Below are 57,671 nucleotides of genomic sequence, written 5' to 3'. Positions count from 1 at the left end.
AAGCGGAAGGGCGGTCCGATCTGGCGGCAGAGCGTTACCGTTCGGCCCTGAAACTAGCCGGTGATCTGCCGCACCCTGTAATTAAAGAGGCCGAAACTGGTCTGGAGCGCCTGAACCGCGTCCTCGGGGACGGAATGAGGGACAGCCGGGTTGAGCCGCTCAGCCCGCGCGAAACCGAAGTGCTGGGGCTCATAGCCCAGGGACTCTCCAATCGGGAAATCGCCGGGAAGCTTTTCCTGGCCTTGGATACGGTGAAAGGTCACAACCGAAGGATTTTCGAAAAGCTTCACGTGCAGCGGCGCACGGAGGCCATCGCCCGCGCCCGCGAGTTAAATTTGTTCACGAACACCCCTAAACCACACTAAAGTGTCTACAGGCCGATTCCCCTTCGAGCTATACTGCAAATAAATAGCGCAGGGAGGGGATAAGGCATGAGAAAAGCTGAAAGAGCGGCAGGGGTGTTATTTTTGTTGTCGACGGTTGTATTCCTGATTGGAAGCGGGATATTGAATCCGATTTTGCATCAGACCGATTTACTCGGCAGGTTGTATTCCCAACGAACAAGCGTGTTTACGGGATTGCTCTTGGAGTTGATCAATGCCATCGCAGTTGTGGGGATTGCCGTGCTGCTGCACCCGATATTAAGGAAACATCATGAAACGTTTACGATGGGGTACTTCGCTTCCCGGGTTATGGAGTCTGCCTTGCTTATTTTGAGCTTATTAGGACCGCTTGTTCTCCTTGCGTTGAGCAATAAATCCATATCGGGCGGAACCTCGGACGATTCCTATTTGCAAACGATGGGGAATTTAGCGGTGGACGTTCATTTCCTGTTATTTGACATGGCCATGATTGCGCTGAGTTTAGGCAGCTTGTTGTTTTGTTATATCCTCATTCGATCGAGACTGGTTCCACGACTATTGTCCATCATTGGCCTGATTGGATATACGGGACTGTTGGCAAGCAGCTCTCTGTCAATCATCGGCCTGGATTTAGGAAACGTTCTCTATATTCCTGGAGCGATATTCGAAATCGCTTTACCGGTCTGGCTTATCGTTAAGGGGTTTAATTTGCGTACGGAGAAAAACTGATTTGTGAAAGCTTCACTCTATAGTTAATCCGGGAACGAGTCGGGTTTAAACTACGGGTGGTCTAAGAATACATGTGAAGTCCCTGTCGAAAAATATTCGAGAGGGACTTATTTGTGCTATGTCGAAAGTTTTTTCTTTTCCTGATATGGAACGCATTGACAGCAGCGATTCTTCAAGTTAGTATAACGTTGTAAGATAAATCTAACTAAGTTAGAGGGGGGTTGAATCATTGAACAACAAATTATCAGTGGCAATCATCGGCGGCGGACTTGGCGGTCTTGCGTTAGCGCAGGGTTTGAAGAGGAATCAAATTGACTTTCATGTTTATGAACGTGAGCAAGCAGACCATTTTGTCCAAACCGGTTATCGGATCAAATTAAATAAAAACGGAACAAAGGCGCTGCGTTTTTGTCTTCCTGACCGTCTTTACGACCTTTATACTGCAACATCTGTTTTAAGTCCGACACGTCCCGATTTTTTGGATGCATTCACCCTGGAAACGGTAAAAGCGAAACAGGCGGCTGAGGGTACGCCGGTTGAAATCGAACCTTCGGTGAACCGGTTTACGTTTAGAGAGGTGCTGCTCGGCGAACTAGGGGGCAAAATCAGCTTCGGATATCGCTTTACCCATTACGAAACGCTGAAAGATGGGCGTTTAAGAGCATGGTTTGATAACGGACAACATGTTGACGCGGATGTCCTGGTAGGCGCCGACGGGGGAGCTTCCAAGGTTCGCCGTCAGTACAAGCCGGGTGTAAAAATCTTTGATACAGGAGCAAGAGTAATCTATACCAAGGTGCCCTTGGATGATGAAATTCGGAAGGAATTGAACTTGATTACCGGATTGGGCATGAGAGGCGTGAAAAAGCCAAAAGGAGATGCGCCTGTAACTCTCCTCCTCGAGGACATGATTTTTAATCCGCATCTTGAAAAATTACCTGAATCTTTGTCCCTTCATGTAAAAATTACACCCCAACAGGATTATCTGTATACGGTATTTGCAGGCTCGGCTGAATGGTTCGGTATCCCTGACGAGCAGCTTTTTGAAATGGATGGTCCTGCTCTTCTGTCTTTTGCTCATGAAAGAACCAAGCATTGGCACCCGCAAATTCAGCGCATGCTGGAATTAGCCGACCCGGAGAAGACTGCGGCCTATCATCTCCGTAATGTTCTGCCTTACAAGCCTTGGAAAGAAACCACCTCTTTGGTGCTTTTAGGGGATGCTCTTCATCCAATGACGCCGGTGGGGGTTGGGGGAAATGCGGCACTCTATGATGCATGTGAGCTAACTAAAGAACTAATTAACGTTAAGAATGGGGAGAAAGAGCTACTGGCAGCCCTGCGGGATTATGAAGTGAATGCGATTGAACGGGGGATGAGGGATGTCCGGCTCTCCGCACAAGGAGGGGCAGGCATGTTCAACCAGAAGCCGTTACCTGAAGAGGACATGGTTCTTGAGGATTAGAATGTAAGATGGATCAGATGGGGATAACCAAGCTCCAAACCAATTAGGATATAATAGATCATATAAGTAATTTGGAATTGGAGTTGCAGATGCAGATGAATACACCCACTCGCAGACCTCATATAAGTGAAGAAAAAATTATTGCCGCCTCATGGAAGCTTCTCGAACAGCAAGGAATCGAGAATTTCACAATGAGAAATCTTGCCAAAGAGTTGCATGTCCAGGCTCCCACAATTTATTGGTACTTCAAAAACAAACAAGCGCTTTTTCAGACGTTGGCCAATTTGGTCTCCAGAGAGATCATCATTGATCTTCCTAAGAACGGAGACTGGAGGGAAATGTTACAGTTAAGCGCAACCGTTATTCGTCGCAAGCTTCAGCAGTTCCCTTGCTCCGGTCAAATTCTGATGAAGACGAGGCCTGAGGCGGATTATCTACACATGTTCGAGTCTCTTTTGAAGATGATAGAACCGACTCCTCTGACAAACGAACAAAAATTTTCCTATACCTCCCACTTGTTTAACTTTGTAATTAATTACGTGATGGATGAATATGAGCAGCGTATGTTAGCCGTTACGTTAGACGAGGAGAATAGCGAGGGAAATCATGTAGATCTGTCTCAATTTGAGCTGCTGGGTCGTATGCATGATGCGGATTTGTTTAAGTTGATTGGATCGGATGAATTGTTTTACTCCGGCACCGATTTATTGCTTGATGGAATAGAGAAGAGGGTGACGGCCAATTAAAAAGGCTGCCCCGGATGAAAGCAACGGTTACAAGAAGGCACCAACTTGGGTGCATGGAAGCCTGCCCAGTGGCAGGCTTTTGATGTTCTATTAAACTGGATTTATTACATACATATTCCATAGATTGAAAGCAAAAGTAACGGAGGCATAGTATAATATAGGAAAAAAGTATGAGTAATAGGCCGCAGGGGGTAACGGGAAGTATGAGAATCAACCGAAGAAGTATGTTGAAAGCGCTCAAATTTCTTTTTCCTGAGTATCAGCTTGTTGAACTGATTCGGGAAGAAGGATTTTTCGATAAAAAAGAAGCCCCTCCAGCTCCAACGAGACAAGCTCAGCCGACGCAACCATATCATAGAGGCTCGAGAGCGAGTACGGGTCCGACTTATTCCGGGCAGACCGCAGCGGGACGGAACGTTACTTCATCGACTTCCCGCCCCACTCAGACCCCAGCCCGTGCGTCACATGGAGAAGGCCGGAATGACGCGCAGAGTGATTTATCTCCCAAGCAATTGGACCAATTGTTCCGGGAAGCAGGAAAGAACGTTAATAGTAATGTAATCGGACAGCCGTTGTTCGTCGACGATTTGGTTGCAGGATATAAGCAGGGATATATGAATGGGCGGCAAAATAATAAGCCAAGAAATGTGATCTTGCTGGCCGGGGCCCCGGGAACAGGCAAAAAAACAGCTTTGGAATGGCTGGTTCGGGAGATATATGCACGCGGACTAACGTCCGGGCCACATCTTTCTGAAATTGATTTACAGCGTTATGAGGCCGATGAGCTATCGGGAAATTTTATCAGTGATATGGCGGAGGCTTTCCAGCATTCCGAGGGCACGGTGTTATTTCAGGGGATCAAAGGGGCTGACCCGGCTTTTATCAGCCTAGTCGCCAAGCTTGCCGGGGAAGGCAGTTTTCGAACCAAAGAAGGGGTTCGCATAAGCGCCGCCGATTATTTCATCATCTTCTATATCGATGAACATGCAGAGAGAGAAAGCGAATATGGGCAAGTTCCGGCCGTGCTGGCAAAGCATCTCCCCGTGTCTATCTTACAAACCGTCCTTGCATCGGCAATATCCTCACCGATAGAGCGGGAGACGATGAAGCAGATCGCCGAGATCTTAATCGGGAAAGCGATAGAAGATCTGTCAAGGGATATGCATACAAAGATTGCCGTCCATCCTTCCACGTATGGGGCGCTGGCCGATATAGCCGCAGCCAATAAAACGTTCGGCGAGGCTGTGCAGCACTGGATTGATAAGGAGCTCACCCCTATATTGTCTGGTCTGCGGGCCCGTAATGAGATTCGTGGCAATGAGAGTGTACGAATCCATTTCAAGAACAGTTCTTTTGTTGTGGCGTCGAATTCGTTTGAAGTTCCGATCAAAGCCGTATCTTTCGTTCGTCAGGAGTCGATTGACGATGTTTTGGAGGAATTAAACGCGCTAACGGGTCTGGAACCTGTTAAAAAGTTCGTCTATGAGCTGATGGAGACGGTACAGGTTAACCAACTGAGGGCCAGGGAAGGTGAAAGCTCTGTGGCGATGTCGCTTCACATGGTGTTTACCGGGAATCCGGGAACCGGCAAAACGACGGTCGCCCGCTTGATCGGCCGCATTCTGAAGGCGCTCGGGTTACTGCCGCAAGGTCAATTGATCGAAGTGACAAGACAGGATCTTGTCGGACAGTATGTGGGCTCTACTGCTCCGAAAACGATAGCACAGGTCAATGAGGCCTTGGGAGGCGTATTGTTCATCGACGAGGCCTACACGCTCGCCCGTCACGACCACGATACGTTCGGCATCGAAGCGATCGACACGATTGTCAAGGCAATGGAGGACCACCGGGATCAGCTTGTTGTCGTGCTGGCAGGGTATACCCAGGAGATGGAGACTTTTCTGCGGTCGAATCCGGGTTTGCGCTCCAGATTTCCATTCATCGTGGAATTCCCGGATTACAAGGCGGCAGATATGCTGGACATTATGATTCAGATGGCGAGCAAAAACGGTTTCCGGATAGAAACCGACGCTTACGAGGGTTTAATCGAGTTGTTCGATCAAAAGCAAATCCCCGGCCGCAACGACAGCGGCAACGGCCGGCTTGTCCGCAATTTGTTCGAAGAGGCTGTCCGTAAGCAGGCGACTCGGCTCAGAGGTCTGATGTCAGGGGCAGATGCAGACTTGCAAGTATTGACCGGGGCAGACTTCGGGATCGGGGAGAAGGAAGCCTTTAATATCGAGAATGAGCTCGCCGGAATTGTCGGATTGGAGAAAGTCAAACTATTCGTCCGAACGTTAGAGAAACAGCTTATTGTTGATCGAAGGCGGAAGGAAGCCGGGATTCATGTCGATACCGGTCAGACTCTCAACATGATTTTTTCGGGGAATCCCGGTACCGGCAAGACAACGATGGCGCGGCTGGTGGCAGGGATGCTCCGGTCCATGGGCTATTTGAAAAAAGGACACCTCGTTGAGGTGGACCGATCCGATCTGGTAGCGGAGTATGTCGGCCAGACGGCCAGCAAGACCAAGCTGGTTGTCGAATCTGCTCTTGGCGGCGTGCTCTTCATCGACGAAGCCTATGCGCTTGCGCAGGATGGCGTGCAGGGCGGGGGCTTCGGTAAGGAAGCGATCGATGCACTGGTTCGTCTTATCGAGCTTCATAAGGACAATTTGGTTGTCATTTTGGCGGGTTACACGGAAGATATGCAGCGGTTTGTTCAAGTCAACCCGGGTCTTTCCTCGCGCTTCCCGCTGCAAATCGAGTTTCCCGATTATACGGCGGAGGAAATGCAGCAAATCGCTTCGATTATGGTAAAGGCTCGCGGTTTTGCCTTAGCCCCGGATGTGGCGGGTTTGCTCGAATCCTATTTTAACGGGAAGCAAATCCCGGGCAGAAAGGACGGAGGCAACGGCCGGCTCGTCCGTAATACGCTGGAGGGAGCGATACGCAAGCAAGCGGAGCGATTGGCCGATCACCCCGATATTGCGGCGGATCGGTTAAATGAGCTGACTGTGGAGGATTTTGGGCTGTCGGCACCTGCAGACCTTGCGAAAAAGCAGGCGAATGCGCTTGGAGCGCTCGACGACGTTGTCGGTCTGTCCTCCGTTAAGGAATTTGTGAGAAGCCTATCGGCTCAAATTGAGGTAGCCAAGCGCCGTGAAGAGTTGGGGCTGCCCAAGGCTTCCGCTCAAGCTCTTCATATGGTGTTCAAAGGAAACCCGGGAACCGGCAAAACGACCATTGCCCGTATTTTGGCCCAGCGATTTAAAGAACTTGGCGTGACCAAGACCGATACGCTGGTAGAGACCGATCGTTCCGGCCTGGTTGCCGGTTATGTGGGGCAAACCGCGCTCAAGACGAAAGAAGTTATCGAGCGCGCTCTGGGCGGAATCCTGTTTGTGGATGAGGCTTACGCTCTGGCGGAAGGGGATCAATTCGGACAAGAAGCGATCGATACGCTCGTCAAGGCCATGGACGATTACCGGGACAGGCTCATCGTGATATTGGCCGGCTACGACGAAGACATGGAGCGTTTCTTGAACCGCAATGCGGGGCTCCGCTCCAGGTTTCCCAATATGATTACTTTCCCCGACTATACAGCCGGAGAAATGCTGCGAATTGCCCGTCTCCTGGTAAAGGCGCAAGGGTATGTGATCGTCCCAGAAGCGGAAGCCGCGCTGCTCTCCATTTTGGAGACCTATGAAGGAGATAGGACCGCAGGCAATGGACGGCTTGTTCGCAATTTGGTCGAGAAGGCGATTCGAGGCCACGCCTTGCGTATGAGCATGAAGGCCGATGCCACAGCCGAGGAATTGTCCGCATTGATGCCTGAAGACTTTCAAGGAAAGACGGGGTGATGGAATGAATGTCCTGAAATGGCTGCTTGCTCTCTTATTTTTTCATCCTCTCATGATCGGGGTCATTTTCCTTACGTTTCTCATGCCTTTCATGATATATGCCGATCTAAATAATATTCTGGTAAACGAGGTTCCGGTCGCTGGTGGCAGTGTGATCGTACTAAGCCTTTTCGCTTTTTTTATTTATTTGACCATGAGGGTCAAATTTTTAGGTATCCCCTATCGTAAAATTACGATCTTGCTTCCAGCCTTGCAAATGCTCATTTATACCAGCTTCGCTCTATCGGTAGGAGTTATCATTCTCAACAAATGGGCGGACGAGGGGCTTTATTCCAAAGGATGGGCCATTATGCTTCTGCTGCTTGCGATTACGGCTATCCGATTATGCATGTCTCTGCTGTACTGGAAATATCCGGTTGTTCGGCGGACAAATCGATATAAGGAATAGTGAGGAGAAGGAAATTGACAGATCACCGACAAGATGAGCAAAGACCGAAGTCAAACGAGCCCGACCCATATGAGCTTCGGCAAACGGAAAATGAGGATGTCCCTAAGGAATTTACAGGGGCGTCAGACAATCGCAAGTCATCTTCTAACGGAAAAAAAGGAAATAAGCAACGATTCTGGATCGGAATTACGGCGCTTATCACGTTTGGGATGTTCATGTATTTCCAGGGTCCAAACGGCAGTATAAAAGATGTTCAATCGAATGGGATCGGTAAAGGGATGAAGGCGGGTATCCAACTGGTCGCGGCCGACGATTCGGCGGGACTCGAAGCCAGGGATTTCAACATTGAGATGAAGAAAAATACGACGACAGGCCGCATGCTGATCTGGGATTTCGCCGCGGAAGACGGTGATGTCGTTACGGTGAAGGTAGACGGCAATATTCTTCAATCGAACATAACTATCATGCACAGCCCGGTGGCGCTTGATATTCCGATTCCAAGTGTGGTTGAAATTACAGGTGTCAAGGACGGCGGAGGCGGGATTACATACGGGGTTAAGTTCCCCGGAGCCGTTCAGAATAACGCTTATTTCAATGCGGCGCCGGTAGGCTCCTCTAACGTCTATACGATAACCGGGCAGTAGGGAAAGCGCTAACCATAATGGAAATAAGAGACAAACATAAACCTGATTTAAAGGTTAATAAGCACCATGTTAAGTAAAAAAGCCATTCGAGGAGGCTATCACGTGGGAAGATCATTCGCAAATTTGCATATCAAGTCGCGAAGCCTTGAGAAGACTGTCGAAGCACTAGGAGAGCTGAGCAAAGCGCATGGCCATGTTTTAGGCAAGCGGAATAATGAGGCTCAAGCTACCAAAGAGGTCATGTATATAAGCAAAAGCAACGAGAACTGGATCAGCGTGCTCCACGACTATTTTGTATGGGGGACGGTGAAGAAGGCCGGCAAAGCGTTGTCCCAGCTTATCGAAGGGCCGGTAATGACCGCCTCCTACATGAATGAGGAAATATTCGAGCTGTCGATTTTCGAGAATGGAGAGATAGGAGCCGAAAGAATCTTTTGCGAACAGTGGACGAGGGAAGAATATGAACATCTGCAAGAAGAGCGCATTAATGATGACTACCTGCGGAAAGCGTTGGATATCTCTAATGAAGATTTTGACGACTTAATTAGCATTACGAGTCCGGCCCAAGCCGTAGATAAGCTGTCCGAACTCGTGGGAGTGTCCTTATGGAGTGATTCGGAGTGGATACCGCACGAAGAAACTCTCAGAGAACAATTTGAGAAACATGAATTTTAAGATGCTCTGAAGCGACAAAAGCCGTCTGTGCGTATAAGCCATGATGCGATTCACGATTTGAGCAAATGGTGGATTTTCAGCAAATAGGAATTTGTGATCGATGGCAACTGGGAGGGTTTATGAATGCGTAAGATATGGAAAAGAAGGATTCTGATCAATAATCCTGCTTCGCTGGACCGGGTTCAGATCGAGCAGGACTTGCGCAGCGGCAACCAAGTAATTGTCCAGTTCTCTCACCCGGATTTTTATGGCTCCATCCTGGAAGAAGTGGATGAGCTTTGCGCGCGCTGGGATGAGGATTTCGGAGTACGTTTCTACGCCCACTATTCTCTGTCTTTCGATTGCCATACTCTCTTGCGGATTCCTCATGTCAAAATGCTGCAGCTTAATAGTCTCGTTCAGGCACATAACACAGAAGCATTGGCCAAGCTGGATAATCTATCCAGTTTAAGCTTGGAGATATACGAGCTGGAGAATTCGGAAATTCTCGGGATGGATACGCTGCGCTCTCTTAAAATTTTAAATGTTATCTCCGATAAAAAGACCCTTAACCTGCAATATTTTAAAGAATTCTCTTGTCTGGAAGAGCTGCATGTAGGGGGCAAGGTTAAAAACCTGGATGCCATCGGTTATCTGGAGGATTTGAATTATCTCGCGCTGCATTCGATCGGCAAACTGCCGTTACATTTTATTAACCGGTTGAAGAAGCTGAAGCACCTTCGCATTTTGCTTGGAGGCCGGGAGCATATTCAGGAAATTGAAGAGAATGAAATCGAGAATCTGGAGATCTCTAGAGTCCGCGGTTTTCATGACCTGACCAATATTACGGCCTTTCAAGCGCTGAATAGGCTGGTTATTGAGGATCAGATCCAGCTGCAAGAAATCAGCTTTGACCAGGAAATGAAGGCACTGGAGGAGCTGTCTATCCGGAATTGTAAAGGCTTGTCTCGCTTGACGGGATTGGAGCGACTGCCTGTGCTGCACAAGCTTCGCCTTTTAAAAACGGCAGTCGATTTTGATTCCTTTATCAATCAGAAACTTCCGAATTCCTTATCTTCAGTGGAGTTTACAACTTTCAAAAGTAAAGCAGACCGGGAAATACAACAATCTTTATCAAAAATGGGTTTTCATTAAAGGGTTAGTCTTGGCGGCCGCTTCGTTTCTCCGGAATCCCTGTACTCTCCGGTTAAGCGGACTTAAGTATAACTAAGGAAGATGGGGGCCGAAATCATGGTTGCGTTAAATTTTGCCTGTACCTGGATATTGCTCGTTGCCTCATGTTCGGCGGTATGGTGGAGCTTCAGAACAGAAAAGCTTATAACGGTCTCTTGGCTGGCGTTTCTGCTCCCCGCCGTCTTCCAGTTCGCGGCCGCTTTTCGGACCGGCCCCGGCCAAGCGAAATCGCTGATCGTGTTCGGCTGCATAAATCTTGTGCTTGCTGCCCTTGCGGGTGTGGCTGTCTGGTACCTAGTCCAAGTGGCTAATGCGTATAAAAGGGGCAAATGATTCGTATAGGAAGAGAGGACCGAACTTATGTATGAGCGTTTGGCAGAAAAACTGAAAACGACTTCCGCTCTAAAATGGTTTCCCGGCCGTGGTGCGGAAGAGAGCTGGATTGCGGAAGCCGAGGAGGAATTAGGATTCCGCCTGCCGCCGTCTTACCGCTGGTGGCTGGTTCATTACGGTAATGCGCGGTTAAGTGGCGGGAATATTCTAACGATTGTTGCTCCGGAATACAGAGAGGACTATGACGGCGGCCTTCTTTACATACATAGACTGAATAAAGCCGAAGAATGGTGGGTAAGCCGGTTTCCCCACAGACTGGACTTGTTCGTGCCGGATAGCGACGAGCTTTATTTTTTTGATACGTCCATTAGGGATGAGCAGGGAGAATTTCCGGTCATGTGTTATGATCTCATGAATGATTTTATAGACAAGTATGCGTCAACGTTTGCGGAATTTCTGGAACGGCTGATTGACGAGCGTTCTTAGATGAAAAGATGACGAGCAGGCGCACGCTGCCGCGCTGGATTTTGAGAGCAGCCGCACCTCAAACGCCCAAAACACCTCCCAAAAGGAGGTGTTTTGACTTTTTAAGCTAGAGCAGCTTTACTTATTTGGACTCGGTGAGCCGGCCTACAAGCACCCAATACATCAATAGAGCGAACAAGGTAATCGCACAAAGGATCCATAGCACTGTTCCGAAAGATACGACATCCATTAGAGACGCGGTATAGGTGATGCCTATGGAAACGGCCACATTCAACACCAGGTTGTAGAATCCGATGGCTGTTCCGGATCTTTCCACAGGGATGGAGCGGATACATGAATCCAGCATAGGCGCGTACATGAATGCGAAGGATCCCGAGAACAGCAGCATGGAGAGAACATATACAAGAACCGAGCCTCCGATAAGGCCGGGCAAAGCCAGGCTGCATACGATGACGATCATAGCGATGGAAACCGCCTGCTTATTGGTCAATACTTTGGCTATTTTTCCGGACAGCGAACCGACCAGTACCGCCGTTACATAACCTGGTATCAGCAGCAGCGAGATCGTGTCGAGCTGGAGATTGTACATCTTTTGAAGCAGGAACGGGAAAATAAAGATGTAGCCCAGTTGAACGGAATAGATCACAAAGGCGATGGCAAGAACCGCGGCAAACCGTTTATTCTGGAAAAAGGAAATCCCGATGAACGACTTCTTACTCTTGCTGATATAGCCAAGAAATAGTCCGGCTGCCGCTATGAAGATCGCAATAAAAATCCAGTTGAAATCCGTTAAATACATCATGACGGAAGTCGTAATGGCGGATATTAGAAGCAGTCCGATAAAATCCACATGACTCTTCCGGGATTGTTCCTTCGGCAAATATTTAAGAATGAAGGGAAGCAGGATTAAGGACAGCAGCGGGATTAAGAATAACGTGGACCAATTTAAATAGGTGGACACGTAACCCCCCGTAATGGAACCGATAACAAGAGAAAGCGAATAGCTGCTTGTGCTGAGTCCCAGGAACTTTTTCTGCTCCCCTTTGGGCAGGTGTTTCGTTACATAGATCACATATAAAGTTTCAGCCGCGGCCAGGCCCGCCGTCTGGATCATACGGGCAATAACAACGAGCAGATAAGAGTGCTGAAAAATAAAACCGATAACAGAGCCGATGCAGATTAAGATAATGCCTGCACTCAGCAGCTTTCTGATACTGATCGTGTCGGCCAAGGAGGCATAGATGACAGCGCCGATTCCGATCACAAGTCCCGCCAATGAGGCTTGCCAGTCTGACCGCCGCTGCCGAGATTCCGAGATCCTCAGCAATTGCTACCGAAACCAGCTTGAATGAGTTATCGATAATTAAGGCAAAAACGAAAAAGAGCAGAATGACAGGTACGGCCCTTTTTGCCTGAAAGGATGGGGTAGTTTGCGGTGTCTGTTCAGTTATTGCAGCCATTAGCCACATTCCTTTCTTGGGATGGAATGATTAAGCAAGTTCCAGTGCAATTTCCATCATTTTAGTGAAGGCGGTCTGTCTTTCTTCAGGCGTCGTGGATTCATGTCTGAAAATGTGATCGCTGATCGTCAAGATGCACAGTGCGTTAACGCCCGCATGGGCCGCGTTCATATACAGGCCGGCAGATTCCATCTCGGCACATAGAATGCCCATTTCACTCCATTTCTTCAGTGCCGTCGGGTCCGCATTATAGAAAATGTCACTGGAGAGCACATTGCCTACATGAACCTTCTGCCCCTGTGCATCCGCTATTTTCTTGGCTTTTTCCAACAGCTCGAATGAGGCCGTAATCGAATAGTGACCGGGAAGATTGTACTGGTGACCATAATTGGAATCGGTTGCAGAACCCATCGCGAAAACAATGTCATACAGGTTCAAATGATCTTGAATCGCCCCGGCGGAACCGATTCGGATGAGATTTTTAACACCGAATACATGAATCAGCTCCCACGAATACAGGCTCATGCTTGGAGTTCCCATTCCGGTTCCCATCACGGATATTTTTCTGCCCTTGAAAGTTCCCGTGTAGCCCAGCATACCGCGGACTTCGTTGAACTGGACGACATTTTCCAAAAAATTCTCGGCAATAAACTTCGCTCTTAAGGGATCGCCCGGTAATAGAATCGTCTCGGCGATCTCTGCTCCATTAGGTTGAATATGCGGCGTTTCTTTAGGGGATGTACTCATGTTAAATCTCCTTTTTTTACAAAATGGTATAGTTGTATATTAAGTTGTCTAATTTGTACACATATAAAGTACCATATATCGTGTTCCTTAATCAACTTATTTTTTCTGGATAATATCTGATCATCTATCCCTTAAGGGGGGCTTCTATGCAAAAGGGCAGTGATCTCTCCATTATGGAGAAACCACTGCCCTGTCCGTTCTAAACGTCCTATTTCCTTGAAGCGTTGATCACAATCCGGCTAAATTCTTTAGGAATATAATATTTATTGTACACAATAGGGTACTGCTCATTTATATATAGGCTTTCCAGCAGCAAGTCACACCCCTCGCCGGCATCAAATTCAAATTTTTGTGAGGGGGTATTCATCACCGTGGAATGTTTGACCTCCACCGTTGCGGTGTTAGCCAACTCATATACCTTATTCTCCAGCATGTCCAGCAGCTGATCTTCATTTTGGAGGTCCAGGTTCAATTCGGTTACGGCCTCAATTGCCATAAAGGTAAAACCGTAAGCCACCGCCTGTCCTTTGCTCTTATACCAGCGCTCAACGGCTACTACAGCCGTGGCCTTCCTTTTCAGGACCTCTTTGGTGTAGTCACTTTCCAAATCGAGTCTGAACCGGATGTCGACATGGTCAATGTCCTCCGTATGGCACTTATAAATGGGATTTCCGATTTTGTCCAACCCGTCATTTCTCTGCACCATCCGGGATGGAGTAACAAAGTTTCCTTTCCCATGAATACTCTTCACCAGCCCGTCATCCTGCAAGAGAGCTAATGCTTGTCTTAACGTCATTCTGCTTACGTCGAACATTTTGGCAAGTTCAGGTTCGGTAGGCAATTGACTGTCGGAGGGGAACACACCGCTCATTATTTTTTTGAAAAGTTCATCGTATACGGTAAGGTACAGCGGTTTTTTTGCTTTGGGCAGATGTTCCGGCTTTATTTCCATCGGTCCACACACCTATTCTCTAAATTCATCCGTTAGAGCCTATTATATCACACCTGTAATCTTGAGTTTGGGCCGGTCTTACGGCCAGAAGGTTGACTCTTAACCCGCGCGAAAAAGGCGGCTGTGATGTGAAATCGCGCTTGTTCATTTTATTATATGGCCTGTGACAGTAACACATCCGCTTCGCCCGCAATATGATGAGTCTAGAAATCTAAAGAGGTGAGCCGAATGGCAGTCGTAAAAGCCAGGGACCAGGATATTGATATGTTGGCAAGGTTGCTTCGAGCCGAAGCTGAGACCGAAGGAGAAAAGGGCATGCTCCTTGTCGGTAATGTCGGCGTTAACCGGATCAGAGCGAATTGCTCCGATTTTAAAGGAATCCGGACCATTCCTCAAATGATTAACCAGGCGCATGCGTTCGAAGCCTTGCAGCACGGTTTGTACTATCAAAAAGCCAGGGACAGGGAACGCCGTCTGGCGCGGCGGGCTGTGAACGGAGAGCGGAATTGGCCGGGGAAATTCTCCCTGTGGTATTTCCGTCCGGGAACGTTCGAAAATCCCGGACCCTGTCCGCCGACTTGGTATAATCAGCCGCTCGCAGGACGCTGGAAGAAGCACTGTTTCTATGAACCGACCGCGGGAGAATGTGAGAATATCTATAACACGTTCTAATTTTATAGGTTAGCTCATTTAATGCCGCGTATATCGCGGCTTCTTTGAGTTTTCGTACACACCAAGGAAGTCGTCACATGAAAGGGGAAATAAGGGTTAGTCGACAAAGGATGGAATTATTAATGTTGCTTCCTTGTAACTGCGTGTGGTATTAGAAGATAAAGGAAGTGGTTAGAAAAAACGATTAGAAGGTGATGACTATGATTAAAAAAATCGGCGAGTTTATTGGCTGGGCTAAAGAAAACGGATGGGATATAACCGAAAAATCCGGGTCTCCGTTAAATTTAGATAGCAGCATTATAACTAGATACAAAGAAATCCCCAAGGAATATTTGGATTTTTTAAGCGTGGTTGATACATGTGTGACACCGGATGAGAAGACTTGGTTTATTTGTGAGAATGAGTTCAACAATAGCTCGGATGGTGCTTTTAAGTGGAATGAAGTTGAATTGCTCAGTTTAGAAGCGGCCATGGATGATAGTAACTGGAAATCGGAAATAACTACGTGGTGGGATCGTTACTTGCCCATAGTTATGTCAGTTGATGGGGGATATTCCTTCTATGCGATGGATGTAACAAACGATAAAGGTGCAATTGTACGCGGGTGTGAGCCTGAATTCGAGGAAGCTGAAAAAATAGCAAATACTTTTGAAGAATTTTTAGCATTAATTATGTCGAATTCAATAGGGTTCCAGTGATGCGTAAAGGGATATTAAAGGGTCACTATCATTTCACTTGTATAGCAGTCAGCTAAGGAGGAATCAAGTTGCAGCAGCTCTTTAAAGATCTGATTAAGCAGGATGTAAAGCCGTTCCTTGCTAAGCATGGCTTCGCAAAAAAGAGTTTAACGTTCAGTAAAACAACAGAGGGCCTCATCTACATAATCAATTTCCAAAAATCTTCCGGAAATGCGGCCGAGAAAGTCATGTTCTATGTGAACTGTGGCATTTACGCGGCGGAGTTAGCGCAGATCCAATCGAAACAAATTTTGACGGGGCCTCAGGAAACGGAGTGTCACTTCAGAGCAAGAATCGGGGAAATTGCCCGGGCTGTTCCGGACCGATTCGCCATCACTCCCGATACGAACATGGATGATTTAAGAAAAACGCTGTTAAGCGGATTGGAAGAAGTTATTCATTTCTATGAGACGATGACGAGTGCCAGATCCATTGCGGATTATTATATGGCGGGTCCGTTTCTGCATTTAGGTGAAGAGAGCTTTCATCTGCTGCTGCAATCCGGCGATACGGCAGCGGCCAAACATTATTTGAAGTCCTTGCATGAAAAATACGGCACGGAAAGCCGATGGACTATATTCGAAAACAAGTACAAAACTATTTTCGATAAATACGGAGTGGAATTCGTTAAGCTGTAAGCCCGGACGTAAAAAACCGGCATCGCCCTCGAACAAAAGGTGCGATGCCGGAATGTAAATTAACGGCTAAATTCCTTGTTGAATATTTTGTCCCTGCCCGTGATAACATCCGGACCTACCGCGTTGATAACCGTCACCAAGATATGCTCCCCGCCCAGAGGGCCTCCGGCTCTCGACTCAAATCCGAAAGTGCCTCCGGCATGTCCCCAATAAGATTGTCCGTCCGGCGTTTTCTCTTCATATACGCCCAGTCCGACTTTGCCGATAGGGCTGTCTACTGTTGTGAGCATCTGGTCCATCATCTCCTGATTAAGGAGCTTTCCGCCTAAAAGGGCACTGAAAAAGGTAGTCAGATCATCGACTGTCGAAACCATATCTCCGGCCGCATTCGCCCAGGATTGATTCACTTCCGTCATATCATACAAATGGCCCGACCGGTCCATGTTATATCCTCTGGCATGGTTGCCGGGAATGTGCGTATTGGCTTCCGTAACGAAGGTCCCCTTCAGCCCAAGCGGTTCGATGATCCGTTTTCTGATCTGCTCCGCATACGTATCCCCGGTTACCTTCCGGATAATTTGACCGGCCAGCACGGTATTGATGTTGGAATAGCTCCAGCCCTCTCCCGGCGCGAATACAGGCGGCTTTGCAAGTGACTTGCTTATGAGTTCATCCACGCTATAGTAGCGGAATGGATTTTGAGGCAGGGTAATGTCCCGCATATCCAAATCGGTGTAGTTCGCAAGTCCGCTCGTATGGTTCAGTAACTGGCGAATCGTAATTTTGTTGCCGTCATATCCATTGCCTTGCACGACACCCGGCAGCCATTTTTCGACGGAGTCATCCAGGTTTAATTGCTTTTCTTCGGCCAACTGCAAGACGACCGTAGCGGTGAATGTTTTCGTGATACTTCCGATTCGGAATGAAAAGTCAGGCCGGACCGGGCGCGGTACTTCCAAGCTGGCTGTACCTTTGGCGTATGACCAGCGTTCTCCATTTTTGAGTCCGCCTGCCATTACACTCGGAATGTTCTTGTTGGTTACCACTTGATCCACGACAAGTTTGACTTCATCGCGATGCTTTTTTTTCTTCTCCTCCTCCGTCAGGTCTCCCTTGGTTTCTACCGCGAATTCAGGTGTCAAAATATCGTTGATATGTGTTTCCGCACCGCCAAGCACATTGAAATTGATCGAGATGACATGTTGGCCGTCCGCCGTTCCGCCTGCAAAGTTAGTGAACCCGGGAATGCCGCCGCCATGTCCCCATACGCTGACGCCACCCGGCAGCTTAGTTTCATGCACGCCAAGTCCGTAATTCCCAAGCGGGCTCTCGACCGTGGTCATCATTTCCTTCTTCATCTCCGGTGTCAACAGCTTTCCGCTCAATAAGGCACGGAAAAATGTCGTCAAATCTTCTCCGGTCGAGATCATTTCCCCGGCGGCATTCGTGAAAGACGGATTAAGCCAAGTAATATCCACTAATTTGTCTCCGGTGTTCAGGTAGCCCCGGGCATTCTTTTTCGGGATATCTGCCGAGCTGCCGGGCAAAAATGTTTCGTTAAGCTTAAGCGGCTCAATAATTCGTTTCTTGATCTGCTCGGCATACGTATCTCCGGTGACTTTCTTGATAATGAGCCCCACAAGGGCTGTGTTCGTGTTCGAATAGTGGAAGCCTGTTACCGGCTTCATCGCTAAAGAGCGGGCTATTAATTGTTCGGCTGTGAAGTTTTGATTCGGGTTCGAAAGCAAACTATCCTTGAGCGCTCCATCCAAATAGTCCGGAATTCCGCTCGTATGATTCAGCAGCTGGCGGATCGTCACTTTATTGCCGTCATGCCCGTTGCCCTGCACGACACCCGGCAGCCATTTCTCGACCGTATCGTCGAGGCTGATTTTCTTCTCGCCGGCAAGCTGCAAGGCAACCGTGGCGACAAACGTCTTCGTTGTGCTTCCGATCCGGAAAGCGGAATCGGCATCCACTTTGTGATTTTTCTCGATATTGGCTTCGCCGGCGGCATACGACCAGCTTGCGTCACCCTTCTTTACGGTAACAATAACGCCGGGAATGTCCTTCGTATTGGCGGCTTTATCGATAGCTTGCTGGACCGGCGTCTGAGCCGTCGTGCGGGCACTTCCATAACTAGGGAAGATTAGCGTCCCTGCCACTATCGCCGACAAAGTTAAGGCAATTCCCTTTTGAATAGTAAATGATTTCATCTCGCATCGCTCCTGTTATTTGGATGTTGTGTGTTGGTCTACGTTCTCACCTTACCCGGAGCGCTGTAAAAACGGATAGCAGCAAAACCGCCCGATTTTTGATGACATCGTACTTAGACGTGTCACATTTTCGTTATGACAAACTGTCAAATGTGCGACGTGACATGCTCATCCGGCGGGTGCTAATGGTTCAATCCTTCCTTTTCTTGACGAAGCGGGAAATCATGAGGCATGATGAATTTGGATCTATTCATGAAATGGTTTGCCACAATAAAATAAAGCGGGTGCAATAATCGGTGTTGTCCATTATCAAAAAGTGGTTCTGGTACGATTGGATCGTTTTTGCGATACGTACATTCTGGCTGGTCATTATCCTAAGTGCCGGATTTATCAACCCGTCCTTGTTCGTTATGCCGTTCTGGATTGTGGTCATCCCGGCCTCCGTGGTTTATGTCTTTCCGTTAGTCATCCAATATCGAAAAGAAAGCTGGTATCTTGGGGCCGAAGTCATCGGAGCGGGCTTCTTCCATCTTTATTTAGCCTTCGCGGCGCCGGGGCTGCTCTGGGCTTTCACTTTACTCGTCATGATTATCGGTTTGGGGAGCAACCGGAGGACGTACGTATGGACGGGCCTCCCGGTCGGGATCATTTTTCCTGCCATCAACGGCTGGATAGCCGATCGCTCCCCGTTTGAGTTTATCTTCAGCTGCTGCTTTGGTTTTGCCATCGGCTTCGCGTTTAACGTATTAATTCAGTCGAACAAGCAGGCCCGGATTATTCAAGAGCAGAAACAACTGCTGGAGCAGCATATTACACGGATTGAGGAACTTACACTGATGGAGGAGCGCAACCGGTTGTCACATGAACTTCATGACACGATCGGACATACGTTAACCTCGATGATCATCGGGGTGGAATCGCTGAGATCGTCCGTGCCCGATTCAGAGATTGAGAGGATCGATTCGCTTGTCCGTGTCGCGCAGCGCAGTCTGGATGATATCCGTAAGCATCTGCATCAGCTTTCTTCCGTTTCGCCGGGTCTTTCGTCAGGTGAGTCGCTGCGGCAGTTAACGGACGAATTTATGAAGTCGACCGGGGTGGCGGTCAGCTTTCGCGTAATCGGCAGTGAAATTCGTCTGATGCAAGAAATAAACTTTTGTTTATATCGCTGTTTGCAAGAGTCTCTTACCAATGCGGTTCGTCACGGTCAAGCGAGCGCAATATCCGTTCAACTGCATTTCGATAGTCAGCAGCTCCGGCTGCAGATTGAAGATAACGGTATGGGGGCGGAAAGCATCCGTTTCGGATTTGGGTTGAATGGGATCCGGGAACGGCTGGATCCGCTTCACGGAACACTGACCGTCCATTCTCAAGTAGAACAAGGAACCGTGATTATATGTACCATTCCGCTGCAGACGGAGCCTGTTCAGGGTATGATCCGCCTGCTGATTGTCGACGATCAGGAGATCGTTACCGACAGCTTGAAGCGAATTTTTGATCAGCATGCGGATTTTCTTGTCGTGGGTACGGCCGGGGACGGTCATGCGGCATTAGGGGGCTGTGAGCAATCGAAGCCGGATGTCGTGCTCATGGATATTCGGATGCAGGGAATGAACGGGCTTGAAGCTTTACTGGAGATCAAGCAACGCTGGCCCGCCGTGAAGGTGGTGCTTATGACGACGTTTGAGGATTCCATACCGGCGGCAACCGCACTGGAGCACGGGGCGGAAGGCTATATGCTGAAGTCGATTCACCCGCGGGAGATGAAGGAAGCCCTGAAAGTTATCTTTAACGGAGGCACATGGATCGATCAATCGATCGCCACGCGATTATTCGAAGAGATGAAGCGTCAGCGTGAGCAGTTGGAGAAGTACAGCTCCAGTCCGGAGCACTACCCCTATGGGCTTACGAAACGCGAGATGGAGATTTTGCGGCATCTGGCCAACGGACTGCGCTACAAGTCAATCGCCGCCAAAATGTGTTTGTCGGAGGGGACGATCCGCAATTATTGTTCGATTCTTTACTCGAAGTCTCGGGGTCAACAAACGTGAAGAAGCGGTAGGGTTGGCGCTATCGGAAAGTATTTTATAACACGCGGGGAGGCGATCCAAGGTTATGCAGGAACCGGATAAAACCTACAACACTGCGGTGGAGGCCACTCTCGAAGTGATCGGAGGCAAGTGGAAGCCGGTCATTCTGTTTCATCTCACGTTCGGAAAAAAGCGCAATGGCGAACTGATGCACCTGATGCCTGCAGTCACGCAAAAGGTGCTGACCCAGCAGTTAAAGGAACTGGTGGAGGACGGAATAGTGTCCCGTATTTCTTATAACGAAGTGCCGCCGAGAGTCGAATATGAATTGACCGACTATGGCTGGGGCTTGAAGGATATCCTTCATCTCATGTGCAGATGGGGCGATACGCATATTGATAAGGTGTACGGGGATAGGGGAAGGGTATTATTCGTACCGCCGCAATCGGATAGATGAGATAGAAAAAGCACCGAAAACCGGTTCCTGGATATGGGAAACCGGTTTTCTGCGTTTATCCCTAAATTACGGGATTACTTTCCGCTTACGGAAGTCTTCAAAGATGTCCATGAACATTTTCTCCGTATCGATGAAGTCATGGAAGCCGAAACGGCGCGCTTTGGTGCCGTCGGCAAAAAAGTCGTAATCCCAGGAGAATACAAAATCCCCGAATCGCCAGGAAAAAACGTCCCGGAAGCTGTTATCCGCCAAATCATATTTCTCCACCATGGTGTTCCACAACGCTTCTTTGTCCGCCATGACGACATCCAAAGACATCGGTAAGGGGGGCGCTGTCTCCAGCCCGAAAAATGCCGCGATCTTCGGCCACAGCTCATTCCAGCGGAAAAGGTCTCCGTTCGTAATGTTAAATGCCTGATTCGCGCAGCGTTCATCGGTTGCCGCCCACACAGTCGCCCGGGCCAGCAGACCGGCATCGGTCATTTCCAGCAGGCTGTGGTAGGCACCGGGCTTACCTGGGAAGCGGAGCGGCAGACCGAGTTCTTTGGACATGGATGCGTAAATCGCGATAACCATGGCGAGGTTCATCGGATTGCCCAGGGCAAATCCGCATACGACCGACGGGCGAAGGGCCGACCAGGTCCACTTGCTGCCGGATTGCCGCCGCTCAAGGAATTGCTGCTGGTCAACGTTGAACTCCGGCGGCATATGATAGGCGTCCGTTTCCCGCGCAGGCGTCTTAAAAGGGCCGAGATGTGCCCCGTACACCTTATAACCCTGCATTAGACTGATATGCTGCAGTTTAGGGGCGATCGGTTCGACCGCATTAACCGTGTTTACAAGCATGGCGAGGTTAGGCGGAACCAGTTCGGCCCAAGTGGGGCGGTCTTGATAAGCGGCGTAGAAGATATGAGTGACTTCGGTCAGGTTGCCCAGCTTATCCCGGGTATCCTCCTCATTTAGCAGATCAGCCGCCACATACCGTACCCGGGGTGTATCCTCTCCGCCGCGTCGGGAAACCCCGATAATATCCCACTCGGGGAGCGTCATTAAATGCTCGATGAGGTTCCGTCCGATTACTCCGTTAGCTCCAATGACAAGAGCGGTTTTACGTGAAAAGGCTGTTTCTGGTTTCATAGGGCTCTCCTCCTTCTTATAGTGGCTATTATGAGAGGAGAGAGGGAGATTGAGAAGTACGCACTTTGGAATCACATAAGCACTTGAAAGTAACGTAGGGCCCCTTGGAGGCTAATAAAACACGCAGGTCAGCACGGGATAGCCGAAAATCGGTCCCATACAGTATGAAACCGCATCACGATCATAAGCAGCGGCAAAAGAGATCGAATGGTGCGCGAGAGCATTTTCTATTGACAAGGGGAAAAAGAAAAGATAAAGTAACTCCTATGAGATTGATAATCATTATCATTATAAGGGGATAAATTAACATGAAGAAAAGGCTCCTCCTTCCGTTGTTCCTGCTGGTGCTCTTTGTAATTAGCGCGTGCGGAAACAAAGCCGCTAACGACAATCAGGCGGGCTCCGTCTCGTCAAATCCGGGTCAAGCGGCCAATACCGCAGCGAACTCCGACACGGCGTCCAAATCGAACGCCGGTACAAAGACGTATCAGTCCGAGTCCGGTCCCGTACAGGTTCCGGCCAATCCCAAGAGAATCGTTGCACTGACGAATGCGCCGAACGTGCTATCGCTTAACGGTACGCTGGTGGGTGTTGACGAATGGACGAACAAGAACCCGTTATTCACCGGCAAGCTGTCGGGTGTAAAGGTCGTATCGCCGGACAATCTGGAAAAGATTATCGAGTTGGACCCGGACCTTATTATCACCGGTACCGACACCAAAAATTTAGACATGCTCAAAGAGATCGCGCCAACCGTCGCGTACACATGGGGGAAGCTGGACTACCTGAACCAGCAGCTGGAAATCGGAAAGCTGCTTAACAAGGAGCAGGAAACCCAAACTTGGATCGACGGCTTCAAACAGCGGGCTGCCGAGACAGGTAAGGCAATCAAGGCGAAGTTCGGGGACAACGTGTCCGTGTCCGTTATAGAGACGGATTCGAAGAGCTTCTATGTATTCGGCGACAAATGGGCGCGGGGAACCGAAGTGCTGTATCAGGCGATGGGACTGGGCATGCCGGAGAAGGTCAAAGCCGAAACGACGGGCCCCGGTTATTATACGCTATCATCTGAGGTGCTCGGTGATTACGCCGGTGATTTCCTTGTTCTGAGCAGAAGCTCCAAGGGTGATAATTCGTTCATGAAGACGGCGACCTGGAACAATATCCCCGCTGTCAAAAACAAGCATGTCATCGAGATCGACACGGAATCGTCCACATACAGCGATCCGACGACGCTTGAGTACTTGCTAGGCATTTTTAAAACCGCTTTTCTCCAGTAAACGGAGAAATAATTCATAGAGTGAAGCGGAGGTTCTCCTCCCCGCTATCAAGGAATCCAGCGTTATTACAACGCATGGATTCCTTTTATTTTGTACCGTTGAAACCAGAAAAAAATCACGCTCATCATATGGGAGATAACAGGCCGAGTAGTCCGGTATATTCGGGTTATCTTCGTTTCGTCTCCACCTACAAATACATACTCTTTGCCCTCTCGTTGAAGAATTCCGTTACATTTCTATACTCCGCTATATCTATACGGTTCTGACGCAGTATTTTCTGAATAAAGATGGCATCGGTAAAAATGGCGTTGATGATCTTGCCGCACCATTGTGGGGAGGCTTTGAAGTAATCCACCAGGGCGTTAATTTCCTCAAAATTAAAATAAAGGATATACGCGGCATAATTCTGGAGCAGCGTTTTGAAACAATGGTCGCGATACGGGCTGGAGCGGTGATCAGAGAGAAGGTCCGCCATCACGTTAAACAGCTCGGTTTTATTTTGTGCATACCTATGGATCAACCTATCGACGTTATTGATCCCCTGCAGGATATCTTCTAACCCTTCCTCGTTTGGCATCGCCAGCCTGGATTTACCCTCGATTGCGCTTAACAGCCCCAGGGTGACATGTTTGTACGTTTGGATTTCATGGGGGGCCAGGTCCAATTGGTCCTTATACTTGTCGACATTTTCGCTGTAGTAGTCATGATAGGTTGAAAAATAGCGTTCCACGCTAATGCCGGTTCTGGTATGAACCAGATTTTGCTCAAGGAATGAAAAGGAATAGAGGGTTTCCTCGTTAACCGGGTGCGCATAAAGATAGAAAAAGAAGAAGAATTCCCTAAGCTGAGCCCGCTGTTCTTCGCTTAGTGCGGTAATATCGGACAATTGGGCTAGCTGGAAGAAGCAATAGTTTTTCATAAAATCATTCATTTCATGGTATGCGTTAACCTTAACAATCGACGTTGTCGTGTTAACCGTAAACAGCAGGTAATAGAAGATCAGTTCGTCGTATACATCCAGCTGTGCAAAATCCGCCGAGAGCAGAGGCTTCCAGTCCGGGTTCGCCGTGTAGTTGGGATCTCTCGGCTGTAATTCGGAGATCCATTCACTGAACGGCAGACTCTGCCGCCCTGTTAAAAACAGCTCTGTACTCTCGTCTTCACACAAACCGTATTCGAAGCCTTCCGTTAGTACGGGCGGCATTTTCCTGTCGAATTTTAAGTTCAGATAATCCTGATACAGCAATTGAAGTTTCATGGTCCGATCCCTCGTTTGTTGATGAAGTCTTGGTCAAACAGCTCTTTTCCGAATTCTATGCTGTGTCCATCATAGCGGCTCTTTGACGCCTGTTCAAATTACATTTTTGCCGGGGAAAAAGTTCATGGTTTTCATGAAATAAATGGAACTTTTTTTAAAGGAGGATATCAGTAAATGTCGAATTTATTTGTCGAAAAATAGCAAAAAAACAAGAATGGAGGACCAACCCACTTACTAGATATATACACCCCCCAGGTGTCTATATAAATCTGAACCCAGTAATACAAGGAGGATGTTACTTGAAAGAAGGAAGGTTAAGACCGGTTTTAGCGTTGGTGTTGTCGATCCTGTTGTTACTGCCAACCCAATTCGCCTACGGTGCCAAGGACGCGGGGACAGGGGATGTATACGATTTTTCACTGACTGTCAGTGAAATCGTCAGCAACGGCAGCAACGGAACGAGCGTCGTTGTCGAAAAAGCCCCTTTACAAGGAGCAAAGGTATCCGTTGACGGAAAAGAATATATAACAGACAGTTCGGGCCTCTCTGTGACGGCTTTGTCTAACGGCACTTACGGTTTTTCGATAACCAAAGACGGGTATCAGGGGCAAACGGGAACCGTTACGATAAATGGAGGCTCCCAAACTCTATCGCGGACATTGACTCCGATGTCGCCGCCAACCGTCAAGATGGCCCCGGTGGGCCAGATTACCACGACTACCGCGGATGTCGGCGGTAAGGTGACAAACGACGGCGGGGCAGACGTGACCGAACACGGAATCGTCTACAGCACGGTGCGCAATTTTGCGGCAGAGAGCGGCACGAAGGTACCCGCAGGCGGCACGACCGGGACGAACGAAGTGTTTATGGCCGCTTTGTCCGGGCTGCTTCCGGGGGAAAACTACTACTATTTCCGTGCTTACGCAACCAACAGCGTCGGAACGGGTTACAGCGATGAATTTTCTTTCTACACGAAGCGCACCGAGCCGACGGTAACCACATCGGTTTACACCGCTTCGGTGACCAGCGTAACGGCGACCGTATACGGCAATGTGCTGAGCACCGGCATATGGCCCTTTGTTGAGCGGGGTATCGAAGTGAAGACTCAGTATCCGACGATGAAATCAACGAAGTATCCGGTGGCGGGTACAACCGGCGAGTTCAGTGTACCGCTCACCGATTTACAGCAGGGCGTCCGATATACGGTGCGAGCCTATGTAAAGACAACTCATGATTATGACTACGGGGATGAACTGGCCTTCGATACCAAACCGAAGGAGCCGGAACTGACGACAGAACTTCCTACCGTGGATTACATGAACGTTGTTTTGGCAAGCAAAATCAAGTATATCGGCAGCAATGTAACGTCGATTAAGGATAGCCATAACAGCCGCGGTTTTGTTATAGATACAAACCCGAATCCGACGCTTGAATCCGGTATGAAGATTCGTGCGGGTTACGGAGAACCGCATAAGGAATTCGTAACGTATATGCTGGCGCAGGAGCTAGCCAGAGGAACGACGTATTATGCGCGCTCTTTTGCAACGAACGATGAAGGTTTAACGGGCTACGGCAATGAAGTCTCTTTTACCACGGTAAGCCTGGCTCCGACGGTAACGACACCGGAAGCTTCGCTAGTCACGGCGACAACCGCTACCATTGGCGGTAATGTAACCGAAGACGGCGGTGCAGCCGTTACGGAACGCGGCGTGCTTTACAGTACGGACCCGAGCCTTACCGTCAATAGGGGTACGAAAGTGACGGCTCCGGGCACGACGGGCGAGTTCAGCGTCCCTTTAACCGACTTGAAGCCCAATAAGACCTATTACATGCGCGCTTATGCGATCAACAAAAACGGGACGAGCTATGGCGCCGAGAAGTTCTTTGAAACATTAGGAGCCTCGCCGACGCCTACCCCGACACCGCCAACGACGCCAAACGCCAAAACTCCGACGTTGACGACTATCACGAATATGCTGAATCCTTCTCAGCAGGGCCAGTCGGTCACGTTTACGGTGAAAACCACTTCGCATCCGCAGACGTCCGGCACTTTAACCGGAACGGTTAAGCTTATGGACGGTTCCGCTTTGCTCGATACTCTTACGCTGGAACCTAAGGGCATCTCGAACGGATATGCGATTGCAACGTATACGACAAGTGCTTTAACCGTGGGAGACCATTCGCTTACGGCCGTATATAGCGGAGACAATCAGTTCGCCGAAGGTACGTCCGCGCCGTTTATTCAGACGGTAAAAGGAACGACAAACCCAGGCGGCGGTGGCGGTGGTGGTGGTGGCGGCGGCCATGATGAGGATGACGATGAGCAGAAGCCGTCTCCTCCACCGGCAGAAGTGAAACCGACACCGGTTCCGCCGACTCCTTCACCGGAAGTGAAACCGACACCGGCACCGACACCGGTTTCGCCGAAACCAACGCCTGCGCCGGACGACGATATTTTCAAGAAAGATGTCTTCCAAGGCAAAAATCCGGTTGAGGATATCCAGGCCAAGATCAACGCGGCTATTAAAAATCCGAAACCGGCGTTTACCCCTGTCGACATGAAGAATCACTGGGCAGGGAAGACCATTGATATTTTCTTGAAACTTAATATTATTTACGGCTACGAGGACAACACGATTAAACCGAACCGGGAAATGTCCCGCGGGGAATTCGTGGCGATTCTTTCCCGTATCTTTGACGTCGGGGGCACGAATCCGGCCGGTTTGAACGACGTAAAAGGCCACTGGGCACAAGAGCCGATCGAGAAGTTCGTGCAAGCGGGAATCATCGGCGGGTTCGGTGACGGAACATTCAAACCGGACAGGTTCATTACCCGTCAAGAGATGGTCGTGATTTTGTCCAGGATCGTGAATCTGCAAGGGGCCGGCCATGCGGGTGATTCAAGCGTCGATCCGATGGATTTGGCGGCTCAAGCGGGAATCATCGAGGGCAGCGGCGACGGGAAGTTAAACCCCGGCGGCACGGCCGGCCGTGCGGATGCGCTGCAGTTGATTCTGAATACGCTGCAGCTCAACTCAAGTATTAAGACGATGCTTGAAATCATGGCGGATTAACTGGCCGTCCAACTAATTTTATAGTCTCGGAAGAGCACCCCGATTGTATTCTTATGGAATAGATCGGGGCTTTTTTTATGTTTAAGAGGCTGTGCAGGGGAACCGGCAGTTGAGTGATTAGATTCCGCAGATAGAGATTAGCGGATTGTGTGGGATTAAGAGACTCCTGTTTTACGATAGCGACAAGGTGGGGCTGTCCCAGAGGGGCAGCTTTTTTACTTAAAGTTTTGAAATTCCTAGAAAATGTAATATGATAGATACGTTGACATTATTTGTATAGTAGGCGTTGCTCTTACACGATTTAGAGACCGTAACCTAAGGAGTGATAGAAATGGCGCGTGTATTATTTATTAACGCGGGATCAGAGGGACACATCAATCCGACGATCGGCGTTGTGCAGGAGCTTGTAGCGCGTGGAGAAGAGGTGGTGTACTTCTGTCTCGGGGCTTATAGGGAACGTATCGAGAAGGCGGGAGCTTCGGTACGGACAATTGACGATCAAAAATTTATAGAAGCCTTTATGTCCGGCGGAAGGGACTATGTGCTCGAAAGAGCCAACGGACTTTTGCTTACGGCCGATGTCGTCATTCCGACCGTTCTGGAGCAGATACGGGGAGAGCATTTTGATTACATGATCCATGACTCCATGTTCGGATGCGGGCGTTTGCTTGCCGGGATTCTTAAGCTTCCCGCCATCAGCTCGTGCACTTCTTTTGCGCATATTAAAGAAACGTTCGATACTATCCTGGAACCGCCTCCCTTAAAGACTCCCGAAGAAATCGTTGAACGGTTTTACAGCCTGGCGGCAGCGGTAAGCGAAAAATACGGGGTGGATGTCCGTTCTCCTTACGAGGCGTTTTATAATCCTGCCCCGCTTACTATCGTGTATACGACAAGAGAGTTTCAAACGGATCCGGAGGCATTCGACCAAACGTACAAATTTGTAGGTCCGTCCATCTCTTCGCGGCCGGCTCAACAAAATTTCGATTTGACTGCAATCAAGGGGAAAAACCCGATTTACATCTCGCTCGGCACCGTTTTTAACGATGCTGTTGATTTCTACAAACTTTGTTTCGAGGCGTTCGGGAACACGGAGCATACGATTGTCATGTCGGTAGGAAATAACACCCCGATTTCCGACTTGGGGGAGATACCCGGTAATTTCATCGTCAAAAATTACGTTCCGCAAACGGAACTTCTGCAGCACACGAAGTTATTTATTACACACGGCGGAATGAACAGCACGAGTGAAGGTCTTTATTACGGGGTTCCGCTCGTGGTCATCCCGCAGAATGCGGACCAGCCGATGGTTGCGGGTCAGGTTGCCAAGATCGGAGCGGGCCTTGCCTTACAGATGCAAGGCTTGACCGCGAATCAGCTGCGTGAAGCCGCCGATCAAGTGCTGAGTCTCCCGTCTTTCCGGAAAGCCGTAGCCTATATCGGCGAATCTTTTCGAAAATCCGGCGGATATCGTCAAGCCGTTGATGAGATTTTTGAATTTAAAAGCCGGTCTCATGTCCGGATATAGCATTTTTTAAACCGCGAAGAGATAAGGCTGTCCCGGAGAGGAGCGGCCTTTTTGTTTTTTTCACAGGGGAGATTTGAAAACGGGCCATTTACAGTCCAAACGGGTTTTACCAAGCGGAAAAGAAATGATTTAACAATCCACTGACATATTCCCGGATTTGCTGTAACAATCCCCTCCTACAATAGTCCTATTACACTGTGGATGGGGCGATTACTTGCTTATGTCAATCAAAAGGATAAAAAAAAGCTTAGCCATCTTTTTAACGATTATGGTCGTGTTACAAACATTTTTAAGCGGTATTGTCGTAAGCGCTGCCGGGGAACCTTCGGTAACGGTTGCGGCTTCCGTGAAATTGATCGATAAAGGCTCTTTGTGGAGCTACAGCGATGAAGGGCTCGACTACGGATATGCGATGAAAAGTCCTTTTGATTTTTCGAAGTGGAAGGTGAGTGCGGCTCCTTTCGGTTATAAGGTGACGGGCGGGGTAGCCACGGGAGACGTGGGGCCTCAAACCGATTTCGGCAAGGCCGCCACCGTGCTCAGCTTTGGCGGTAACGAGAAGAAAAAGCACATTACGACGTATTTCAGTAAAACCGTTCCGATCAGCGACACCGCCGCTTACGAATCGTATAAAGCAGCGCTGGGAGTAGACGACGGTATTGTGCTTTATGCGAACGGAATCGAAGTATACCGGGCGGGGATGTCCGTAACGGAAGCGACGTACACGACGTATGCGACCTCGAATAAATCCGACCCGGTCGTATACAAGGAGGATTTAAGCGTCAACCTCAAGGCGGCATTGAAAAACGGTGACAACGTCATTACCGCCGAGATTCACAATTCGAGCGATTCCAGTTCCGACTTGTATTTCGATATGGAACTGACGGCAGTTCTCAAGCAGAGCGGGAACGGCGGTACAGGCGGTGGTTCGGGAACAGGGCCTGCAGACGGGAAAAACATCGTTTTGTTGCCTCAGAACGCGGCATGGAAATACCTAGATAACGGAACCGATCAGGCAGCCGCCTGGAGGGGAGACCAATTCGCAGACTCCGCTTGGAACACACAAAACGGACCTTTCGGGTATCCGGCGGGAAAGGCGACCGACGCATTCGGCAGCGTTAAGCAGCCGATCAGCTACGGGAATAACGCCAGTATGAAGTATCGGACTTCTTACTTCCGCACGACGATAGACGTGAAGAATCTCGTGGATTATAAGAAAATCGTAGGCACGTTCGGTATCGATGACGGGGCGGTTCTCTATATCAACGGCAAGGAAGTTTACCGTTTTAACATGCCGGACGGCGAACCGAATTTCCAAACGCTCAGCTCCGCTACGATCAACGAGCCTGCAACAGAAACAGCGGATTTAACGGCCGTGTTAAATGGAGTGTTACATAACGGTGTCAATGTGCTGGCGGCGGAAGTCCATCAGCGCAGTGACAGCAGTTCAGACCTCTACTGGGATATGAAGCTCGTTGCGAACCCGGATGAGACCCCTTCAGGCGGAGGAGGGATTAAGGGGCCCGTCGTTCCGTCCGCCGTCGCCCTGACGTTTAACGGCGATCCGAAGACTTCGCAAGGTTTCGCCTGGTATACGGATCCCAGCGTAACGGGCACTAAGCTGGAGATTGCCGAATCCGCTAAAGTCGTCAATGGTACGTTCCCGGCCGGTACGGCACAAACGTTCGAGGGAACGGCACTGCCGGTCAGCGTCTACCAGTCCAGTTCGGACAAGAGTTCAGGCAAGTTCACGACTTATGCCAGCCATAAAGTTACGGCCTCCGGTCTCAAGCCGGGCACAACTTACAGCTACCGGATCGGTGACGGACAAGACGGACATTGGAGTGACATTCGCAGCTTTACCACCGAGGGGTCCGGGGATTCGTTTACATTCCTCTATACAACGGATCCTCAAGGGACGACGGAAAGTGAATACGTCACATGGAAGCACACTTTAGAGGAAGCCCTTAACAAGTTCCCGACCTCCAAGTTCGTAACCATCACAGGCGACCTTGTAGACAACGGGGATATCGAGAACCAATGGATGTGGCTGCTGAACCAGCCGAAGGATCTTTTCTCCAAGCTGCCGGTGGTACCGGCGCTCGGTAATCATGAGAGTAAGGCAAACAATAATTTCACGTATCATTTCAATTTGCCTAACACTTCAAACACGGAAGCGAAGCCGGACGGATCGGTTTACTCATTCGATTACGGTCCTGCTCACTTTATGGTGATTAACACCGAGTATAACGAAGCCAAAGGCATCGATACCGTCTACAAGAAACAAGAAGAATGGCTGCGTGCGGAAGCGGCCAAAACAGACAAGAAGTGGAAAATCGTAATGTTCCATAAATCGCCGTACTCCGTGGCGAGTCACACGAACGACAGCGATGTCCTGTTCTTCCGTAAAAAGCTGACGGCTTTGTTCGACGAATTGGGTATCGATGTCGTGCTTAGCGGTCATGATCATACCTACACGAGAACATATCCGATGTTTGATAATGTGCCGGAGAAGACATCGACCAATGAGAATAACCAGATAATCGACCCGAAAGGAACTTTGTATCTGGTGAGCAATGCGGCGGGAGATAAGCGTTATACGCCAAAAGCGGGACCGTTCCCTTTTGCCGCTAAGTACGGGCAGCCCGGCAAAGAAATGTTCACGGGTATAACGGTCACGGATAATTCGATGTCGTTCCAAGTGTATACGACGACGGAGACGGGAACGACAGACCTGTACGATCAATTCAGCGTTCAAAAAACGGATGCGAAACCTAACCCGGTTAGAGATGCCCGGATGAGTACCATTCAAAACGGACAGTCCACGCTCACATGGAATGCTCCGCAAGGCGGTCCGGCACCGACGGCTTACCGAATCTATGAAAAAAATGACCAATTGGGAGCAAACTGGAACGCAAGAGTGGTTCCGACGGTGAGCTCTGCGACGTATGCGTTGACTAATCTTAACCCGTCCAAAACCTATCAATTTGCTATTAAGGCCATGAGCGGCAAGAACAGCTCGGATGAAGTTATTGCCGTTTATGGCAATAGCGGTAACGATGGCGGCGGCAATAGCGGCAACGGCAATAACGGCAGCGGCGACAATGCCGGCAATACAGGCAACAATGGTACCAATGGCAACAACAGTAACAGTGGCAATAACGGCAGCAACAACGGCAGCGGAAACAACGGCAACACGAATACAGGCGGAGGAAAACCGACTCCCAAACCGCAAGTGCAATTAACGGATATTAAAGATCATTGGGCTTATTCCGTCATTATCCAAGCGCTTGAGAAAGGATTTATCGCGGGATACGAGGATGGTTCGTTCAAGCCGGATAAGCAAATTAACCGCATTGAGATTATCTCGATGCTTGCCAGGGCGCTTCAGTTGAAAGACACAGGGGCGGACGTCGCTTTTACGGATGCGCAAACAGTTCCGGAGTGGGCGCAGGTGTATGTTTCTCAGGCTGTGAGTGCAGGGTTAATCGACGGATTTTCCGACCATACTCTTCGGCCGAATCAATCTCTGTCCCGGCTGGAACTGGTTACCTTAATCGTTCGCGCCTCCAAAATCACCGTCGATCCGAATGCAGAACCTGCATTCTCGGATTCGGACAAGATTCCTTCGTGGGGAGCCCCTTATGTAGCCGCGGCGGCTAAAGAGGGACTCATTCAGGGAATGGGCGACAATAAATTCGCACCGGACGCAACGGCTACGAGGGCCGAATCGGTAACCATGATCGCATCTTTGCTGAAATACCTTAAAAAGTAAGTGATCTAGAGATAAGCTTCCCCTTAATCAATATCGGGGGAGCTTATTTTTTTGAGGCAGCATAGCTAAATAAAATTTTGCTGAATTCGTTGCCGGCGGCAAAAATCCTTTGAGACTGGCCGTAATTTTACAAGTCATGCGGGCGTCCGGGACAAGCAGACAGAATGTTGTTGTCAAATTCACTTCTCCGTGGTACTATGTTTTCAAATAAGTTAAACGATTAACGAAAGCGTTACCAAACTTCTAAGGGGGGGAGGTTCAATGGCAACTCTCAAGGATATTGCCAAGCATGCGAATGTGAGCGCCTGTACGGTTTCGAGATATTTAAACTCCAATATCGTGGTTAAAAAAACGACGGAAGCCCGGATTCAGCAGGCCATCAAAGAGCTTGGATACATACCCAATGTAGTGGCCAAAGCGCTCAAGCGTAATGAAACATCTAATGTTGCCGTCATCTTGCCCAAGATAAACAATCTATACTACTCCGAGATTACTTCCGGGATCAGTCAAACGTTAAGCAGTCATCATTATAATCTTTTTGTTTATGAAGTAGACAATCAGAATATGAATGAAGAGGACATTCTTCAGCTGATGCGTGAGAATATGATAGCGGGAATCATCTTTATCGGATTGTTCTCGGATAAATCTTTTCAAGAAAGCATTCAAAGTGTTCTCGAATGGGAGATTCCCGTTGTGTATGCGAACAGATGCATTCCTTATAAGGGTTTTCCGCTGGTATATCCCGATCTGGTAAAGGCGGGGAAACTAGGTGCGGAGCATCTTCTCTCAAAAGGGAAAAGTAAACTGGCTATCGTGCATAAGCATTTGCCGGACCCGCTGCTGGATTACTTTCTTGAAGGGTTTAGACAAGCCGGAGACGGGGCATGCGAACCGCTGATCATGGTCATTGAAGAGGGCAGGGAACTGCCTGACCGTTGCGTCTCCACGCTTCTTGAGAACAACATTGACGGCGTATTTGTACTGAATGAATTAAGCGCTATTTATTTAACCAAGGCTTTGAACAAATCCGATATTCGGATTGTGCAGGATATGGCGGTATTAAGCCTAGGCAATTCCCTGATGTCTGAAATTTCCACGCCGGAGCTTAGCTGTGTGGATTTGCAGAACCGGGAACTGGGCGTCAGAAGCGCGGAAATGATTTTAGGCCAGATCCGCAAACAGGCCATTGAACCGGTAACGGTTTTGGACCCTTTGATTATCGAACGAAACTCCACCTGATATTCGGAACCGTCAGAAGCTGAATGAGGCAGCCGCGCAGATTGGAAAATGCCGGTTTCGTATTCTGGAGTGGGGCGTTCTTTTAAACGTTTAGTTAAACGATTAACTTAATTTTTAATAAGTTTGCAAGGTTCCTTTTTTTAATCCCAATTAGTTAATCGATTAACTAATTTATTGTGAAACGATTATTGAGTCCGGATAAGTCTTGAGCCCAGCTCTGCTTATACATTTCTTTTTACAAAGGAGAACGAACCTATGAAACAAACGGAAGTCAATCAGCTTGCTAAAGTTCATGCCATTTTTGACGTTTTAAAAGGAAAAGAAGAAGCCGATCTCCTTCTGAGAAACTTGAACATTTTGGATGTGCATGGCGAAACGGTCTACCAGGGTTCTATCTTGGTTTATGATAAACGCATCGTTGCGCTTAACCCGGACGAGTCTCTGATTCGAGTAAAAGAAGTTTTTGACGGGCAAGGGCTGTATGCGATTCCCGGTTTGATCGATGCGCATCTCCATTTCGAATCTCAACTGGCAAATCCGACGGCGCTGGCCGAAGCGATGGTTCCTTGCGGGACTACGACGATCTATGCGGAATGCCTCGATCTGCTTAGCGCGGCAGGCGAGAACGGCATTCAAGCCGCCCGGGATTTGTTCAAGGAATACGATAAGCTGCCTTACCGATTGTATGCGTTTGCACCGGGTAAAAAGACGGCCGCCGAAGTCACCAAAGCGGTCCTGGACATAGAGCCGGTCATCGGTCTGGGCGAATTTGAGCACTTTACCTACAGCTCGGGCGATGAGGATGATTTCCGCAAAGCCGCCTGGCTTAGGGAGAAGGGCGGTTTTATGAACGGGCATTGGGGAGTGACCGCTCTTTCCGATATGATCTTGAACTATCTGCCCGCGATCGGCGTTTCGAATAATCACGACGTCTGGACGGGGGACGATATCGAGAAAAGCATCCGCTACGGCCTGGCCACTCAAATCAAGTTCGGCGTAGGCAGCAGCGAAGTGATTAAAACCCTGCTTAGATCGATCGTGGACCGCAAGTTCCCGACGGATAACTTTATGCTGTGCACGGACAATATTTCCATCGAACGGCTGTTAAAGATGGGGCATATGGACTGGATTATCTCCCTCTGTACCGAAATGGGCATCCCTCCTATCAAGGCCATCAAAATGGCTTCCTACAATACGGCAAAATCGTTCCACATGGAGGATGAGATCGGGTCTTTGACGCCGGGACGCTTTGCGGATATCGTCTTGACCGACAGCCTGTCTAAAATAAATCCTCTCTATGTTTTTAAAGACGGCGAGCTGATCGCGAAGGACAAAAAAATGCTTAAAAACGCGGATATCGACTACTCTTCGATGCGTACAAAAGGGAAGCCCGGACTGGATGACCTGACACCGGAACAGCTCGATATCGTGCCTATGGAAATATCGGAAGACGGTACGCAGGCAAAAGTCTATTTGTTCGACGTCTACGGCCGCGGACATGCCAAATTCTATCATGAAATCTGGGTTCCGCTGAAAGACGGCAAAGTTGTTCCGGAATATGAAGGAGAGAAGTACAGCCGCCTGTCGGTCATTCAGCGTTATGCCAACGGTAAACGGCACGTAGTCAACGGTCTGTTCAAAGGCGTGTCCATAGAGCGCGGCGCGGTCGCCACTTTCTGGCCGGCTCCAAAGCCTTACTTTGTCGTCGTCGGACAGGACAGCGAAGAAATGTGCCACTGTGCCAAAGAGGTGGATCAGTATTCCGGAGCTTGTATCGTAACGGAGAACAAAATGAATAAAGCCGTCATGCCTCTCGAAATTTACGGAGTGATGGCGGATATGACCGTGAACGAACTAACGTCTAGCGCGGGTGCAATCGATGCTGCCCTGGAGGAATTCGGAAACCGTAATGAAGGCGAGCCGGTCGTGAACAAGCTCCTGAGCCTGTTTATTTCCCTGCACCGCTTCCGCTTCATGGAATAGCAAGAAAGACTTCGGAGTTCAGCGTAGTTTTTGATGAAGAGGCGAAACGATGTCCTGACGAGAGGATGCCGATTCAGGCATTCTCCGGGGACGGGGACCAAAGTCATGAGGAAGCCGCTGTGATTTTTATATTGTGTAAGCGCTTCCGTTATTGAGATAATAAGTCGACCAGGCAAGCCCGGGATTACAAAAAACATGTAGGAAGAGGGACGGTATATGCAACCAACCAATACGGCACCCGCAGAGCTGCAAGGCAACAGTTTGACGAGGCGCTGGATCCTTTATTTAATCGGCATTTATATCCTGACTTTAGGCGTCAGCCTTGCAATAAGGGCCGGTATCGGGATTTCGCCCCAAAGCAGTCTTACCCGGGTGATGACGGTCATTCAGCCTAACCTGAGCCAAGGTACTTATAATTTTCTTCTGGAACTTTTCATGCTGCTGCTGACTTACCTGGTTTTACCGAAAGATTTTAAATTAAAGAACTTTGCTTCCCTGATTCCGGCCTTGGCCCTTGCTTTTTTCCTGGATTTTAATCTGCAGCTCACCAGCTTTATTAAATTGGACGTGTATTATACAAAGCTAATGCTTCTCGTTTTCGGAGACGCGGCTTTGGCCCTGGGCCTCTTCATGATGATCCAGGCGAACCTGGTCCTTATGCCTATCGATATGTTTGTGAACACGGTGTTCAAAAAAACGGGCAAGAAGTGGGGGAACATTAAAACCGTTTTTGACTGCTCCCTGCTCCTGCTTGCGGCGTGTATCGGTCTGATTTTCCTGCATAAAATCATGTTCATTCGCGAGGGGACGATACTTAACGCCATCCTTGTCGGGCAATACATCAAGTTGTATACGTATCTGTTTAACCGCTCAAGAGCGAAGAAGGGACTGGCTCCCAAGATAGTGAAGCACTGAAAGATACGGCGGCGCCGCGCTTTGCCTGTAAGGAGTCCGGTTACGGAGCTTTGCAGGCAAACCGGCAAAGTGGGGGCTCATCCTTCCCTACCATACAATACGGCAGCCTGCGATTAAAGCGGCTCCCTAGTCATGTTCAAGCCTCTCTTGAACACCTAGCGGAAAATCCCGGACAACCGGGATTTTTTGTGTCTCTGCTCGTGTTTTCCAGAAAAAAGTCCGGTTAGACCGCGTCAGGCTGGAGCCGGTACTTGAAGCGGGAGGTTGAAGTTTGCCGTCGTCTCACTCATCCCGTCTCCAGCGGTTATGTCATCTTCTCCCCATTGATCCTCACACCATCGAGTATCGTGTTTCCCCAAACCGGAAGCAGGCCGGTCTCTCCCGTAAAACGGCTTCCGGCTAACGAGCCGTTATGAAAAACTGCCCCTTCGAAGCTGCATTCCTCAAACCGGCAATGCATAAACATAGCGCCGCGAAAGTTAACATCTGAAAAACGGCATCGTATGAATGACGCGTCGTTTGCTATGGCTTTGCTAAAATTGCTTCCCGTAAAATCGCAATCCTCAAATCGTTCGCCGATCCTGGCATTGTTCAGCTTGGCTCCCCGAAACGAGCAGCGGCTGAATTCACGCGTCACGTACCGGCTATCCAGTTTTACCATGTTAAAACGGCAGTTTGTGAATGCCGAAGTGTTCAGACTTGCAGCCTCCACGAAGCGGGCATAGGACAGATCGACGCCCTGTACCGTCAGGTATTGAATGGTCTCAATGAGTTCGACTCCCCGAAAGTCCTCCAACCCGTCAGCTGTCTGTCCGAAGGGGGAGGAAGGGAAAGACCGTTCTTTTTTGTGCAGGTTTTGTTTGCCTGTAACGGCGGCCAAAGACCGGTTCGCTTCAGCGAGCTGCTCGTCGTCCCACCTTGTGATGAATGGCTTTTTGCTCAAAATGACACCCCCCGTTTCACCGGTGAAGTTTAGGTGCGTAAGAGAAATGCGGATTTCGGCTCTTTTTTATAAGTCCAGTTAATAGTAACATAAATACCGGAAGGCAAAAAAAATCACGTTACAGACAACACAATGAGTGCTACCCTGAATAACAGCGTTGGAGAAGAAGCTATTGGCATAAGCGGACGGGCAATAGCCAGGGTTTTGATACAAGGTGTATAAAAAAAGGACTTATTGATGTAAGTTATACGTAGAGCCAATTCAATGACTTCCAGAGAGCAGGATCGATGAAATGACAGATAACAAGAAAGAGCGTTACCGCTTCAGTGAAGCGCCTATATGGAATATCCAGCGAAAATATTATGAAGAAGCGGGAACGAAGGCATGGAACAATGACCAGGTTCCTCAATACATAACGAGTAATCCGATGATCGCCGCCGCCTATGCGGAAATGATCTTTGGGTTTCTTCAAGACCGGGCGAATAAGGGGTATGGTTCGGAGCCGGTTACAATTGTAGAGCTTGGAGCCGGAGCCGGACGTTTCGCTTACCATGTGCTGTATGAATTGTGTCAGATGAGGGACTACGCGGGAATATCGCTGCCTCCGTTCCGCTATGTCATGACGGATTTGGCGATGAGCAATGTTCTGGCGTGGAAGGAACATCCCGCCCTGCAATCTTTCATAACCGAGGGGGTGCTCGATTTTGCGCAGTTTGACGCTGTCCATGGTACGGTACTTAACCTCGTGGTATCAGGTGCAACCATTGATGAAGGAGATTTAACACAGCCGTTGATTATTGTGGCCAACTACTTTTTTGACGGTATCCCGCAAGAGCTGATTTATGTGAGCGAGGGGCAGATTTATGAGGCGGATGTCGATGTCGAGTATCCCGAACATAAGGATTCCCTCAAACCGTCGGAATGGCTAAATCAAATCACTTTACACTATGAGCACCGGCGGGCCCCCGAGTACGAGCAGGAAACTTATCCTTATCGCGATGTCATCTCCCTTTATCAGGAGCAGCTGGAAGACTCTCATATTTTATTTCCGGCCGCGGGATTAACTTGTTTACAGCGTTTGAATTCATTGTCTCAGGCCGGCTTCCTGTTGATAACGGCAGACAAAGGAGATCATCTGCTGGATAACTGGAAATTCGCGGAGCCGCCGGAGCTGATCCTGCATGGAAGTTTTTCTTTAACGGCCAACTACCATGCGTTTGTACATGTTTTTGAACAAAGAGGAGCCGAGGCGTTATTTCCTCCCCACCATTATAAAAATATAAATGTCGGCTGTATCCTTCATTTGGATAAACCGACGGACTATGCGAATATGAGACTGGCTTATCGCCGGTGCATCGAACGCTTTGGTCCGGATGAGTTTTTTAGTATGAAGGGATGGGTAGACCGGAATCTGGACAGCATGAGACTGGAGCAAATCTTAAGTTTTTGGCGTCTGGGCGGGTACGATGCGGAATTTTTCATTCAGAGCGCGAAGCAGATTTCCAGTCTGTTACCGGATGCAAACGATGAAGAAAAACTCGACTTGTTGAGAGGCATAGAGCTGATGTGGTCATCGTACTACGTCATGGAGCAGCGTTATGATCTGGCGCTTGATGCCGGATTGATCCTCTTTGAGATGGACATGTATGAGCACTCCAAACGATATTTGGAAATTTCGGTACAACAAGAGCAGGATGAGGTCGTATCCACCGTTTATTATTGTCTCGCCATCTGTTGTTTCGAGTTAGACTTAGTGGAAGATGCAGTGAGTTATACAAGAAAGTTGTTGGAGCTTGAGCCTCATCACGAAGAGGCATTGGCCTTGATCAGTCATTTTGATGAGCCCCAATAAAGAGCAGCGGTATCTGCAAAAAAGGTTCAGCACACGATTTGGCTATAGCTAACCGGGAAAAAGAAGGCCGGCTGTATCGAATAAGGGCTGTCCACCGGTCATCCGAGATGACGGTATGGACAGCCTCTTTTGCATGTCCAAAATTGCAAATGTCGGATTAAGAAAATAGAGGGGTAACACAGCCGCGAACCGTAAATAACGGCACAAAATAATGTTCCGAGGAAGAGAGGATGCCGCGGGACCATGTGGAATATAGGTACCATACATGATTGAATAGAAGGAGTGCCCCAAAAACCTTTTGGTTTGTATCCCGATTCTATATTTGGCGGTGAGATAAATGGATCGATTGAAACACAGCGGATTTTACAAGCTGAAATTCTTTGTAACACCGGAGGAATTCAAGAGTATCTTGGGGCTTTTTAAGCCGGAAGAGGCGCAGTTTCAACATACTAATTATGCTCAGACCAAACACGATCAGGATCAGGTGCACGAGGCTTACACAGCGTTTTACCGGTATTTCACAGCGCAGGAGAAACCCGATTACCATCCTTTCTTCGTCTACTCCATTTCTATTGCTAGAAATAATGAAAGCTCGGGATTCTTTGTGAAAAATGAAGGAGTCGCGTTTCCCTGTCACGGGCAGTGGGCGGAAGATGAGCTGCCGTCTGTCACGCTTTCGCTCCCCAAAGGCTTCCAAATCAATCTGGAGGATGAAAAAGGCCCGTATTATGTATATGAGGATATCCGGGAACACCGGCCGTTAACTTATGCATTTTTTGATGAACTGGCAAGCTATACGAAAAAAATCACCAAGCCCCTTCGTTATTCGGCCCGTGAAGCGGCTGCCGGGCAAGAACAAAAGCCGCCTGTTCGCATAAGCAAACATGCGGCGAATGAACTGGCGGCTTCCTGGATTTTCAAGAAATATGAGCTTGTTATGACCGGAAAGCAGTAGGAGCCTGCCCGCCGATATCGAAAAAGAGCTAGACGAACTAAAACTAGAAGCCAGGAAATAGACGGTAGTCTAGAAGATTCCACAAAAAAACACAAACCAAAGTCCTTAATTCAGCATAAACTGAGTTAAGGACTTGGTTTTTTTTGTTTTTAGGGCGTTTGGAAGTACTTAATGGTAGATATTTTAGTGTGAAAATAATTATAATAGAGTAGATAGGGTTATAGTGGAGACAGAATCGGTTTGTTCTTAGGTGGTGCCTTGCTTTTTTACTATACGAAGCAGGCGTGCCTGCTCTTTTTTTATAAATATAGAGGATAAGGAAGGTTATCATGAAAACAGACGTTATCTTAATCGGTGCCGGGGTCATGAGCGCGACTCTGGGATCGTTACTGAAAGAGCTAGTGCCGGAATGGGAAATCAAAGTGTTCGAGAAACTCGCAAAAGCAGGAGAAGAAAGCTCTAACGAATGGAATAACGCGGGTACGGGCCATTCTGCACTGTGCGAGCTTAATTATACTTCCGAAAAACCGGACGGTTCCGTAGATATAAGCAAAGCGATCCAAATTAATGAACAGTTTCAGCTTTCCAGACAGTTCTGGTCTTATCTTGTAAACAGACAGCTGATCCAGAATCCGCAGGATTTTATTATGCCGATTCCGCATATGAGCATGGTGCAGGGGCAAGAGAATGTTACGTTCTTGAAAAAACGCTTTGAAGCGATGTCGAACAACCCCTTGTTCCAAGGGATGGAGTTTTCCGACGATCCGGAGAAACTGAAGGAATGGATTCCCCTAATCATGGAAGGCCGCACTTCAAGTGAACCGATCGCGGCTACAAAAATCGACTCAGGGACGGATGTCAACTTTGGCGCTTTAACGCGCATGCTTTTTGAGTATCTGCAGACCCAGAATGTGGAGATGCATTACAAACATAGCGTGGACAATATTAAACGTGCCGCCGACGGATCGTGGGAATTGAAGGTGCGCAACCTCGATAACGGCAGTGTCGAGCGCCACACGGCGAAGTTCGTCTTTATCGGCGGCGGCGGCGGAAGTCTGCACCTGCTGCAAAAGTCCGGCATTCCCGAAGGAAAACACATCGGCGGATTCCCGGTAAGCGGGCTCTTTATGGTATGCAACAATCCGGAAGTTATCGAACAGCACCATGCCAAAGTATACGGCAAAGCAAAGGTCGGAGCTCCGCCTATGTCGGTTCCGCACTTGGACACACGTTATATCGACAATAAGAAGTCGCTGCTGTTCGGGCCTTTTGCCGGCTTCTCGCCTAAGTTCCTGAAAACGGGCTCCATGTTTGACTTAATCACGTCGGTGAAGCCGGATAATGTCTTGACGATGTTAGCGGCCGGTGTCAAAGAAATGGCCTTGACCAAATACCTGATTGAGCAGGTATTGTTGTCGAATGAGAAGCGCGTGGAAGAACTGCGCGAGTTTATCCCGAACGCCAAAGGCGAGGACTGGGACATCGTCGTAGCGGGCCAGCGTGTGCAGGTAATCAAGGATACGGAAGCCGGAGGCAAAGGAACCCTTCAATTCGGTACGGAGGTTATTACGGCTGCTGACGGTTCGATCGCTGCACTGCTCGGCGCTTCTCCGGGGGCTTCCACCGCGGTTCACGTCATGCTTGAGATTCTGGCAAGATGCTTCCCGCAGCATATAAAAGAGTGGGAGCCGAAGATCAAAGAAATGATTCCTTCTTACGGCCTGTCCCTCTTGAACAATCCGGAACTCTTCCGGGAAATTCTTGCATCGACCGCGCAGACGCTTGGTTTGGCCGAAAAAGAACTGGCGTACAGCTGATTGTCTTATAAAAGAACCTTCTATCCTTTTGGATGGAAGGTTTTTTGCATTTGCGGCAGGAAGAGGGGCCGGGTGGATAGGCAGGCATTTTTAAAAGACCGCAATACATAAGGGGAAGGATAGAAGCCGTTCCAATATATAGTATAATAGAGTCGGAGTTTCTTGAATCCATGTTGAAGGGACTTCACCGATTTACAATGAAGGTTGAAAGATCATGACACAGGAGGAAAGATACATGTATCTGGTATCCGGGCCTAAACCGCTGCCTGACGGCATCGACCGAAGGATTGCGAAAGAAGAGGCCGCTTGTTTTCCGCCCGGCTATCTCCGGTTTTTACGTTCCTTCGGTGAAGGGACCTATAGCGGTTGGATGAATGTCCAGCGGCCGGACCCGGAGGTGCTTAAGCCATTTGCCGAATACGGGTTGTGGGAGCATGACGCGGACAGTCCGATTACCGAGCGGCAGATCGGAGAGTGTGTCGCTATAGGCACGACTGTGGACGGCGATTTTCTGGCGGTGCATCCCCCGACGGCCCGGCTGATCTGGCTGCCTCGCCACGCGGAACAAGTGACGGCAATTTCTCTCCAGACGCGTCAGCAGGAAGAGGAAGGGACGTACGCTTCGGTACTGGACGAAATCTACCGGCAGGTGTACGGACGCGTCCGGGAGAGAGCCGCTTATTACGAACCGTGGACGGGGACCGGGAGCCATCTCTTTCTGCGGCTGCCGCCGGGACCGGATCAGCTTTCGCTGCCGGATCTGTCCGGATTGTGCCGGGCTGCTTTTCCGCCGGATCTGTCCGGATTGTGCCGGGCTGCTTTTCCGCCGGATCTGTCCGTTGAAACCGACTATTCTTGTCACCTCTTCTATCAGACACTTGGCGGTTATGTGAGATTTAATTATGCCAACAAGCAAGAGGTGGCCGTCATGTACGAACAGGATGCATCATCGCAAGAGACGTTCGCCGCTATAAGGCAGTGGCTGGTGTCGAAAGGATGCGAGCCGTATCCGGACAGTAAATGAGGCTTGCCAAACGGCAGCTTTTTTAGACGGATCAAAAAGATCACTAAAAGGAGGAAGGAATGGAACTTTCCTTTTATGTAGATATACATGGAACGTGCGTGGGACAATTGAGAGATGAACTGCTGCCCTTGGAGGAAGCGGCCCGGACATGGGATTTTCCGTATGCTGTCGTTGTGGTATTTCGTGTTCTGCCTGAAAGCTATGAACGAAGGACGTCCAGGCGTTTCGATAGTTCGGATAATATGCTGGCACTGGACATCAGTCTCGGGTATGAACAGTATTTGCGAATGTCGAAAAACGAGCAGCGTGAGGCGCTGGGCATCCGGCTGTACGATTATTTGTCGGAGTCGGTTGCGAAATACAAGAAGCACGCGGATGAGGAGACCAGAGACCGCTTGCTGACCCTGGTGAAAAGCTGGATGCTGGAAAATAACTGGATCGACGGAAAAATAAATAGAGCGCGGGAGCTTCTCGCACAGGATAAGGGAGTTTACGAGGTCAGCCAGGAACTTCAAATGCCTCTGGAGGAAGTTGAATATATCTTGCTGCGTATGAGTGACTGCGATCCTGCGGACGTTCATCCCGATAACAGGAACATCAAGGTCGGATAGACCTGACAATGGACTGCTCTTATATGGTGAGCCTTAAATCCTATAGACCCCGTCAAGAAAGTTGGTATAATAAATAAATCATCTTTGAGGAACAGGCATCGGGTAGGGGGATTATAAGGGTATGGTTGAGAAAAAGGTCACCTGGTTAGAGCTTTTTTATGATCTTCTTTTTGTCGCGGCAGTCTCTAAAGCAACTCATGTTCTGCTGCACGCGGAAAACGGAGTTATTCCCATCGAATATTTAGTCAAATTTGTTCTGATTTTTATCCCGATCTGGTGGGGATGGGTAGGACAAACGCTTTTTGTAAACCGATTCGGTCAAGATATCTTTATCCATCGAATATTGGGCATTTTGCAGCTCTTTTTTATTTTAATCATGACAGCCAGCTTGTCTCCCGATTTCGATCAATACTATATTCCCTTCTTTATCGGATATATAGGATCGAGAGCGCTGACCGCCATTCAATATCTGCTGGTGCATAAATCCAAGGCCGCTCATCAGCAATCGACCGCTTCTTACTTGGGGACCCACTTTTTGATCGGAATATTGATATCTTCTTGTTCGCTTTTCTTTGACTCGTGGATCCGGTATGCCGTTCTGTATTTAGGAATTGCCGTCGATATTATACTTCCCTTAATGGGCCGGAAACACTTGGTAAAAACACCTATACATACCCCTCACTTGTTTGAACGTTTCGCCTTATTTACGCTCATTCTTTTAGGAGAATCGGTGGTCAGTATTCTGGCCGTGCTGCAGTTCAACAGCTGGGATCTGCCATCCGTTTTGTTTGTCGCGTTTACAAGCGTGTTAGTGATCGCCATCTGGTGGCAGTACTTTGAAAATGTTGAAACCAAAGTGAGTAAGGAAATACAAACGGCCGGCCAGACGATTATTTACGGACATTTATTCATCTACTTGTCCATGAGCATGTTAGCCGCTGCCATCCAGCTGTTATATCAAGAGAAACTTAATTACACGTTCATGTTGATGTTTGCGTTCGGGTCCGTACTTCTTTATTTTTTCTCCACCTCTTTGGTTTTTCACTTGTACAGACCGAAACATCTGCGTTTGAAGCCCTATCACTTGGCCATATTATTAGGGATTTTGGGCTGCTGCATAGCATTAAACTTGATTTACCCGGTGCCGAATTATGCGATCGTCGGAGAGATGATGGTTTTCTTTATCGCATATGCGAAAGTGACGACTTGATTTATTGAACATCAGGAATTCTCCAAAAAAGAGTAACGATAAACCATCCGGGAATATTTAAATTCCGGGATGGTTTTGTTTTTACGGCAGAGGTCAGCCTCTCCGGGTACAGTGTATCCGTACATTTCCTGACTGCTATAAGGACGTGTTAAGGAAGGCTGCTCACAGCACCTGCTTCTTTTCCGTGGCAAAATAAAGCAGGGCTACGACCGGGAAGGTGATTCCGATCCATAATGCGGCACTCCATCCCCCCGTGGCGAATATCCACCCCCCGACTGCCGATCCGACGGCTCCGCCGAAGAAGAAAATAGCCATAAAAAGCCCATTCAGACGGCTGCGGATTTCCGGACTCAGCGAGAAGAGCGCGCGTTGTCCAAGTACTAGATTCGCGGATACGCCGGCGTCCAATAACAGGGCTGCAACGACGAGAACGATGACTCCCACGGATGAACCCGTACGGATTATAAGCGGCAGCAGCATAGAAAGGACGACCGCAGCGAGTGCAATCCCTGTTGCAGGTCGGGTCCAGCCGCGGTCGGCCAACCGTCCGGCTACGGGTGCCGCTATGGCACCCGCGACTGCGGCAAGCGCGAACAACGCGATGGCTTTCTGGGAAAAATGAAAGAGCGGACCGGATAACAGCAGCGGTGCCGTTGTCCAGAACAAGCTGAAAGTCGCAAACACACAGGCATGATAGGCAGCCCGGCGGCGTAAGATCGGGGTTGTTCGCAGCAAGTGCCACATCGAACCGAGCAGAGCCGTATAGGTAGTGTCTGTCGAAGGTTTTCTGGCAGGCAGTACCTTTGAGAGGGCGGCAGCCAGGATAAGTACAGCCAGGGCAGACAGCGCGAATACGGCATGCCAGCCGAAGAAGTCCGCGACCAGGCTCGACAGGGGACGCGAAAGCATGATGCCAAGCAGCAGCCCGCTCATGACATTGCCGACCACTTGCCCGCGTGAAGTATCCGCTGCCAGGTAGGATGCGAAGGGGACGAGTACTTGCGCGGCGACCGACCCTAAGCCGATTACAAACGAAGCGGCTAAGAAGGGCACAGCCTGCTTCGACACGGCCGTGACCGCAAGGGCGGCCCCTGTGAGAAGTAAAGAGACGACAACTAACCTCCGATTTTCAACGATATCCCCCAGAGGCACGACAAACAACAGACCCGCAACATAACCAATCTGCGTTAATGTCACGATAAAACCGGAACTGTTTGCGGACAGCCCGATTGAAGAACTGATTTCCCCGATCAAAGGCTGCGCATAATAAAGATTAGCTACAATGATGCCGCATGCGGCTGCCAGCAGCAGGGTGAGCCAGGCGGGGATATTTTTTTCGGTTGTTTGTTTTTTTAAAGCGGTCATGAGAGACAACTCCTTCTATCAAAATATCATGCTCTGAAGCAGTGGCTGTTGCTGCATAGTCCCATGCAAGTATAGTTCCATGCGATGGTTTTCAGAAAGATAAGTGCTCCCTTCTCCGATTTTTTAAATACTGAACGTATAGTTTATTAATTAATAACCAAATAGTATACTGAACGTATGGTTTTGTAAATAGGTGAATTAAACTGTCTTTTTTATTCACAGTTGGTATACTGAACGTATAGTTTTGTAACGATTAAGAGAGGTTTGAACGAAGGGAGACGGTACGATGAATGGCAAAAGAGGCAGACCGCGTAATGTCGAAGCGCAGAAGTCTATCCTTTCCGCTTCTTACGAGTTGCTGCTGGAAAGCGGCTTTCAAGCCGTCACGGTGGATAAAATTGCCGAACGCGCCCAAGTCAGCAAAGCCACGATTTATAAATGGTGGCCTAACAAGGCTGCTGTGGTAATGGACGGTTTCCTGTATGCCGCCACGGCCAGATTGCCCGTGCCTGATACAGGCTCGGCCATGAATGATATTGTCATTCACGCCACGAATTTGACCCGGTTTCTGACGAGCCGGGAAGGAAAGATCATTACGGAATTACTGGGCGAAGGACAGTTTGATGCAGGTTTGGCGGAAGCTTACCGGACCCGCTTCTTCCGTCCACGCCGGCTTGAGGCAAGAGGTCTTCTGGAGAAGGGGATTCAACTCGGAGTATTGAAAAAAGAGCTCGACATCGATATATGCATCGACCTCATCTACGGACCGATTTTCTACCGGCTGCTTGTGACGGGGGACACGTTGGACGAGCCCTATGTGCAGCATCTGGTGCTAACGGCCTTAGACGGAATCCGTTCCACTTGAGCGTGAAATCGGCATGACTGGGTTTTTGAGCGGACGGGCAATGTACGGCTCCTCGGCCCCTCGGACCGAATATAAGAGCAACATTTCAAAATGTAGCCTGTGCTATATTCTTCTTGAATTCGGACAAGGAGATGAGAGCATGAGGAAACTGGAAGGTAAAATCGCTTTAGTAACGGGAGCGAGCAGGGGAATCGGCCGCGCTATCGCACTGCGTCTGGCCGGGGAAGGCGCGTTTGTCGCCGTGCATTACGGACAAAGACGGGACGAGGCGGAGGCGGTGGTCCGGCAGATCAGCCAAAGCGGGGGGAAAGCGTGCGCGATCGGTGCCGACCTGCGTTCTCTTGAAGGCATTCATCATTTATTCGCGGCGCTGGATGAGGCGATCCGGGAACATACGGGCGGCAGCGGGTTCGATATTCTGGTCAACAATGCCGGAATCGGGCAGATTCTCAGCCTCGAAGAGACGACCGAGGGTTCTTTTGACGAAGTGATGACGATTAACGTCAAAGCTCCGCTTTTTGTTACTCAGCAGGCTTTACCGCTCCTGAAGGACGAGGGGCGTATCATTAATGTGTCCTCTTTTGTGACGCGCGCCGCCTCTCCCGGTGTATTTACCTACAGCATGTCGAAGGGCGCTATCGACACGTTTACCCTTCTTCTGGCTAAACAGCTGGGGAGCCGTAAGATTACGGCAAACGCCATTCAGCCGGGTATTATTAACACGGAGATGAATGCGGGAACGCTGCAAGATCCGAACGGGCAAAAAAATGCGGCCGGGCTCTCCGTTTTTAGCCGGTGGGGAGAGCCTGAGGATGTGGCGGACGTCGCCGCCTTTCTCGCTTCGCCGGACAGCCGCTGGGTAACCGGCCAGTTGATCGACGCGAGCGGCGGATCGCACCTGTAAGCGAATCGTGAGACATAAAGAGAGCCCGGCTTTGCGGCCGGGTTCTCTTTTTGCATAGCCGGAGGTTTGACAGCACGCGAAGCGGCAAGCCTTTCGCTTTCCGGACTAGTGGCCGCAACCGTGCCCACGGCGGGGCCCCTGTTGTTTTTTGCCAATTAGTTTTCTATATTTGATATAAGACTTGGGTGGGAGAGGATAATCGATGATCCAATTGAAAGATATCGGAAAGTTCGAGAAGCTGCCGGAAATCGCGATGCATATTTACAAGGGGAACATGCCGGCTTTACGGGAGGCCGTTGCGGCCGGCTGGAATATCGAAGAGGGTATCGTACTGGGTAAATATACGACACTGAGTCCGCTCGACCTGGCGCTTATATCGGAAAGGCCGGACGTTGTAAAACTGCTGGTAGAGAACGGCGTCAACTTGAATGTCCCCGGTAATCCGGCTTTTCTGCGCGCTGTCCGCTACTGCAAGGAAGACATCGTCCGCTATCTGGCAGAGCAAGGCGCCAAGACGGACATGCTCAATCATATCGGCTCGGGCGCCTATTCCCAGGCCTACTACGGCAACAAGAAAAATATTCCGCTCCTCCATGAGCTGGGATTGGATATAAAGCGGCACGGCAGCGACGTATTGCGCCAGGCCGTGTCGGACCATGATCTTAAGACACTCGCGTATTTACTCGATCATGGGGCGGACATCAATTACAATAAGGCGGACCAAGTCTATCCTTATCGGGCGACTCCTTTAACCGTTGCCGTGCGTATGGGCAATATGGCGATGGCCAAGTATTTGATTGAACGCGGCGCGGACATAACGATAACGGAAAAGGACGGCGACCGGGCCTATACGATCGCGGTCGGCAATAAGGATGCGGCTTTGGCCGATTATTTGAAATCTCTTGAGCCGGCAGAGCTTCATGATCGGGAGAACAGGAAGTTTGAGCTGAACAAGTACAAGCTGACCGATGAACTGGTCACCTTTCTTACCGGGGACAAGCTGCGCCTGGAACTGGCGCCAAATGAGTATGAGATCGGGTATATCGACTTTTTCACCCTGACCGATACGATTGAGATGAAAATCGGCCGGCAAAAGCTGCTGCGCCTGTCGGCCGACATCGACAATTACTCCGATCTGCAGCTCGTGTGGAATCCGAAGAAAAAAGGTCTGATAGGCTGTTATGACGTAGAGCATCAGGAATATGCGGATTTATGCAGCTTTACGGAATTCCTCGCGCAGCCTGATACCTACCTCATCAAATTCCTTGAAGGAGAGACTGCAATAATCGAACCGCTGTTTGTCACACCTGCAGGGGAGCATGTATATGCAGCGAACTTTGTTTGTGCTCTGATTGCGGATATTATCCGCCGGAAAATCTTACCGATCAAGCGACTGCCGTGCCTTGCGGCAGTCGCTTTTTTTATATCCGGATAGCACCCGCGTTGTTTATCTTTTCCAAAGTCGTAATACTTTCGCCCTGTTGGCCTGCCGCGGAATATGGGATGATGAATCCACCGAAAGGTTCGGAGTCACGGACTGTGAACCTTGAACTTCAGGCTATTGCGATCCTTCCTTCTACTTCATTGGGCGAATTAGGGTCGCAGCTTTCCTGAAGGATTTCTATCCGCGAGAGGAGGCGTCCAGGCTATCATATTCCTTCCTTCTGATGGTATTCCGCCAAACATAGTAGGGATATGGCTTTCCTGGACTCTTTTTATGAATATAAATACCATCTATTTACGCAGAGCGGCCAAAGTGATTGTGGAGCAAGGAGAAGGGGCGGATCGTCTTTCTAAAGCTTACCTGGCCGCGGCCTTAAAAAATATCGAATCTCTTGGATTTACGTTCTCCCGTCGTTTGACGCGTGCCGTGTCCATCTTATCCAAGGAGCAATTCGAAGCGTTCTATCACGGGCTGACCGGTGATCTGAAACGGATGGCCGGCGCGCATGTGGAGTATAAGCCGATGTATCCGGACTTTCCGGCACAGGTGATGCAGGAACGGGATGCGGAGCTCTATTGGAACGCCGTTTATCATTATGTAACGCTCGATTTGCCCGAGTATGAGACGGCGGAAAGACTTCCGCTGCGGGATGAAGCCACCCTGAAAGTGATTGATCTTGGCAATAAAACGGATTTTCACGTCATGATAAGCCGGCTGGTTCAAGCCAAGACATCGATTTCGGAGACAGACAAAGGAGACATCGATGCGGCTATAGCATGCGCGGACCCGGATGAACTGGCGGCAATCCTCCCGCCGGAGATTCCGTTCAAGGAGAATGCGGCCTTCGTGGCGGCTTCCTTATTGAAGCATGACAAAGCTGGCACGGACCGGATCGGAAGATACTTTAAAACCGCGACGGATGTTCTGCGTCTGGCCGCAGCCTGGTCGGATGGCGATGTCAGCCTCGCCGGGCCCGCCCGCTTCCGCAAGTTTAAGCGCAGCGAGAGAAGGCTGCTGCTGGGCTTGCTTGAACGGTGTCCTTCTATGACGGAAGATATGCGGAGATATAAGGACCGCTGGATCCGGCTGGGAGAAATCCTTCATCCCTCCGAGTATAAGAACCGGTTTAGCCGTTGTCAGGAGGCTTTTGGAATATTACGCAATAACAAACCTTTCACGACCTTCGGCGGAAGCGTGGAACTTGCTTTCCGGTACGGGCAGGTGTGGACTTTGATCGATCTGTTGATGAAGCGCCCGGGTGAATTCGCAAGAAGACTGGATCAGCTGCTGCGGTCCACCCCTCACACAGAGTATGTCGTGCTGGCATTCGGTGAAGTGGCGGACCAGGTATCGACGCCCGTGCTGCTTCAGGTGAAGAATCATTTTGCCCGCCGCCATGAGCGTCCCGAGCTGCGCGTCTTCTTCCCGAAGGGCAATACGGCCAAGGCGTTTGCGATTCCCGATACGCTCCCCGAGATCAGCGAAACGGTATGCGGGGACATCGTGGAGGTATGCGAGAAAACGCTGGTTCAGCGATTCTCCGGGCTGCCTTCTTTGGGGAAGACCCATGTCGATATACGTCTGAAGGACTACCATGTCCCCTTCTCCCAACGATCGGCAAGCAAAGCGCTGCATACGCTTGTACGGGGAAGCCGTGTGCCGATGGCGGAGGGAGATACGATCCGTTTCTTCAACTGGTGGAAAGAAGGAATCGTGAACGGCAAGCCGACGGACCGCGTGGACATCGACTTGTCCGCAGCCATGTACGACCACAACTGGGAGTATGTGGAGCACATTTCATATACGAATCTGAGGTCTTCCAAGTACCGGGCCGTCCACAGCGGAGACATCGTGCAGGCCCCTCAAGGAGCCTGCGAGTTCATCGACCTGCACATTCCATCCATCGTTGAATACGGCGGGCGTTATATTGTGGCTTCCCTGCACTCCTTTACGGAACAGCCGTATTGCGACTTGCCGGAATGCTTTGCAGGCTGGATGATGCGCAAGAAGCCCGGTTCGGGGGAAATCTTCGAGCCTGCAACGGTGGTCAACAAAATCGATATCACCGCCGAAACGCGGATTGCCATTCCCGTCATCCTTGATTTAGTGGAACGTACGGTCATTTGGACGGATCTGTCCCTCACGAAACAACCTCACTACCATAACAATGTGGAAGGAAATCAGAAGGGAATGGTCTTGATCGGCAAGGCGATGAGCACTTTGCGGAAGCCGGATTTGTACGACTTGTTCGTCCTCCATGCCAAAGCCAGAGGAGAATTCGTGGATACGGCGGCTCAGGCGGATACGATATTTTCGGTGGACAGAGGGGTTACTCCCTACGATATCGAGCAAATTATGGCGGAGTACGTGGTTTAAGCGGAGCGTCCGCCTCAGGGCGAATCATTTCATAGAAAAAGGATAGACTTAACTTATTAGCCTCATAATCAGGCAGGAAAAGGGGAGCAGACGCTCCTCTTTTTACGTTTTTCAAGAAGATTTACGACACCCGGGACCCAAATCTTGAATTTTTAATGAACTTTTCCAGTGTTCTCCGTTGCAGCTGGGAAAATATTTTGTTACTATTTAGACATATAATATTTCGATATCTAAATATTATATCGCGTACATCATGACTGTTCCTCCAAGAAGGGAGCCGGCGAACATCGGGAGTAGAACAAAATGATAGGCTTCGCCATTTGTGAGAATGGCATACTGCACCATCACCTTATGTTAGAACGGATATTAGAAGCGGGGAGCGAACAAATTTTATGAGCCAAAACAAAGGGAAAATTCACTATGCGTGGTGGATTTTGCTAGGGCTATGTATTATGGTCGGCTTGGGTAAAGGAACCCTGAATAACTCAGCCGGTCTTTTTTTGGCGCAAGTATCCAAAGATCTTGGCGTCGGTATGGGAAGCTTAAGCCTCTATTTCAGCGTCTCGGCTATCGTGACCATGGTCTTTTTGCCGATCGGCGGTAAATTGCTTGCGAAATATGATACTCGTACGCTTTTAAGCGGCGCGATCATTCTGCAAGCCGGAGCTTTTGCCTTGTTCGGATTGATGAGTTCGGTATGGGGCTGGTACATCCTGGCGATTCCTCTCGCTATGGGCGGCGTATTCATTACCGTACTCGCAGGACCGGTATTAATTAACCAGTGGTTTAAAAAGAGCAAGGGTCTGGCCCTTGGAATTATGGGAGCCGCAGGCGGAGCGATGGGCGCTATTTCCCAACCGGTTGTTGGCAATCTGATTGCCAATCAAGGATGGAGGACCTCCTACATCATCGTTGGTGTTGCGGTTATCGTGATTGTGGTTCCCATAGTGCTGTTGCTGTTAAGAAAATCACCTCAGGAAAAGAAAACGCTTCCTTATGGTGCCGACTTTTCAGCTAACGACACAACAGCAGCATCCCATGCTGCCGAAGCTGCCTTGGAGAAAGGCGTGACATTGGCTGCGGCCAAAAAGTCCTCTTCCTTCTATGCGCTCATCGCGTTTTTCTTCCTGATCACATCTGCCGCAAGTTTCTCGGTGCATATTCCCAAGTACTTGGCGAGCAAAGGTTTCGATGTTGTTTTTTCGGGCAATGTAATGGCGATCAATATGATCGGCGTGCTGATCGGATCTTTGATTATCGGTTTTGCAAGCGATAGAATCGGCGCCAAGAACACCACGTTTATCACGATGACTCTGGGTGTGATCGCGATCGGCATGTTGTTGTTCGCCTCCTCCAGCACGGTTGTCATCTCGGTAGCCGTAGGACTGTTCGGTCTGGTCTCCGCTTCTATCGGAACCCTGGGTCCTGCTCTTACATCTGCTTTGTTCGGCAATAAGGAATACAGCCAAATTTATTCCAATGCCTCAATGGGCCTCGCGATTTCTTCCATTGTCGCCTTGCCGGCTTACGGCTTCGTATTCGACTTTACCGGCAGCTATACACCGGTACTGTACGCTATGGTCATTATGCTGATCATTAACATCATTTGCATCAGCATCGCTTTTGGCGGAAAGAAGAAGCTCGAACAGGCAGGCCTTTGGAATTAATCGCCCAGTGAATTCATTATCTTAGGAAATGAGGGAGCTACAGATGAAATTGCAAGGCAAAGTCGCCATCATCACAGGCAGCGCTTCGGGCATCGGCCGCGGTATTGCCCTTGCCATGGCTAAAGAAGGCGCACATGTCGCCATTGTCGACGTGAACGAGCCGAAAGGTCAGGAAACTCTGGCGGAAGTCAATCAGCACACGGAGGGATGCCTGTTTATCAAGGATATCTCCGTCAAAGAAAATGCCAATGAAATCGTAAATGAAGTCGTCAAGAAGTTCGGCAAGCTGGACATTCTCGTGAATAATGCGCATGCTTCCAGACAGGCTTCTTTCGTGGAGACAACGCAGGAGCTGCTGGATCTGTCCTTCGGGACAGGCTTCTACCCGACTTTTCATTTCATGCAGGCCGCTTACCCCGAGTTGAAAAAAACGAAGGGCAAGGTCATCAACTTCGCTTCGGGCGCCGGTCTTGACGGACAAGTGACGCAAACCTCTTACGCGGCCGCCAAGGAAGCGATTCGCGCCATTTCCCGCGTTGCGGCGAACGAGTGGGGCCCGGACGGCATCAACGTCAACCTGATCTCGCCGATCGCGCTGACGCCGGGCGTGGAACAATGGCGCGAGAGCGCCCCGCACCTGTACGACGCGATGATCGAGCGTATTCCGCTTCGCCGTCTCGGCGATCCGGAACAGGACATCGGCCGTGTCGCCCTATTCCTGGCAAGTGACGACTCGAATTATATTACCGGCCAAACCATTATGGTAGACGGCGGTTCAATCAAACTACGTTAGGAGCATGTAAAATGGGACAATTGGATAACAAAGTAGCGATCATTACCGGCGGAGCTTCCGGTATCGGTGAACGTATGGTAGATCTTTTCGCACAGGAAGGTGCCATCGTTATCGCGGCGGACATCAATGAAGAGGCGCTTGAGAGAGCCAGCCAAAAGCAGAATGTACACGGAATGAAATTGAACGTGGCTTCCGATGAAGACTGGGCCGCGCTTGCTAAGGAAGTAAACGAGCGCTTCGGCAAAATCGATATCCTCGTGAACAACGCGGGCATCTCTTCGGAAAAACCTTTCCAGGAAATAGACGCGCAGGATTGGCAGAAAATGCTCTCGATTAACGGTTTCGGGCCGTTTGCCGGCATCAAGCATGTTACTCCGTACATGGCTGAGCAGAAGCAAGGCTCCATCGTAAACATTTCTTCGTACACGGCTATGATCGGCCAAGGCTTCAACCACTACTCCGCATCCAAAGGTGCGGTACGCGCTCTGTCCAAAGCGGCTGCCGCAGCATTCGGCCGTCAAGGCATCCGCGTGAACGCTCTGTTCCCGGGGATCATCGAAACTCCGATGACTCAGGCTCTGAGCACTTCCAAGGACCTGCTGGGCCGTCTGATTCAAATGACGCCTCTGCAGCGTCTAGGCCAACCGGACGATATCGCCAAGGCGGCTTTGTTCCTGGCTTCCGACGCTTCTTCCTATATTACGGGAGCCGAGTTAGTTATTGATGGTGGATACTCCGCGCAATAGCGTGTAAAATTATGACAGCCCTTATTTTCATTAGGGGCTGTCGTTTCTTTTTATCAAGGAGGTTTATATGGAAGAGCAAACGGTTTTCGAACTTATACATAACATGGACAAATTCACGAACGGGTTGATTGTCCAGTGGAACAAAACATTCAACGAGGACCTCGGCGTGTCACATGTTCTCGTGCTGGGTCATCTTAAGCAGAACGGGAAAAGCAGGCCTTCGGACATTGCGAGAATATTGGGGCTTACCCCGCCTACGCTCAGCTATTTATCGGAAAAGCTCGTCGCCAAAAAATTGGCTGTCCGTACCGTGGACGAGTCCGACCGCCGCATCATTTATTTGGGCATTACCGACAAAGGCGCCGAGGTTCTAAAAAGAGCCACACTGGAAGGGGAGAGGCTGCGCCGGAATTTATTCCAGAAGCTCAGTGAGCAGGAAAGAGCGGAGCTGGCAAACCTCTATAAAAAGCTGAACGCAGAAGATTGAGTGGAGGCTTGGTCGGGCGAACCGGGCAAACCGCTTGATGAAAGAAAGTCCGGGATGAAACAAACCCTGCACAAGTACCTGACCCCTATACATCCCTCGGGTATATCCACTTAACGAAAAAGAAAAGCAGGCTGTCCTTGAAGAAGTCCCTCCCAGGAAGTACAAACAAGGAACCGCGTACCTTAAACAGGGAATGTCGCCCCGGCCTGTTTTTTTGTGCTGAAAGATTGCTCAGGCAGTTCCCGATAGATGAACCGGATAAGAGTTGAAAGAATCCGCGCCTTACACCGTGCTTTTTTCCCTCGCGCCAGAAGCCGCACTCCAAAGCCCGGTTCCCCCGAGGCCGGCAGTCAGATCAGCTGTTTGCCGGTCTGTCCGCTGTATTCTGGATGGAACCCTAACATTACCCTCCCTAGTTGCTGTACGGATTCATTTACAGGTGTCTTGGAGCGTTTCATTGACTGAAATCAGTCGGGAGGCTCCTTTTGAAAAAAATTCCGAAGGTGATCGTGATTTCGCTTGCAGCTTACGCAGCGTAAGCTTTTATAATACAGTTACCGGTATACAGCTGGCGCTAATGAAGCGGAGATGATGCATGAAGAGGCATTGGAAAGTGGGAGACCTCGCCAAGTTGACGGGTCTTACCGTACGTACGCTGCGTTATTACGATCAAATCGGCTTGTTCTCTCCCTCCGCCCAGACGGAATCCGGCCACAGGCTTTACAGCGAGCCGGACTTGGCGCGCCTTCACCAGATTTTATCGCTTAAGGAGCTGGGGCTGTCTCTCGAAGAGATCGGCTCGGTCCTGACCGGCGGGCAAATCAGTCCGCTTGAGATCGTCCATTTGCAGATAGACCGGATCAAAGAGCAGATGAGGCGGCAGCAGAAGCTGTTGGATCAGCTCGGACATGTATCCAAGCTTATGCAGGGAAGGGCGCAAGTAACGGTAGAGGATTTCACAGGCCTTCTGCAGGCGATGCAAACGGGATTTGAGAAGCCTGTCATTGAGCGGCAGACGAGCTGGGAACGACATTTGGACCGGTTGGGAGACTACCTTGCAAGAGAGAACGGAACGCCGAAGCCTGAGGAGGACAAACAATGAACGATCGATTCGTCAAACATGCGACCTTCGTCGTCGAGAGGGTTTATGCGGCACCGCCGGAGCGGGTGTATCGCGCCTGGGCCGACCCGGATGCCAAAGCCAAGTGGTTTTCGAAGCCGGACATCTTCGAGTTTCGGGTCGGCGGACGCGAGTACAGCAGCGGGGGGCCGCCGGAAGGCCCGGTTTTTACCTTCGATGCGAGCTATCAGGAACTTGTCCCGGACCGGCGCATTGTGTATACGTACACCCTGGGTTCGGGCGATGCGCGCATGTCGGTCTCGATCACAACGATCGAGCTGATGGAGACGGAGGGCGGCACGAAGCTTATTTTCACGGAGCAGGGCGCCTTCTTTGACGGTCACGACACGCCCGAGGTGCGGGAACACGGTACAAATGCGCTGCTGGACGCACTGGGCAAAGCACTGGAGGGGGAGGCATGAGCATGACGGCCGGTGAAAACGAACTCGTTACCACGCGTGAGTACGCTG

The 57,671-nt window shown here is 49.6% G+C and carries 45 protein-coding genes and 2 pseudogenes (2 of these 47 only partly in view); 39 read left to right on the top strand and 8 right to left on the bottom strand.

The genetic code is table 11. The annotated features are described in order from the left end of the window. The 10 genes from ABC395_RS26015 to ABC395_RS25970 all read left to right on the top strand — a co-directional run. Positions 1 to 365 carry the end of a helix-turn-helix transcriptional regulator gene (locus ABC395_RS26015; RefSeq protein WP_487247445.1) on the top strand. It extends 1,792 nt beyond the left edge of the window, so 365 of the gene's 2,157 nt are visible here — the last part of the coding sequence; its start codon lies off the left edge, out of view; it ends in the stop codon at positions 363 to 365. Between the two features lie 66 nt (positions 366 to 431). Beyond that, positions 432 to 1,091 carry a DUF4386 domain-containing protein gene (locus tag ABC395_RS26010; protein WP_413006601.1) on the top strand — a complete coding sequence of 220 codons (660 nt, stop codon included), beginning with the start codon at positions 432 to 434 and terminating at the stop codon, positions 1,089 to 1,091. Between the two features lie 229 nt (positions 1,092 to 1,320). Beyond that, positions 1,321 to 2,556 carry an FAD-dependent oxidoreductase gene (locus ABC395_RS26005; protein WP_413006600.1) on the top strand — a complete coding sequence of 412 codons (1,236 nt, stop codon included), beginning with the start codon at positions 1,321 to 1,323 and terminating at the stop codon, positions 2,554 to 2,556. Positions 2,557 to 2,645: 89 nt separating this feature from the next. Then, a complete protein-coding gene (locus ABC395_RS26000; protein WP_413006599.1) occupies positions 2,646 to 3,302 on the top strand; it encodes a TetR family transcriptional regulator in 657 nt (218 codons plus the stop codon). Between the two features lie 809 nt (positions 3,303 to 4,111). Next, entirely contained in the window at positions 4,112 to 7,165 is a 3,054-nt protein-coding gene (locus ABC395_RS25995) for an AAA family ATPase (protein WP_413006598.1), read from the top strand. A gap of 4 nt (positions 7,166 to 7,169) precedes the next feature. Then, positions 7,170 to 7,613 carry a hypothetical protein gene (locus tag ABC395_RS25990; RefSeq protein ID WP_413006597.1) on the top strand — a complete coding sequence of 148 codons (444 nt, stop codon included), beginning with the start codon at positions 7,170 to 7,172 and terminating at the stop codon, positions 7,611 to 7,613. A 278-nt stretch (positions 7,614 to 7,891) separates the two neighbouring features. After that, positions 7,892 to 8,257, top strand: coding sequence for a hypothetical protein (locus tag ABC395_RS25985; RefSeq protein ID WP_413006596.1), 366 nt, complete (start codon positions 7,892 to 7,894; stop codon positions 8,255 to 8,257). Between the two features lie 102 nt (positions 8,258 to 8,359). After that, the gene (locus ABC395_RS25980; RefSeq protein ID WP_413006595.1) at positions 8,360 to 8,932 is read left to right on the top strand and encodes a hypothetical protein; all 573 of its coding nucleotides are present in this window, start codon (positions 8,360 to 8,362) and stop codon (positions 8,930 to 8,932) included. Positions 8,933 to 9,055: 123 nt separating this feature from the next. Then, a complete protein-coding gene (locus ABC395_RS25975) occupies positions 9,056 to 10,066 on the top strand; it encodes a hypothetical protein (protein WP_413006594.1) in 1,011 nt (336 codons plus the stop codon). Between the two features lie 399 nt (positions 10,067 to 10,465). Next, positions 10,466 to 10,924, top strand: coding sequence for an SMI1/KNR4 family protein (locus ABC395_RS25970; protein ID WP_413006593.1), 459 nt, complete (start codon positions 10,466 to 10,468; stop codon positions 10,922 to 10,924). A gap of 121 nt (positions 10,925 to 11,045) precedes the next feature. Here ABC395_RS25970 and ABC395_RS25965 read toward each other — a convergent pair. The 3 genes and pseudogenes from ABC395_RS25965 to ABC395_RS25955 form a co-directional block, all read right to left on the bottom strand. Further along, a pseudogene (locus tag ABC395_RS25965) lies at positions 11,046 to 12,384 on the bottom strand (MFS transporter). 30 nt (positions 12,385 to 12,414) lie between these two features. Next, positions 12,415 to 13,131 carry a purine-nucleoside phosphorylase gene (gene deoD / locus ABC395_RS25960; RefSeq protein WP_413006592.1) on the bottom strand — a complete coding sequence of 239 codons (717 nt, stop codon included), beginning with the start codon at positions 13,129 to 13,131 and terminating at the stop codon, positions 12,415 to 12,417. Between the two features lie 208 nt (positions 13,132 to 13,339). Further along, positions 13,340 to 14,083: a GntR family transcriptional regulator gene (locus tag ABC395_RS25955; RefSeq protein WP_413006591.1), complete on the bottom strand. Its 744-nt coding sequence runs from the start codon at positions 14,081 to 14,083 to the stop codon at positions 13,340 to 13,342. Between the two features lie 228 nt (positions 14,084 to 14,311). Between ABC395_RS25955 and ABC395_RS25950 the strand changes: the two genes are divergently transcribed. The 3 genes from ABC395_RS25950 (at position 14,312) to ABC395_RS25940 (ending at position 16,130) form a co-directional block, all read left to right on the top strand. After that, positions 14,312 to 14,755, top strand: coding sequence for a cell wall hydrolase (locus ABC395_RS25950; protein ID WP_413006590.1), 444 nt, complete (start codon positions 14,312 to 14,314; stop codon positions 14,753 to 14,755). Positions 14,756 to 14,955: 200 nt separating this feature from the next. Then, positions 14,956 to 15,453 (top strand): SMI1/KNR4 family protein, encoded by a 498-nt coding sequence (locus ABC395_RS25945; RefSeq protein WP_413006589.1) that lies wholly within the window; start codon positions 14,956 to 14,958, stop codon positions 15,451 to 15,453. Between the two features lie 68 nt (positions 15,454 to 15,521). Next, on the top strand, positions 15,522 to 16,130 hold the full coding sequence (locus ABC395_RS25940) for a DUF4304 domain-containing protein (RefSeq protein ID WP_413006588.1): 609 nt from the start codon (positions 15,522 to 15,524) through the stop codon (positions 16,128 to 16,130). Positions 16,131 to 16,189: 59 nt separating this feature from the next. Here the strand turns inward: ABC395_RS25940 and ABC395_RS25935 are convergent, their stop codons facing one another. Further along, positions 16,190 to 18,346 carry a serine hydrolase domain-containing protein gene (locus ABC395_RS25935; RefSeq protein WP_413006587.1) on the bottom strand — a complete coding sequence of 719 codons (2,157 nt, stop codon included), beginning with the start codon at positions 18,344 to 18,346 and terminating at the stop codon, positions 16,190 to 16,192. A gap of 296 nt (positions 18,347 to 18,642) precedes the next feature. Between ABC395_RS25935 and ABC395_RS25930 the strand changes: the two are divergent. Beyond that, a pseudogene (locus tag ABC395_RS25930) lies at positions 18,643 to 20,437 on the top strand (response regulator). A 24-nt stretch (positions 20,438 to 20,461) separates the two neighbouring features. Continuing rightward, positions 20,462 to 20,833, top strand: a complete 372-nt coding sequence (locus tag ABC395_RS25925; RefSeq protein WP_413006586.1) for a winged helix-turn-helix transcriptional regulator — start codon at positions 20,462 to 20,464, stop codon at positions 20,831 to 20,833. A 66-nt stretch (positions 20,834 to 20,899) separates the two neighbouring features. On the opposite strand, the gene ABC395_RS25920 is transcribed toward ABC395_RS25925, so the two are convergent. Then, positions 20,900 to 21,970: an SDR family oxidoreductase gene (locus ABC395_RS25920; RefSeq protein WP_413006585.1), complete on the bottom strand. Its 1,071-nt coding sequence runs from the start codon at positions 21,968 to 21,970 to the stop codon at positions 20,900 to 20,902. Positions 21,971 to 22,278: 308 nt separating this feature from the next. Here ABC395_RS25920 and ABC395_RS25915 point away from each other — a divergent pair, with 308 nt between their 5' ends. Then, positions 22,279 to 23,250, top strand: coding sequence for an iron-hydroxamate ABC transporter substrate-binding protein (locus ABC395_RS25915; RefSeq protein WP_413006584.1), 972 nt, complete (start codon positions 22,279 to 22,281; stop codon positions 23,248 to 23,250). Between the two features lie 187 nt (positions 23,251 to 23,437). Here ABC395_RS25915 and ABC395_RS25910 read toward each other — a convergent pair whose 3' ends face one another. Then, the gene (locus ABC395_RS25910; RefSeq protein WP_413006583.1) at positions 23,438 to 24,508 is read right to left on the bottom strand and encodes a hypothetical protein; all 1,071 of its coding nucleotides are present in this window, start codon (positions 24,506 to 24,508) and stop codon (positions 23,438 to 23,440) included. A gap of 299 nt (positions 24,509 to 24,807) precedes the next feature. Here ABC395_RS25910 and ABC395_RS25905 point away from each other — a divergent pair, with 299 nt between their 5' ends. The 6 genes from ABC395_RS25905 to ABC395_RS25880 all read left to right on the top strand — a co-directional run bounded on the left by ABC395_RS25905 (position 24,808) and on the right by ABC395_RS25880 (position 37,022). Next, a complete protein-coding gene (locus ABC395_RS25905) occupies positions 24,808 to 27,582 on the top strand; it encodes an S-layer homology domain-containing protein (protein ID WP_413006582.1) in 2,775 nt (924 codons plus the stop codon). 331 nt (positions 27,583 to 27,913) lie between these two features. Further along, the gene (locus ABC395_RS25900) at positions 27,914 to 29,110 is read left to right on the top strand and encodes a macrolide family glycosyltransferase (RefSeq protein ID WP_413006581.1); all 1,197 of its coding nucleotides are present in this window, start codon (positions 27,914 to 27,916) and stop codon (positions 29,108 to 29,110) included. Positions 29,111 to 29,384: 274 nt separating this feature from the next. Further along, entirely contained in the window at positions 29,385 to 32,885 is a 3,501-nt protein-coding gene (locus ABC395_RS25895; protein WP_413006580.1) for an S-layer homology domain-containing protein, read from the top strand. Between the two features lie 261 nt (positions 32,886 to 33,146). Continuing rightward, the gene (locus ABC395_RS25890; RefSeq protein ID WP_413006579.1) at positions 33,147 to 34,124 is read left to right on the top strand and encodes a LacI family DNA-binding transcriptional regulator; all 978 of its coding nucleotides are present in this window, start codon (positions 33,147 to 33,149) and stop codon (positions 34,122 to 34,124) included. 255 nt (positions 34,125 to 34,379) lie between these two features. Beyond that, positions 34,380 to 36,107, top strand: coding sequence for an amidohydrolase family protein (locus ABC395_RS25885; protein ID WP_413006578.1), 1,728 nt, complete (start codon positions 34,380 to 34,382; stop codon positions 36,105 to 36,107). Positions 36,108 to 36,323: 216 nt separating this feature from the next. Next, positions 36,324 to 37,022, top strand: a complete 699-nt coding sequence (locus ABC395_RS25880) for a YczE/YyaS/YitT family protein (RefSeq protein ID WP_413006577.1) — start codon at positions 36,324 to 36,326, stop codon at positions 37,020 to 37,022. A gap of 304 nt (positions 37,023 to 37,326) precedes the next feature. Here the strand turns inward: ABC395_RS25880 and ABC395_RS25875 are convergent, their stop codons facing one another. Continuing rightward, positions 37,327 to 37,965 (bottom strand): pentapeptide repeat-containing protein, encoded by a 639-nt coding sequence (locus tag ABC395_RS25875; RefSeq protein ID WP_413006576.1) that lies wholly within the window; start codon positions 37,963 to 37,965, stop codon positions 37,327 to 37,329. Between the two features lie 292 nt (positions 37,966 to 38,257). On the opposite strand from ABC395_RS25875, the gene ABC395_RS25870 reads away from it, so the two are divergent. The 6 genes from ABC395_RS25870 (at position 38,258) to ABC395_RS25845 (ending at position 45,434) form a co-directional block, all read left to right on the top strand. After that, positions 38,258 to 39,817, top strand: a complete 1,560-nt coding sequence (locus ABC395_RS25870) for an SAM-dependent methyltransferase (RefSeq protein WP_413006575.1) — start codon at positions 38,258 to 38,260, stop codon at positions 39,815 to 39,817. A 337-nt stretch (positions 39,818 to 40,154) separates the two neighbouring features. Continuing rightward, positions 40,155 to 40,772: a hypothetical protein gene (locus ABC395_RS25865; RefSeq protein ID WP_413006574.1), complete on the top strand. Its 618-nt coding sequence runs from the start codon at positions 40,155 to 40,157 to the stop codon at positions 40,770 to 40,772. Between the two features lie 329 nt (positions 40,773 to 41,101). Next, on the top strand, positions 41,102 to 42,589 hold the full coding sequence (locus tag ABC395_RS25860) for a malate:quinone oxidoreductase (RefSeq protein ID WP_413006573.1): 1,488 nt from the start codon (positions 41,102 to 41,104) through the stop codon (positions 42,587 to 42,589). A 235-nt stretch (positions 42,590 to 42,824) separates the two neighbouring features. Beyond that, the gene (locus ABC395_RS25855) at positions 42,825 to 43,613 is read left to right on the top strand and encodes a hypothetical protein (RefSeq protein ID WP_413006572.1); all 789 of its coding nucleotides are present in this window, start codon (positions 42,825 to 42,827) and stop codon (positions 43,611 to 43,613) included. A gap of 59 nt (positions 43,614 to 43,672) precedes the next feature. Then, complete coding sequence (locus ABC395_RS25850; RefSeq protein ID WP_413006571.1) at positions 43,673 to 44,224, top strand: Imm44 family immunity protein; 552 nt, start codon at positions 43,673 to 43,675, stop codon at positions 44,222 to 44,224. 121 nt (positions 44,225 to 44,345) lie between these two features. Then, entirely contained in the window at positions 44,346 to 45,434 is a 1,089-nt protein-coding gene (locus ABC395_RS25845; RefSeq protein ID WP_413006570.1) for a low temperature requirement protein A, read from the top strand. A 162-nt stretch (positions 45,435 to 45,596) separates the two neighbouring features. Here ABC395_RS25845 and ABC395_RS25840 read toward each other — a convergent pair whose 3' ends face one another. Further along, positions 45,597 to 46,799, bottom strand: coding sequence for an MFS transporter (locus ABC395_RS25840; protein WP_413006569.1), 1,203 nt, complete (start codon positions 46,797 to 46,799; stop codon positions 45,597 to 45,599). A gap of 286 nt (positions 46,800 to 47,085) precedes the next feature. On the opposite strand from ABC395_RS25840, the gene ABC395_RS25835 reads away from it, so the two are divergent. The 11 genes from ABC395_RS25835 to ABC395_RS25785 form a co-directional block, all read left to right on the top strand. Next, the gene (locus ABC395_RS25835) at positions 47,086 to 47,664 is read left to right on the top strand and encodes a TetR/AcrR family transcriptional regulator (protein ID WP_413006568.1); all 579 of its coding nucleotides are present in this window, start codon (positions 47,086 to 47,088) and stop codon (positions 47,662 to 47,664) included. 139 nt (positions 47,665 to 47,803) lie between these two features. Further along, positions 47,804 to 48,568 (top strand): SDR family oxidoreductase, encoded by a 765-nt coding sequence (locus ABC395_RS25830; RefSeq protein WP_413006567.1) that lies wholly within the window; start codon positions 47,804 to 47,806, stop codon positions 48,566 to 48,568. A 202-nt stretch (positions 48,569 to 48,770) separates the two neighbouring features. Continuing rightward, a complete protein-coding gene (locus tag ABC395_RS25825) occupies positions 48,771 to 50,003 on the top strand; it encodes an ankyrin repeat domain-containing protein (protein ID WP_413006566.1) in 1,233 nt (410 codons plus the stop codon). A 282-nt stretch (positions 50,004 to 50,285) separates the two neighbouring features. Next, complete coding sequence (locus ABC395_RS25820) at positions 50,286 to 52,388, top strand: TerD family protein (RefSeq protein WP_413006565.1); 2,103 nt, start codon at positions 50,286 to 50,288, stop codon at positions 52,386 to 52,388. Between the two features lie 392 nt (positions 52,389 to 52,780). Further along, complete coding sequence (locus ABC395_RS25815; RefSeq protein WP_413006564.1) at positions 52,781 to 54,055, top strand: MFS transporter; 1,275 nt, start codon at positions 52,781 to 52,783, stop codon at positions 54,053 to 54,055. Between the two features lie 43 nt (positions 54,056 to 54,098). Beyond that, positions 54,099 to 54,848 carry an SDR family NAD(P)-dependent oxidoreductase gene (locus ABC395_RS25810; RefSeq protein WP_413006563.1) on the top strand — a complete coding sequence of 250 codons (750 nt, stop codon included), beginning with the start codon at positions 54,099 to 54,101 and terminating at the stop codon, positions 54,846 to 54,848. A gap of 11 nt (positions 54,849 to 54,859) precedes the next feature. Next, complete coding sequence (locus ABC395_RS25805; protein ID WP_103995452.1) at positions 54,860 to 55,594, top strand: SDR family NAD(P)-dependent oxidoreductase; 735 nt, start codon at positions 54,860 to 54,862, stop codon at positions 55,592 to 55,594. 67 nt (positions 55,595 to 55,661) lie between these two features. Next, the gene (locus ABC395_RS25800; protein WP_413006562.1) at positions 55,662 to 56,081 is read left to right on the top strand and encodes a MarR family winged helix-turn-helix transcriptional regulator; all 420 of its coding nucleotides are present in this window, start codon (positions 55,662 to 55,664) and stop codon (positions 56,079 to 56,081) included. Positions 56,082 to 56,676: 595 nt separating this feature from the next. Continuing rightward, the gene (locus ABC395_RS25795; protein ID WP_413006561.1) at positions 56,677 to 57,183 is read left to right on the top strand and encodes a MerR family transcriptional regulator; all 507 of its coding nucleotides are present in this window, start codon (positions 56,677 to 56,679) and stop codon (positions 57,181 to 57,183) included. Then, positions 57,180 to 57,623, top strand: a complete 444-nt coding sequence (locus tag ABC395_RS25790) for an SRPBCC family protein (RefSeq protein WP_413006560.1) — start codon at positions 57,180 to 57,182, stop codon at positions 57,621 to 57,623. The genes ABC395_RS25795 and ABC395_RS25790 overlap by 4 nt, the downstream gene beginning before the upstream one ends. Before the next feature lie 2 nt (positions 57,624 to 57,625). Further along, positions 57,626 to 57,671: the 5' end (the start) of an SRPBCC family protein gene (locus ABC395_RS25785; protein WP_413006559.1), read on the top strand. 395 nt of this gene lie beyond the right edge of the window; the window shows 46 of its 441 coding nt (coding positions 1-46); the start codon lies at positions 57,626 to 57,628; its stop codon lies off the right edge, out of view.

This window comes from Paenibacillus canaveralius, assembly GCF_047238265.1.
Classification (GTDB): Bacteria; Bacillota; Bacilli; order Paenibacillales; family NBRC-103111; genus Paenibacillus_F.
The sequence above is the reverse complement of the archived record's forward strand: the minus strand, read 5'-3'. Positions and strand labels throughout refer to the sequence as shown.

What these genes read in the sequence shown, in the direction of transcription:
- ABC395_RS25845 (WP_413006570.1), top strand. Translation starts at nt 44,346, where the DNA reads ATGGTTGAGAAAAAGGTCACCTGGTTAGAGCTTTTTTATGATCTTCTT.
- ABC395_RS25985 (WP_413006596.1), top strand. Translation starts at nt 7,892, where the DNA reads ATGAAGGCGGGTATCCAACTGGTCGCGGCCGACGATTCGGCGGGACTC.
- ABC395_RS25990 (WP_413006597.1), top strand. Translation starts at nt 7,170, where the DNA reads ATGAATGTCCTGAAATGGCTGCTTGCTCTCTTATTTTTTCATCCTCTC.
- ABC395_RS25835 (WP_413006568.1), top strand. Translation starts at nt 47,086, where the DNA reads ATGAATGGCAAAAGAGGCAGACCGCGTAATGTCGAAGCGCAGAAGTCT.
- ABC395_RS25870 (WP_413006575.1), top strand. Translation starts at nt 38,258, where the DNA reads ATGACAGATAACAAGAAAGAGCGTTACCGCTTCAGTGAAGCGCCTATA.
- ABC395_RS25800 (WP_413006562.1), top strand. Translation starts at nt 55,662, where the DNA reads ATGGAAGAGCAAACGGTTTTCGAACTTATACATAACATGGACAAATTC.
- ABC395_RS25805 (WP_103995452.1), top strand. Translation starts at nt 54,860, where the DNA reads ATGGGACAATTGGATAACAAAGTAGCGATCATTACCGGCGGAGCTTCC.
- ABC395_RS25925 (WP_413006586.1), top strand. Translation starts at nt 20,462, where the DNA reads ATGCAGGAACCGGATAAAACCTACAACACTGCGGTGGAGGCCACTCTC.
- ABC395_RS25820 (WP_413006565.1), top strand. Translation starts at nt 50,286, where the DNA reads ATGAATATAAATACCATCTATTTACGCAGAGCGGCCAAAGTGATTGTG.
- ABC395_RS25915 (WP_413006584.1), top strand. Translation starts at nt 22,279, where the DNA reads ATGAAGAAAAGGCTCCTCCTTCCGTTGTTCCTGCTGGTGCTCTTTGTA.
- ABC395_RS25890 (WP_413006579.1), top strand. Translation starts at nt 33,147, where the DNA reads ATGGCAACTCTCAAGGATATTGCCAAGCATGCGAATGTGAGCGCCTGT.
- ABC395_RS25810 (WP_413006563.1), top strand. Translation starts at nt 54,099, where the DNA reads ATGAAATTGCAAGGCAAAGTCGCCATCATCACAGGCAGCGCTTCGGGC.
- ABC395_RS25825 (WP_413006566.1), top strand. Translation starts at nt 48,771, where the DNA reads ATGATCCAATTGAAAGATATCGGAAAGTTCGAGAAGCTGCCGGAAATC.
- ABC395_RS25900 (WP_413006581.1), top strand. Translation starts at nt 27,914, where the DNA reads ATGGCGCGTGTATTATTTATTAACGCGGGATCAGAGGGACACATCAAT.
- ABC395_RS25920 (WP_413006585.1), bottom strand. Translation starts at nt 21,970, where the DNA reads ATGAAACCAGAAACAGCCTTTTCACGTAAAACCGCTCTTGTCATTGGA.
- ABC395_RS25955 (WP_413006591.1), bottom strand. Translation starts at nt 14,083, where the DNA reads ATGGAAATAAAGCCGGAACATCTGCCCAAAGCAAAAAAACCGCTGTAC.
- ABC395_RS25975 (WP_413006594.1), top strand. Translation starts at nt 9,056, where the DNA reads ATGCGTAAGATATGGAAAAGAAGGATTCTGATCAATAATCCTGCTTCG.
- ABC395_RS25935 (WP_413006587.1), bottom strand. Translation starts at nt 18,346, where the DNA reads ATGAAATCATTTACTATTCAAAAGGGAATTGCCTTAACTTTGTCGGCG.
- ABC395_RS26010 (WP_413006601.1), top strand. Translation starts at nt 432, where the DNA reads ATGAGAAAAGCTGAAAGAGCGGCAGGGGTGTTATTTTTGTTGTCGACG.
- ABC395_RS25850 (WP_413006571.1), top strand. Translation starts at nt 43,673, where the DNA reads ATGGAACTTTCCTTTTATGTAGATATACATGGAACGTGCGTGGGACAA.
- ABC395_RS25795 (WP_413006561.1), top strand. Translation starts at nt 56,677, where the DNA reads ATGAAGAGGCATTGGAAAGTGGGAGACCTCGCCAAGTTGACGGGTCTT.
- deoD (WP_413006592.1), bottom strand. Translation starts at nt 13,131, where the DNA reads ATGAGTACATCCCCTAAAGAAACGCCGCATATTCAACCTAATGGAGCA.
- ABC395_RS25865 (WP_413006574.1), top strand. Translation starts at nt 40,155, where the DNA reads ATGGATCGATTGAAACACAGCGGATTTTACAAGCTGAAATTCTTTGTA.
- ABC395_RS25840 (WP_413006569.1), bottom strand. Translation starts at nt 46,799, where the DNA reads ATGACCGCTTTAAAAAAACAAACAACCGAAAAAAATATCCCCGCCTGG.
- ABC395_RS26000 (WP_413006599.1), top strand. Translation starts at nt 2,646, where the DNA reads ATGCAGATGAATACACCCACTCGCAGACCTCATATAAGTGAAGAAAAA.
- ABC395_RS25860 (WP_413006573.1), top strand. Translation starts at nt 41,102, where the DNA reads ATGAAAACAGACGTTATCTTAATCGGTGCCGGGGTCATGAGCGCGACT.
- ABC395_RS25855 (WP_413006572.1), top strand. Translation starts at nt 42,825, where the DNA reads ATGTATCTGGTATCCGGGCCTAAACCGCTGCCTGACGGCATCGACCGA.
- ABC395_RS25950 (WP_413006590.1), top strand. Translation starts at nt 14,312, where the DNA reads ATGGCAGTCGTAAAAGCCAGGGACCAGGATATTGATATGTTGGCAAGG.
- ABC395_RS25945 (WP_413006589.1), top strand. Translation starts at nt 14,956, where the DNA reads ATGATTAAAAAAATCGGCGAGTTTATTGGCTGGGCTAAAGAAAACGGA.
- ABC395_RS25790 (WP_413006560.1), top strand. Translation starts at nt 57,180, where the DNA reads ATGAACGATCGATTCGTCAAACATGCGACCTTCGTCGTCGAGAGGGTT.
- ABC395_RS25880 (WP_413006577.1), top strand. Translation starts at nt 36,324, where the DNA reads ATGCAACCAACCAATACGGCACCCGCAGAGCTGCAAGGCAACAGTTTG.
- ABC395_RS25885 (WP_413006578.1), top strand. Translation starts at nt 34,380, where the DNA reads ATGAAACAAACGGAAGTCAATCAGCTTGCTAAAGTTCATGCCATTTTT.
- ABC395_RS25815 (WP_413006564.1), top strand. Translation starts at nt 52,781, where the DNA reads ATGAGCCAAAACAAAGGGAAAATTCACTATGCGTGGTGGATTTTGCTA.
- ABC395_RS25970 (WP_413006593.1), top strand. Translation starts at nt 10,466, where the DNA reads ATGTATGAGCGTTTGGCAGAAAAACTGAAAACGACTTCCGCTCTAAAA.
- ABC395_RS25830 (WP_413006567.1), top strand. Translation starts at nt 47,804, where the DNA reads ATGAGGAAACTGGAAGGTAAAATCGCTTTAGTAACGGGAGCGAGCAGG.
- ABC395_RS25910 (WP_413006583.1), bottom strand. Translation starts at nt 24,508, where the DNA reads ATGAAACTTCAATTGCTGTATCAGGATTATCTGAACTTAAAATTCGAC.
- ABC395_RS25995 (WP_413006598.1), top strand. Translation starts at nt 4,112, where the DNA reads ATGGCGGAGGCTTTCCAGCATTCCGAGGGCACGGTGTTATTTCAGGGG.